Here is a 55,175-nt window from a genome sequence, read left to right as displayed (position 1 = left end):
TCCGAGCCCGCCTACGCCGGCCGCTCCGCCCTCGCCTGGCGGGCGATGCAGGGCCTGCAGTCGATCCTGCCGCCGGCGATGGACGCGAACCTGCACGTGTTCCTGAAGCGACGCTGAGGGCGCGTCGCCCGCGGCCGGCGCCCCGAAGGGGGGGCCGGGCGGGTCGGCCGCGGCCGCGCAGCGGACGCGCCGGGCCGTCCCGGCCCCCACGGCGCAGACGGCGACACGACAGGGGGAGGCCCGAAAGGAGGGGCCCGGGCGGGTCGGTCGCGACCGCGCAGCGGGCGCGCCGGGCCGACCGGCCCCCGGCCTCACCCGATCTCGAGCGTCTCCTCCACCGGCCCGTAGCCGTCGAGCGGGTCCAGCCGGATCATCTTGGGGGTCGAGGCGAGGTCCACGATCGGGTGCACGGTGCGCGCGGCGCGGCCCTGGGCGGCGCGGGTCGCGGCCTCGAAATCCGCCGTCTCGGCCAGCAGGCGCAGGTTCATCCGGGTGGGGAACACGATCGCCCGCTTGCGCGCCTCGTAGAGCTTCAGCGCCTCCGCCGGCGCGATCCACTCCGTCTCCACCGTCTCGCGCCCGTCATGGACCGCGTCCTGCCCCTCGGGCGCGCGGGCCACGAAGAACCAGGTGTCGAAGCGCTTGGGCACATGCGCCGGCGTCACCCAGCGCGCGAAGCGGGTCAGCGCGCCCAGGTCCGGCGTCACCCCCCGCTCGCGCACGTAGTCGAGGAAGCGGATCTCGCCGCGCTCCACCGCGTGCCGCTCCTCCGCCGTGCCGGCGACCCCGTCGCGGCCCAGCACCAGGCCGGTCTCCTCGAAGGTCTCGCGCAGGGCGGCGATGCGCGGCGCGCGCTCCTCCTGCGGCGAGGCGTGCCAGTTCTCGGCCACCTCCGCCCATTCCTCGGAGAAGTCCTCCTCGGCCACCTTGCCGCCCGGGAACACCATCGCGCCGGAGAAGAAGTCGATCTGGTAGTTGCGCCGCACCATCAGCACTTCCAGCGACGGCGTCTCGCGCAGGAGCATGATGGTGGCGGCGGCGCGCACGGGGACCGTCTCGGTCATGCGTCTCTCCCCTTGCCGGACCTGCCCGGGCCCGGATCGTTTCGTGTTTCGCTGGTCGCATGATAAGGCATCCTTTCAGCCCTGTCCCGCCCCCTCGCGCGGCGGGGCCGTTGCGCCGACGCCGTCTCTGGGCGAAACAGTCGCGATGGAACCTGCCGACCGGCAGGGAATCGAAACGAACCCTCTAGGGGAGGAACCGAATGCGCGCCGTGATCTGCAAGGAATGGGGTCCGCCCGAGTCGCTGGTGGTCGAGGACATCCCGGTCCCCGAGCCCAAGAAGGGCCAGGTGCGGGTGGCGATCCACGCCAGCTCCGTCAACTTCCCCGACGTGCTGATCATCCAGAACAAGTACCAGTTCAAACCCGAGCTGCCGTTCTCGCCCGGCTCCGACCTCGCCGGCGTGGTGACCGCGGTGGGCGAGGGCGTGACCCGGTTCAAGGTCGGCGACAAGGTGATGGGCATGACCTCGTGGGGCGCCTTCGCCGAGGAGGCGATCGCCGAGGAATCCCGGCTCGACCCGCTGCCCGAGGGCGTCGACTTCGCCATCGCCGCCGGCTTCCCGATGGTCTACGGCACCTCCTACCACGCGCTCGTCGACCGGGGCGAAGTGAAGGCCGGCCAGACGGTCCTGGTCCTCGGCGCCGCCGGCGGCGTCGGCCTCGCGGCGGTCGAGATCGCCAAGGCCCTCGGCGCCAGGGTCATCGCCGCCGCGTCGTCGGCCGAGAAGCTCGCGATCTGCAAGGAGCACGGCGCCGACGAGGTGATCAACTACGTCGAGGAAGACCTGCGCGAGGCGCTCAAGCGCGTCTGCCCGCAGGGGCCGGACGTGATCTACGACCCCGTCGGCGGCGACCTCGCCGAGCCTGCCTTCCGCTCGATCGGCTGGCGCGGCAAGTTCCTGGTGGTCGGCTTCGCCGGCGGCTCGATCCCCAAGATCCCGCTGAACCTGCCGCTGCTGAAGAACGCCTCGATCGTCGGCGTGTTCTACGGCGCCTACGTGAAGAACGAATACCAGGCCTATCTGAAGGACATGGAGGTCCTGTTCTCCTGGCTGCGCGAGGGCAAGCTGAAGCCCCGCGTCTCGGACCGCTTCACCCTCGACGAGGCGCCCTCCGCGATCCGGCGCCTGGCCGACCGCAAGGCCGCCGGCAAGCTGATCGTCGAGCCGCAGCAGGGCTGAGGGCCGTCCCGCGCGGGCCGAAAACGCGAAAGGGGAGGGCCGCGGCCCTCCCCTTTCTGATTCCGCCGGGCCTCAGGCGTAGAGCCAGACCAGCAGCGCGCCGCCCAGGATCATGCGGTAGATGACGAAGGGCGTCAGGGTCCAGGTGCGCAGCATCCGCATCATCACGCTCAGCGCCAGCAGGGCCGCGACGCACGACAGCACGGCGGCGATCACCGCCTCGGTCCCCAGCGTCGCGTCGCCCGCCTCCAGCAGGTCCTTGGTCACCAGCAGCCCGGCCGCCAGGATCGTGGGCACCGACATCAGCATCGACAGCCGCGCCGCGTCGGGGCGCTTGTAGCCCAGCGCCCGCGCCGCGGTGATGGTGATGCCTGAGCGCGAGGTCCCCGGGATCAGCGCCACCGCCTGGGCGAGGCCCATGATCAGCGCGTCGCGCCAGGACCAGTCCTCGGCCTCGCGCACCAGCGGGCCCCAGCGGTCGGCGACGTAGAGCACGACGCCGAAGACGAGGGTGGCCCAGGCGATGACCTCGACGTTGCGGAAGAAGTCGTCGCGGTCGGCCAGCGACACCAGCAGGCCGGCGATGACCACGGGGACGGTTGCGACCACCAACCGCAGGGCCAGCCCGGCCTCGTAGCCGGAGACTTTCCCGGTCAGGACCTGCAGCCCGCCGAGGATCGCGGCGCGCACGTCCTTCCAGAAGAAGATCACCACCGCGACCAAAGTGCCCACGTGCACCGCGACGTCGATGGACAGGCCCTGGTCGACCTCTCCCGTCAGCGCCGGGAACAGCGCGAGATGGCCCGAGGAGGAGATCGGGAGGAACTCGGTGATGCCCTGGATCAGGGCCAGAATCACGAGGTTCATCAAGGGCATGGGATTGTCCTGGGAGGGGGACGAGGGAGAGGCTCAGCGTTACCGCGGGTCGCTTCGGCTGGGAATGCGGCGTAAGTGAGTAAGCATTGCTGACCTTGTTTTGCCTGCCGATTGGGCGGCAGACGCAGGGAAAGGCCGCCGGCGGAGGGCGGGACCCTGATTATAGGTCAACACTGCTGTCTTTTATTCCTCGAAAGGATCGGTTAGGGGAATCCGAAGACGCCGGACGCGAGTCCGGGGCCCTAGCCATGCTCGCCTCAGGAGACCGCCAGGTGGCTCAGAAGATGCTCAAGTTCGTCGACGTTCCCCGGGGCATGCCCGAGAAGCGCGCGGCCGACGCGCGCCGCGACGACTTCGGCGAGATCTATCGCGAATTCGCGGCCGCCAAGGCCGAGGAGCAGGCGTCGCGCTGCTCGCAGTGCGGCGTGCCCTACTGCCAGCAGCACTGCCCGCTGCACAACAACATCCCCGACTGGCTGAAGCTGGTCGCCGAGGACCGGCTGGAGGAGGCCTACCAGGTCTCCCAGGCGACCAACACCTTCCCCGAGATCTGCGGCCGCATCTGCCCCCAGGACCGCCTGTGCGAGGGCAACTGCGTCATCGAGCAGTCGGGCCACGGCACCGTCACCATCGGCGCGGTGGAGAAGTACATCACCGACACCGCCTGGGAAAAAGGCTGGGTGAAGCCGGGCAAGCCGATCAAGGAGCGGCCCGAGTCCGTCGGCGTCATCGGCGCCGGCCCGGGCGGCCTCGCCGCCGCCGACGCCCTGCGCCGCCGCGGCTTTCAGGTCACCGTCTATGACCGTTACGACCGCTCCGGCGGGCTGATGATCTACGGCATCCCCGGCTTCAAGCTGGAGAAGCACGTGGTCACCCGCCGCAACGGCCAGCTCGAGGCGGCGGGCGTGAAGTTCGTGCTGAACTGCACCGTCGGCAAGGACCGCACCTTCGAGGAGATCCGCTCGGCCCACGACGCCGTCCTGATCGCCACGGGCGTCTACAAGTCCCGCGATCTCGGCGGCCCGGGCGCGGGTCTGCCGGGGATCAAGAAGGCGCTCGACTACCTGACCGCCTCGAACCGGCACGGCTTCGGCGACAACGTGCCCGAATACACCTCGGGCGAGCTGAACGCGCAGGGCAAGAACGTCGTCGTCATCGGCGGCGGCGACACCGCCATGGACTGCGTGCGCACCGCCATCCGCCAGGGCGCGAAGTCGGTGAAGTGCCTCTACCGCCGCGACCGGGCCAACATGCCCGGCTCCCAGCGCGAGGTGGCGAACGCCGAGGAGGAGGGGGTCGAGTTCGTGTGGCTCGCCGCCCCCAAGGGCTTCGTGGCCAACGAGACCGACGATCACGTCGCCGGCGTGCGGGTCGCGAAGATGCGCCTCGGCGCCCCCGACGTCACCGGCCGCCAGACGCCCGAGGAGATCGAGGGCGCGGACTACACCGAGCCGGCGGACCTCGTGATCAAGGCGCTGGGCTTCGACCCCGAGGAGCTGCCGACCCTGTGGGGCTGCGAGGACCTGCCCGTGACCCGCTGGGGCACCGTCAGGACCGACCACCGCACCCACATGACCGCGCTCGAGGGCGTCTATGCGGTGGGCGACATCGTCCGCGGCGCCTCGCTCGTGGTCTGGGCGATCCGCGACGGGCGCGAGGCGGCCGACGCGATCGCGGCGAAGTTCGACGACGCCGCGCGGGTGATGGCGGCCGAGTGAGGTCCCGGGCCCCGGCGGGCGATCCCGCCCGGGCCGTCTCGCCCCCGACGGGCGACCGAGGGAGATCGAGCGATGACGGTTCGGACCGGCGGATGCGCCTGCGGCGCGGTGCGCTACGAGGCGAAGGGCGTCGGCCCCGGCTTCGGCGCCTGCCATTGCGAGACCTGCCGCAAATGGGTCGGCGGCCCGTTCGTGGCGCTCCAGGTCGAGGGGCTGAGGGTGACGCAGGGCGAGGACAGGCTCCATGTCTGGCGCTCGTCGGAGTGGGGGGAGCGGGTCGGCTGCTCCGCCTGCGGCGGCATCCTGTTCTTCAAGGTCGTCGCGACGGGCGAGGCGAACGTGGCGCTGGGCACGCTGGACGATCCCTCGGGGCTGGAGCTGGCGATGGAGATCTTCGTCGATGCGAAGCCCGCCGCCTACGGGTTCCTCTCCGAGCGCTCGCGCAAGCTGACCGGGGCGGAATTCTTCAAGATGATCGGCGTCGCCTGAGCGACGCCGCCCGCCCCCGCGGAGGGGGCGACAGGATCAGGGGCCGGCGCGAGGCGCGGCCCGGACGGGATCGGCGAAAGCCGGCATTTTGCACGCTCTTGAGGAAAGGAGCACGGACATGACGAAATTCGACGCGACCTGGGCGCAGACCCACGAGGCCGAGCGCAAGCGTCTGTCCGAGACCGGCATGTTCCGCGAGGAGTTCGAACACAGCTCCTGCGGGGTCGGTCTGGTGGTGGCCGTCGACGGCAAGCCGCGGCGCGAGGTGGTGCAGAGCGGGATCTCGGCGCTGAAGGCGATCTGGCATCGCGGGGCGGTCGACGCCGACGGCAAGACCGGCGACGGCGCGGGCATCCACGTCCAGATCCCCGCCGCCTTCTTCGAGGAGCAGATCCGCCGCACCGGCCACGAGCCGAACGCCGAGCATGTGGCCGTGGGCATGGTGTTCCTGCCCCGCGCCGACTTCGGCGCGCAGGAGACCTGCCGCACCATCGTGGAGACGGAAGTGCTCCGCATGGGCCACTACATCTACGGCTGGCGCCATGTTCCGGTGAACATCCAGGTGCTGGGCGAGAAAGCCAACGCCACGCGGCCGGAGATCGAGCAGATCCTGATCTCCAACAACACCGGCGCGGACCAGGAGACGTTCGAGCGCGAGCTCTACGTCATCCGCCGCCGGATCGAGAAGGCGGTGGCCGCGGCCCAGGTCTCGGGCTTCTACATCTGCTCGCTGTCGTGCCGCTCGATCATCTACAAGGGCATGATGCTGGCCGAGCAGGTGGCGGAGTTCTATCCGGACCTGAAGGACGACCGGTTTGAATCGGCCTTCGCGATCTATCACCAGCGCTATTCGACCAACACCTTCCCCCAGTGGTGGCTGGCCCAGCCCTTCCGCATGCTCGCCCACAACGGCGAGATCAACACGCTGAAGGGCAACGTCAACTGGATGAAGTCCCACGAGATCCGCATGGCCTCGACCTACTTCGGGGACATGGCCGAGGACATCAAGCCGATCATCCCCTCGGGGTCGTCCGACTCGGCCGCGCTCGACGCGGTGTTCGAGGTGCTGGTCCATGCCGGCCGCTCTGCCCCCATGGCCAAGACCATGCTGGTGCCCGAGGCCTGGTCCAAGACCGGCACCGCCATGCCCGCCGCCTGGCGGGACATGTACGCCTATTCCAACTCGGTGATGGAGCCGTGGGACGGCCCCGCCGCGCTCGCGATGACCGACGGCCGCTGGGTCGTGGCCGGCGTCGACCGCAACGGCCTGCGTCCGCTGCGCTACGTGGTGACCGGCGACGGGCTGGTGATCGCGGGCTCGGAAGCGGGCATGGTCCCCGTGGACGAGATGGGCGTGCAGGAGAAGGGCGCCCTCGGGCCCGGGCAGATGCTGGCGGTCGACATGGCCACCGGCCGGCTGCTGCATGACTTCGAGATCAAGGACGAGCTGGCGACCTCGCAGCCCTATGGCGACTGGGTCGGCACGATCAACGACCTCGAGGCCCATGTGGAGGGCGCCAAGGAGCCCCGCCTCTACGCCCGCGACGAGCTGCGCAAGCGCCAGATCGCGGCCGGCTACTCGATCGAGGAGCTGGAATCGATCCTCCACCCGATGGCGGAGGACGGGAAGGAGGCCATCGGCTCGATGGGCGACGACACGCCCTCGGCCGTGCTGTCGGAGAAGTATCGGCCGATGAGCCACTTCTTCCGCCAGAACTTCTCCCAGGTCACCAACCCGCCCATCGACTCGTTGCGCGAGCATCGGGTGATGTCGCTGCGCACGCGCTTCGGCAACCTCAAGAACGTGCTGGACCAGGACTCCAGCCAGACCGAGATCCTGACGCTGGAGAGCCCGTTCGTCTCCAACGGCCAGTTCGACGCGATGGTCGAGGCCTTCGCGGGCTCGGTGCGCACCATCGACTGCGTCTACCCGGTCGGCGAGGAGCAGGGCGCGCTGCGCATCTACCTCGAGCGGATCCGCACCGAGGCGGAGGAGGCCGTGCGCGCCGGCATCGGCCACCTGATCCTGACCGACGAGAGCGTCGACGCGGACCACGTGGCGGTTCCGATGATCCTCGCGACCTCCGCCGTGCACTCGTGGCTGACCAAGAAGGGCCTGCGCACCTTCTGCTCGCTCAACGTGCGCTCGGCCGAGTGCATCGATCCGCATTACTTCGCGGTGCTGATCGCCTGCGGGGCGACGACGGTGAACGCCTACCTCGCGCAGGAGAGCATCGCCGACCGCATCGACCGCGGCCTGATCGACGGGACCGTCGAGCAGGCGGTGAAGAACTTCCGCGCCTCGATCGACGCGGGACTGCTGAAGATCATGTCCAAGATGGGCATCTCGGTGATCTCGTCCTATCGCGGCGGGCTCAACTTCGAGGCGGTGGGGCTGTCGCGCGCCATGGTCGCCGACTACTTCCCCGGCATGACCTCGCGCATCTCGGGCATCGGTCTGGCGGGGCTTCAGCAGAAGACCGAGCAGATCCACGCCAAGGCCTTCGGGATGCCGGACTCGGTCCTGCCCATCGGCGGCCTCTACAAGCTGCGCAAGTCCGGCGAGACCCATGCCTGGGGCGCGCAGGGCATGCACATGCTGCAGGCGGCCTGCGATTCGGGGTCTTACGAGCTGTGGAAGAAGTTCTCGGCGGGCCAGGCGGCCCAGCCGCCGGTGCATCTGCGCGACCTGCTGGACTTCAAGCCCAAGGGCTCGCCCATCGACATCGAGGAAGTCGAGTCGATCACCTCGATTCGCAAGCGGTTCGTGACGCCGGGCATGTCGCTCGGCGCGCTGAGCCCCGAGGCGCACAAGACCCTCAACATCGCCATGAACCGGATCGGCGCGAAGTCCGACAGCGGCGAGGGCGGCGAGGATCCGGCGCATTTCGAGCCGATGCCCAACGGCGACAACGCGTCGGCCAAGATCAAGCAGGTGGCCTCCGGGCGCTTCGGCGTCACGGCCGAATACCTCAACCACTGCGAGGAGCTGGAGATCAAGGTCGCCCAGGGCGCCAAGCCCGGCGAGGGCGGGCAGCTGCCCGGCTTCAAGGTGACCGAGATGATCGCGAAGCTCAGGCACTCCACCCCCGGCGTGACGCTGATCTCGCCGCCGCCGCACCATGACATCTACTCGATCGAAGACCTCGCGCAGCTGATCTACGACCTCAAGCAGATCAACCCGCGGGCCAAGGTCTGCGTGAAGCTGGTGTCGTCCACCGGCGTCGGGACCATCGCGGCGGGCGTGGCCAAGGCCAAGGCCGACGTGATCCTGATCTCGGGCCACAACGGCGGCACCGGCGCCTCGCCGATGACCTCGATCAAGTATGCGGGCCTGCCGTGGGAGATGGGCCTGACCGAGGCCCACCAGGTGCTGGCGCTCAACAACCTGCGCGAGCGCATCACCCTGCGGACCGACGGCGGTCTGCGGACCGGCCGGGACATCGTGATCGCGGCGATGATGGGGGCCGAGGAATACGGCATCGGCACCGCCGCCCTGATCGCCATGGGCTGCATCATGGTCCGCCAGTGCCAGTCGAACACCTGCCCGGTGGGGGTCTGTACCCAAGACGCGCGCCTGCGGGCGAAGTTCACCGGCTCGGCCGAGAAGGTGGTCAACCTGATCACCTTCTACGCCCAGGAGGTGCGCGAGATCCTGGCCAGCATCGGCGCGCGGTCTCTCGATGAGGTGATCGGGCGGGCGGACCTGCTTTCGCAGGTCTCGCGCGGCGCCGCGCATCTCGACGACCTCGACCTGAACCCGCTGCTGATCAAGATCGACGAGGGCAAGGACGTCACCTACCTGCGCGACAAGCCGCGGGTGGAGGTGCCCGACACGCTCGACGCCCAGATCGTCGAGGACGCCCGGCCCTTCTTCCACAAGAAGGAGAAGATGGAGCTCAGCTACTCGGTCCAGAACACGCTGCGCAGCGTGGGGGCCCGGGTCAGCAGCCATATCGTGCAGACCTACGGGATGCGCGACAACGGGCTCCAGGAAGGGCACCTGACGATCAAGCTCTCGGGCTCGGCCGGCCAGTCGCTGGGGGCGTTCGCGGCCCCGGGGCTGAAGATCGAGGTCTGGGGCGACGCCAACGACTACGTGGGCAAGGGCCTGTCGGGCGGCGTGGTGGTGGTGCGGCCCAGCCGCGGCAGCCCGCTCGACCCGTCGGCGAACACGATCATCGGCAACACCGTGCTCTACGGCGCCACCGACGGGAAGCTGTTCGCCAACGGCCGGGCCGGGGAGCGGTTCTGCGTGCGCAACTCGGGCGCCTCGGTGGTGGTCGAGGGCTGCGGGACCAACGGCTGCGAGTACATGACCGGCGGCGTGGCGGTGATCCTGGGCACGGTCGGCGACAACTTCGGCGCCGGCATGACCGGGGGCATGGCCTACATCTACGACGTGGACGGCGACTTCCGGAAGCGGGCGAACATGGAGACGCTGGTGGTGCAGCCGCTGGAGTCCGCCCACTGGGAGGCCGAGCTGAAGACCCTGGTCGAGGCGCACGCGGTGCAGACGGGCAGCCCGCTCGCCGCCCGCCTGCTGCGCGACTGGGAGCTGGAGCGCGGCCGCTTCCTGCAGGTCTGCCCGAAGGAGATGGTCAACCGCATCGCCCATCCGCTGTCGGAGGCCGAGGCGAAGGCCACCGCCTGATCCGGACGGCCGGAGCGGAACAAGGGGGGCGCGTCCTGCGGGGCGCGCCCCTTCGCTTTGGGGGGATCGGTCTACAGGCGCCCTGCGGGCGGGCTTGGCTGCGGCGCGCCCTGGGCGAGGGCGTGCGGGATGGGAGAGGGAGGCGCCTCCGGCGGGCTCCTGACTCACCCAAGAACAAGGCCCGCGCCTGTTCTCCGGATCCGTCTCTCGCTTGCGATGCCTGAGCGACTCGGGGGGAGGGGTCAAGGACGAGCCCCGCTTCGCGGGGTCGCTTCGCGATCCTTGACCCCTCCCCCCGAGTCGCTCTGTCCGGCATCCGCGAGAGACGGCTCCGGAGAACAGGCGCTTCCCGACCGGGTCGGGCGTTGTCCCCGGGGGCGGCGCGGCCTAGCTTGCGGGCGAGCGGCGGCGGCGAGGAGCGGGATGGCCAGGAAGACGACCAGGCGGCGCGGGCTGCTGCGACGACTATTCGAGCTGGTGTTCCTCGCGGCGGCCGTCGGGGTGCTGTGGGTCGGGCTCTACCGGGTGATGATCCCGCCGACCACCATCTACATCGAACAGGAACGCTGGCGGCTGGGCGAGGTGGACCGCCGGCCGCTGGACTTCGACGCCCTGCCCGCCCGTGTGCGGCTGGCCTTCCCCGCGGCCGAGGACGCGCGCTTCTGCGCCCATTCCGGCTTCGACGTGGAGGCGATCCGCGAGGCGCTGGAGGCGAACGCCGAAGGGTCCGGGCTGCGCGGCGGCTCGGGGATCAGCCAGCAGGTCGCCAAGAACGCCTTCCTCTGGCAGGGGCGGAGCTGGATCCGCAAGGGGCTGGAGGCCGGCTTCACCGTGCTGGTCGAGGCGATGTGGCCCAAGGCGCGGATCCTCGAGGTCTATCTCTCGGTGGCCGAGATGGGCGAGGGGATCTTCGGGCTCGAGGCCGCGGCCCAGCGCCATTTCGGGGTGAGCGCGGCGCAGCTCACCGCGCGCCAGGCGGCGCTGATCGCCGCCGCCCTGCCCGATCCCAAGACCCGCGACCCCGCCCGCCCCAGCGGCTGGCTCTCGCGCCGGGCGGCGCAGATCGAGAATGGGGCCGGCACGCTGGAGGCCTCGGGCGGCGGCTGCGTGCTGGACTGAGCCCGGCCGCGCCGCCCGCGGCGCTCAGACGGCGAGACGGGCGAGGTCCTCGGTCTCCCCGCGCGCCAGCTCGGGCGCGGGGCGCACGGAGCAGATCTTGCGCGCGAGGTCGCGGCCCAGCGCCGCCTCGAGCGCGGGGCGCAGCGTAGGGTCGCGGCGGAAGGCCGAGCGCAGGGCCTTGCCGTCCCACTCCAGCAGTTCGGCCCCCGGCAGGGCGGTGATCGTGGCGGGGGCGACGGCGCCGGCGATGAAGCTGACTTCGCCCACGAAGAACGGCCCGTCGACCTCGACGGCGTGGCCGTCGCGCTCGACCCGCAGCGCCCCCTCGGCAAGGTACCACAGCTGCTCGGGCGCCCAGCCCTCGCGCGTCAGGCGCTGGGGAGCGGTCAGGCTGCGCCGCCGGGCGAGGCCCAGCAACGAGCGGAAGGCCGCCGGCGCGATCGGGCCAAGCGCGCGGCGCAGCGGCCGGTTGCGCGCCCGGATCGAGAGATCCGAGCCCGCCCAGGCCGATCGCGCCAGCCCCAGGACCGCGCCCAGCCAGACCACCCCCAGCGCCCCGGCGGCGAGGCGGGTGGCCGCCGCCGCCGGCAGCCGCCCCTCCAGCATCGCCGCGCCGGCCGCGGCGCAGACCGCGGCCAGCAGCGTCAGCAGGCGCAGGCGGCGCAGGTCGGACATCAGCAGGCCCAGCGCGGCCAGCGCCGCGCCGAGGATCGCAAGCCCCTCGCCGATCGCGATCGGATCCATGCAGAACCTCCTGCCGTTCCGGGACACCAGAGCACAAGATGAACGGATTTTCATCCTTATTCACGCCCTCGCGGCGGGGTGCGTCAGCGCGCGGTCGGCGCATGGCTTGCATCGCCGCGGCGCGGACGGCAGGGTCGGGCCGCCGCGCGCCGCGCGCCGCGGATCGAACGCCCCTGCCCCTCGCCCAGGACGAACGCCCCCCATCATGCGCCGACTGCACCACATCCCCCTGTCCCCGTTCTGCCGGAAGGTCCGCCTGGCGCTGGCCGAGAAGCGGCTGGAGGTCGACCTCGTGGAGCAGACGCCCTGGTCGCGCAGCCTGGAGTTCCTGCGCCTGAACCCCGCCGGCACGGTGCCGGTGTTCGAGGACGACGAGGCCCACGGCCGCGCCGTGATCTGCGACAGCGCCGTGATCTGCGAATATCTCGAGGAGACCCGCCCCGAGCGTCCGCTGCTGCCCGGCGATCCGCGCGCCCGGGCCGAGGCGCGCCGGCTGGTCGCCTGGTTCGACGACAAGATGCACGGCGAGGTCACCGCCAACCTCGTCGACGAGCGGGTGATGAAGAAGGTGCGCGGCGGCGGCCATCCCGACAGCGGGCGGATCCGGGCGGGGTCGAAGAACCTCGCCACGCACCTGGAATACGTCGGCTGGCTCGCCGACCAGCGCAAGTGGCTGGCCGGGGACGAGATCAGCCTCGCCGACTTCGCCGCCGCGGCGCATCTGAGCTGCCTCGACTACATCGGCTACGTGGACTGGGATTCGGTGCCCTCGGCCAAGGCCTGGTATCAGCGCATCAAGTCGCGCCCGGCCTTCCGCACCCTGCTCGCCGACCACCTGTCGGGCTTCCCGCCGCCGGCGCATTACGCCGACCTCGACTTCTGATCCCGCCGCCCCGCGTCCCGGTCCGGGGCCTCGGTCCGATCGTTGCGGGGACGGGGCGCAGGCGCAGGCGCAGGCGCAGGCGCAGGCGCAGGCGGAAGTTGCCGCTGCGTCCGGCCCATGTTACGTTTTCCATCTCGTGTGCGTGCGTTTTCTCTCTGTTCACATAGATTTACGGGACGGTCATCCAGATGAAGATCGCCGCGGTGATCCTCGCGCTCGGCACGACCCTGACCCTCGCCGCCCCGGCGCAGGCGCTGGTCAGCTTCGTCAGCTCCATCGAGGCGACGCTGTCCGCGACCGCCCTGCCCGAGGGGGTGCGGCTGGACTACGGCTTCTCGAGCTACGACGGCTACGCGCGGGGCCAGGGGGTCTATGACGCCGGCTGGTCGGACGACTTCACGATCGAGGGGCCGAGCCTGTCCTTCACGCCGTCGGTCCACGCCTCGACCGACGCGCTGGCGGTGATCGAGGCCGCGTCGCTCACCGACGGCTCGGTGACGCTGGAGAACCTGTCGGACGCGATCTCCACCGTCGATTTCGTCCTCAGCTACGACCTGCGGGCCGAGACGACGGTCGACGGCGGGCCCGAGGCGATCAGCAAGGCCTACGCCACCCTGATGGTCGAGACGCTGGAGGCCCGGCCTTCGGTCTCGCGCTCGGTCGACATCTATGCGGGCGGCGCCTACGGCCCGGCCCTGGCGCGGGAGACGGGGGCCTGGACCTTCTCGATCGTGCTGAACCCGGGCCAGCGGATGAACCTGGTCGTCTACGCCGACGCCATGGGCTATCTCGAGGACACGGTCAGCCAGGGGTCCTCGCCGGTGCCCCTGCCCGGCGCGGCGCCTCTGGCGGCGGCGGGGCTGGCCTCGCTGGGCGGCGTGGCGGCGTTGCGCCGCCGGCGCCGGTCCCGGGGCTGACCCGGGCGACCGCGGCGGGGGGCGCGCGCGTCTCGACCGACCCGGCGGACGACCTCTCCGACGACCCCGCGGCCGCGCTGAAGGCCGAGCTCGCCGAGCGCGCGCGCGCCGAGGGCTTCGTGGGCTTCGGCGTCTGCCGCGCAGACGCGCTCGGCCCCGGCGGCGGAGAGACCGCGGCCCGCCTGCGCCGCTTCCTCGCCGAGGGCGCCCACGGCGACATGGACTGGATGGAGGCCCGCGCCGCCTGGCGGGGCGATCCCAAGACGCTGTGGCCCGAGGCCCGCTCGATCGTGATGCTGGCCGAAAGCTACGCGCCCGCCGAGAACCCCCTGCACCTGCTGGAGATGCCCGAGCGCGCCTCGGTCTCGGTCTACGCCCGGGGGCCGGACTACCACGACAAGGTCAAGGGCAAGCTCAAGCGCCTGGCGCGCTGGGCGGCGGAGCGCACGGGCCAGCCGGTGAAGGTCTTCGTCGACACCGCCCCGGTGATGGAGAAGCCGCTGGCCCAGGCCGCGGGCCTGGGCTGGCAGGGCAAGCACACCAACCTGCTGGGGCGCGAGATCGGCAACTGGGTGTTCCTGGGCGCCATCTTCCTCGCCGCCGAGCTGCCCCCCGACGCGGCCGAGACCGAGCATTGCGGCTCCTGCCGGCGCTGTCTCGACATCTGCCCGACCAACGCCTTCCCGGCGCCGTTCCGGCTGGATGCGCGGCGCTGCATCTCCTACCTGACGATCGAGCTGAAGGGCCCGATCCCGCGGGAGATGCGCCCCCTGATCGGCAACCGCATCTACGGCTGCGACGACTGCCTGGCGGTCTGCCCGTGGAACAAGTTCGCGGTGGAGGCCGGCACGCTCTACCAGTCGCGGGTGGAGCTGAACCGGCCGCGGCTGGCGGATTTCGCGGCGCTCGACGACGCCGCCTTCCGCGAGGTGTTCCGCGGCTCTCCGATCAAGCGGATCGGGCGGGGGCGGTTCCTGCGCAACGTGATGGTGGCGGTGGGCAACTCGGGGCTGGCGGAGATGATCCCGGTCGCCGAGGCGCGCCTCGACGACCCCGAGCCCCTGGTCCGCGGCCATGCGGTCTGGGCCCTGTCGCGCCTGTCGCCCGCGCGCCTGCGCGCCCGGGCCGAGGGGCGCGCCCCCGACCCCGACCCGTTCGTCGCGCAGGAGTGGCGCGCGGCCCTCGCCTGACCCCGCAGCCTCTATTCCTGGGGCGCCGGCGCGGTCCCGCCCAGCGCCTCGTCGGTCGGCCTCCCGTCGACCTCCGCCTCGTCGGCCGAAGGCGCGTCCGGAACGTCGGCCTGGGGCTGTCCAGCCTGTGGGACCGCTTCGGGCGCGGCCTCCGTCGCGGCGTCCGCGGCGGGCTCGGGCGCGGCGGCCTCGGGCGGCGCGGTCCCGGGGGCGGCGGGCCCGGCGGCATCGGGGCCGGAGGGTCCGGGCGTCTGCGCAGATGCAGCCGCGGGATCCGCCTCGCCTGCAGGGGCCCCGGTCGCCGCCGGCGGCGGCGCGACGGGCGCCGCGCCGGGGGCGTCCAGAAGCTGCAGGGCGCGGCGGGCGCGGTCGCCCACGGGGCCCTCGCGGTCGCGGGCCACGGCGCGCAGGAAGCTCTCGCGGGCCCGCTCGGGGCGCCCGGCGGCGGCCTGCGCCTCGCCCAGCGCCAGCCAGGCCTCCGGGTCGTCGTCGGCCATCGCCGACACCCGGCCGGCGTCGGCCAGCGCCCCGGCCGCGTCCCCCGCCTCGCCCCTCAGCCGCGCGCGCAGGCGCAGGCCGGGGAGGTCCCAGGGCATCGCCTCCAGCGCGGCGTCGAGCTCGGGCAGCGCCTCGTCGCCGCGGCCCAACGCCGCCAGCGCCTCGGCCCGCAGGCGGCGCAGGACCGGGCCGGCGCCGTCGAGCGCGAGGCCCGCGTCGGCCGCGGCCAGCGCCTCGGCAGGCTGCAGGTCGCGCAGGCGGAAGCCGGCGGCGACCTCGTAGAGCGCGGCGCGCGCGGGCGCGGGCAGCGCCTGCTCCGGCGCGCGGCGCGCGGCGTCCTCCAGCCGGGCCGCGGCGGTGGCGAGCGCGCCCTGCGCCTCCAGCGCCAGCGCCTCGCAGACCGCAGCGGGCACGCCGCCGCCCTGGCGGCCCCACTCCCGCGCGACCTCGCGCGCGGCGACCGGATCCTGGTCGACCAGCGCCTGGCAGCGGGCGGACTCGGCCGCCCGCGCCGCCGCTTCGGTCTCGGGCGCGGGGCCGGTGGGCAGGGTCAGGGGCGCGCCGTCGAAGCCCCCCGCGCCGGGGCGCGGCAGCGCCTCGATGCCGGCGCCGGAGGCCGCGCCCGGCCCGGCGGGCCGCTCCAGCGGCGGCGGCGCGGCCTGCGGCGCAGTCTGGGCGAAGAGCGGCGCGGCCTGCGCCGCGGCGCAGAGGGCGGCCGCCGGCAGGACGGCGATCCATCGCATCGAAGACGATCCTCGGCTACAGGGGAGGCGTCCACATCTGGCGCGGAGGCCCGGCGATGTCCACCCCCACCCTGCTCAGCTTCGGTCACGGCTACTCGGCCCGCCGGCTGGCGCGCGACCTGCTGGCCGAGGGCTGGCGGGTGATCGGCACCACCCGTTCCGAGGAAAAGGCCGACGAGATCCGCGCCGCCGGCGCCGAGGCGCTGGTCTGGCCGGCGGAGGGCGCGGACCTCGCCCGCCCGCTGGCGGAGGCCACGCATATCCTCGTCTCCGCCGGCCCCGACGCCGAGGGCGACCCGGTGCTGCGCGCGGCCGGCGCGCAGATCGCGCAGGCGCGGCCCGCCTGGGCCGGCTACCTCTCGACCACCGGCGTCTACGGCGACCGCGACGGCGCCTGGATCGACGAGAGCTCGCCCCGCACGCCCGCCACCCGCCGCGGCGCCTGGCGGGTGGCGGCCGAGGACGCCTGGCTGGGCCTGCACGCCGCCCACGGCCTGCCGGTGCACGTGTTCCGCCTGGCCGGGATCTACGGCCCCGGCCGCGGCCCGTTCGAGAAGGTGCGCCAGGGGACCGCGCGGCGCATCATCAAGGAGGGGCAGGTGTTCTCGCGCATCCACGTCGACGACATCGCCGCCGCCCTGCGCGCCAGCATGGCCCGCCCCAACCCCGGCGCCGCCTACAACGTCAACGACGACCACCCCGCCCCGCCCGAGGACGTCATCGCCCACGCCGCCGAACTGCTGGGCCTGCCGATCCCCCCCGCCATCCCCTTCGAGGAGGCGGAGATGACCCCCATGGCCCGCAGCTTCTATTCCGAGAGCAAGCGCACCTCGAACGCGCGCATGAAGCAGGAGCTGGGCGTCGAACTCGCCTATCCCAGCTACCGCGAGGGCCTCGCCGCCCTCCTCGCCGACCTCGACCCCGCCCCCTGACCGCCGCGCGGCCCGCCACGAGCGCCGGCCCGCCCCGGGCCCTGCCGGGAGCGCCTGTTCTCCGGAGCCGTCCGTCGCTGATGCCGATCGGAGCGGCTCGCCCGCCCCGGTCAAGGATCGCGGCACGCGACCCTCCGAAGGAGGGCTTGTCCTTGACCGGGGCGGGCGAGTCGCTCAGGCATCTTCAGCGACGGACGGCTGCGGAGGACAGGCGCGGGCCTGTTCTTGGGTGAGTTCAGAAGCGCCCCTGCGGGCGCCAGCCCGCCGCGCGCGCAGCGCGCGCAGGCCAGGCCCGCCCGCAGGGCGCCTCGCCCCCCGCTCCTTCAGATCAGCCGCAGCACCGCCCCGCCCGCCGTCATCGCCCCGGTCGCCCGGTCTAGCCGCAGATGCGCGAGCCCCTCGCCCCCGGCGACGGTGTGCAGCGTGCCCGCCGCGCGGCCGTCCTGGGAGAGCACCTCGGTCCCCGGCGCCGCCGCGCCTTCGACCGAGACCCGCACCAGTCCGCGGCGCAGTTCGGTCTTGTGCTTCATGCGGGCGACGATCTCCTGGCCGACGTAGCAGCCCTTGCGGAAGTCGACGCCGTTCAGCCGCTCGAACCCCGCCTCGAGCACGAAGGTGTCCGGCGTCAGCTCGAGCCCGCTCTCGGGCACGGCGGCGGCGACGCGCAGGGCGTCGTAATCCGCCGGCGCAGCCTCCGCCGCGCCCAGCGCCGCCAGCGCCGCGGCCGGGTCGGGGGCGTAGAGCCGCCAGCCGAGGCGCGGGTCGCGCGGATCGGGGACGAGGCGCGCGCCGTCGGGCGCCGCGGGGGCGGCCTCGCCCCACAGCAGCGCGACGCCGAGGGGGGCGACCTCGATCCCCACCTTGCGCCGCAGCCGGTACATGGCCAGCCGCTGGCCCAGCGCCTGCGCCTGATCGCGCGCGACGTCGATCAGCAGGTCCTCGGGCCCGTCGGCGACGACGAAGAAATCCGAGAGATACTTGCCCTGCGGCGTCAGCAGGGCGGCGTAGACGGCCGCGTCGCCCGCGGCCCGGCGGATGTCGTTGGTGACCAGGTCCTGCAGGAAGCCGCGCGCCTCGGCGCCGGTCAGGCGCAACAGGACGCGCGCGGGAACCAGGCCGGAGAGGGGGGCGGCAGGGGGCATGGGGCGCTCCGTTCGTCGCAAAGGGTTTCCGGGCGGAACATAGGGGTTCCCGCGGCCCGGCGCACGACCCCCGAGCGAAACCGCGCGCGGGAGAGCCGGGGACGGAGGCGCCCTGCGGGCGGGCTTGGGCGAGGGGCCGGCGCGGCGCCCGGGCCGCGCGGGGCCGAGCCTCCGGCGGGCTCCTGACTCACCCGGGAACAGGGCCGCGCCTGTTCCCCGGAGCCGTCCATCGCTTGGGCTGCCTGAGCGACTCGCCCCCTCCGGTCAAGGACAAGCCCCCCTTCGGGGGGTCGCTTCGCGATCCTTGACCGGAGGGGGCGAGTCGCTCCGATCGGCGCCCGCGACGGACGGCTCCGGGGAACAGGCGCTGGGCGAGGGCCTTGTCCGCTCGCCTCACGCGGCGGGCGCTGCTAGAGGGAGGGGCCTGCCGCAACGATGGAGCCCGCCATGACCGCCCCCGACCTGATCCTCAAGAACGGCACGGTGGTGAATCACGACGGAATCGGCCTCGCCGACGTCGCGGTGTCGGGCGGCAGGATCGTCGACATCGGGGATCTCTCGCATCTCTCGGCCGGCGAGGTGGTGGACTGCACCGGCCTGCACGTCCTGCCCGGGGTGATCGACAGCCAGGTGCATTTCCGCGAGCCGGGGGCCGAGGCCAAGGAGGATCTCGAGACCGGGGCCCGCGCCGCGGTGATGGGCGGGGTCACCGCCGTCTTCGAGATGCCCAACACCAACCCCACCACCACCACCTACGAGGCGCTCGCCGACAAGATCGCGCGCGGGCGCGCCCGCATGGCCTGCGACTTCGGCTTCTGGTTCGGCGCCTCGCCCGGCAACGTCGAGCTGCTGGAGGAGGCCGAGCGCCTCGAGGGCTGCGCCGGCATCAAGATGTTCATGGGCAGCTCCACCGGCACCCTTCTGGTGGCGGGCGACGACGACGTGCGCCAGGTGCTCTCCCATGGCCGCCGCCGGGTCGCCGTGCACTCGGAGGACGAGTTCCGGCTCGAGGACCGCAAGCACATGCGGGTGGAGGGGGACCCCTCCAGCCACCCCGTGTGGCGCGACGCCGAGGCCGCGCGCCTGTGCACCGAGCGGCTGATCCGGCTGGCGAAGGAGACCAACCGGCGCATCCACATCCTGCACATCTCGACCGCCGACGAGATCCCGATGCTCGAGGCCGAGAAGGGCCTGGTGACCTGCGAGGCGACGCCCCACCACCTGACCTTCACCACCGACGACCATGCGCGGCTGGGCACGCTGATCCAGATGAACCCGCCGGTGCGCGACGCCTCCCACCGGGCGGGCGTCTGGGACGGGCTGCGGCGCGGGGTCGTCGACGTGCTCGGCTCCGACCACGCGCCCCACGAGAGGGAGGCGAAGGAGAAGGTCTATCCGGCCACGCCGTCCGGCATGCCCGGCGTGCAGACGCTGGTGCCGGTGATGCTGGACCACGTGGCGAAGGGGCGGCTCAGCCTGCAGCGCTTCGTGGACCTGACCAGCCACGGCCCGCAGCGGATCTTCGGCATCGCCGGCAAGGGGCGCATCGCGGCGGGCTACGACGCCGACTTCACCGTCGTCGACCTGAAGGCGCGGCGCACCATCGAAAACGAGTGGATCGAGAGCCGCTGCGGCTGGACCCCCTACGCGGGCATGGAGGTGCAGGGCTGGCCCGTGGGCACGATGATCCGCGGCCGCCGGGTGATGTGGGACGATCAGCTCCTCGAGCCCCGCGGGGGCGAGCCGGTGCGCTTCCAGGAAGGGTGTTCGTGACCCAGCGGCCGGAGGAGGAGCACGACCGCCGCCGCCCCGACCCCGACCAGGCGCCCGCCGAGACGCCCGGGGCCGGCGCCTCGCCGGAGGCGGACGCGCCGCGCAGCGGCGCGCGCGGGACGCAGGCCCGCGAGGGCGCCGCCCCCGGCGCCGGGGAGGCGCGTGGCGCAGACGCGTCGGACGCTCCCTCGACCCGGGCCGACGCGGGAACGCCCGGGGACGAGGCCGCCTCCGGGGCCGATCGGCGAAGCGCAGGCGCGCCCCGGCACGAGGTGCCGGCGGAGGCCGCGGGGCGGGCGCCGCGGCCCTCGGGCATGGCGATCGCCGCGGCGCGGTCGGGCGGCGCCTCGGGGCCCGCGGACGAGCGCCGGACCTCGCTGATCTTCGTGGCGCTGATGGCGGCGCTGGGGGCGACCAACGCGGTGGCCGTCGACATCGTCATCCCCGCCCAGGGCCTGATCGCCCAGAGCTTCCAGATGTCGCCGGGCGAGGGCGCCCAGTGGACCGTGCTGGCGATGTTCGCCGGCGCCTCGCTGTCGCAGCTCGTGCTGGGGCCCGCGGCCGACGCCTGGGGGCGGCGGCGCGCGGCCTTCCTCGGCCTGGCGCTGGCCTTCATCGGCGGGCTCGCCGCCGCCGCCGCGCCGACCTTCGAGACGCTGATCGCCGCGCGCCTGCTGCAGGGGCTGGGGGCGGGCGGGCTGCGGGTCGTCAGCCTCGCGATCATCCGCGACCAGAGCTCCGGCGACCGGATGGCGCGCATCGTCTCCTTCCAGGCGCTGATCTTCGAGCTGATCATGTTCTTCACCCCCGTGGTGGGGCAGCTGATCGTCGAGTTCGCGCACTGGCGCGTCGGCCTCGCGATCACCGCGCTGCAGGCGGCGCTGACGGCGCTCGCCTTCCACCTCTGGCAGCCCGAGACGCTGGACCCCGCCCATCGCCGCCCGTTCGAATTCCGCGCGGTGATGCGGACCTACGGGGGCGTGCTGCGGATGCGCCCGGCGATGGGGGCGGCGATGGCGATGGCGGTGGCCTTCGGGGTGCTGGCGACCTTCCTAAGCTCCGCCCAGCCGATCTTCGGCGAGGTCTACGGCCTGGGCTGGGGGCTGCCGGCGGTGTTCGGCGGCTCGACGATCTTCTTCGCGCTGGCGGCGCTGGCCAACGCCCGGCTGGTGGGCCGGCTGGGGGCGGCGCGGATGGCGCGGATCGGGCTGGCGAGCTGGGCGGTCTCGGGGACGCTGGGCCTCGCGGTCTTCGCGGTCTTCTTCGCGGGCGTGCCGCCGCTGTGGCTGCTGCTGGTCTGGCTGCTGCCGACGCTGGCGATGTTCGGCATCCTCTACGGCAACCTGCTGGCGACCGCGCTGGCGCCGCTGGGGGACCGGGCGGGCTCGGCCTCCTCGGCGCTGGCGGCCTCGGGCACGCTGGCGGGCGTGGCGCTGGGCGCGGTGATGGCCGAGATCTTCGACGGCACCGTCCTGCCGCTCGCCGGGATGCTGGGCTTCGCCGGCGTCGCCGGCCTGCTGGCGATGCGCTGGGGCGGCCTCGGCCGCGAGGTCCACGCGAAGGGCGAGGCATGAGCGAGCCCCCCCGCCGGCCGTCCGCCGAGGCCGCGGGCCACGCGCCGCGCCCCTCGGGCCTGGGCGCGATCGCCGCCGGCGACGCCCCGCGCGCGGGCGCCACGGGCCCGCAGAAGGCGGCCGCCGGCTTCGTGCTGCTGATGGCGGCGCTGGGGGCGATGAACGCCTTCGCGGTCGACATCGTGATCCCGGCGCTGGGCGCGATCTCGGAGGGCTTCGGGATCGACGGCGAGAGCAAGCCGCAATGGGCGATCCTGGCGATGTTCCTCGGCATGGCCTGCTCGCAGCTCTGCCTCGGGCCGGTCTCGGACCGCTGGGGACGCCGGCCCGCGATCTTCGTGGGCATGGGCGTGGCGCTGGCGGGAGGGCTTCTGGCCTCGCTCGCCCCCGGCTTCGGCTGGCTGGTGGCGGGGCGCTTCCTGCAGGGGTTCGGGACCGGGGGGCTCAGGGTCGTCAGCTACGCGATCATGCGCGACCGCTTCTCGGGCGACGAGATGGCCCGGGTGGTGGCGCTGACCAACTCGGTCTTCGTGCTGATGGTGTTCACCGCGCCGATCTTCGGCACGCTGATGGTCGAGTTCGCGCACTGGCGCTGGGTCTTCGCGGTCACCGCCCTGCAGGCGCTGGCGACGACGGTGTGGTTCGCCCTCGCCCAGCCCGAGACGCTGACCGAGGAGAAGCGCCGCCCGATCTCGCCGCGCGCCGTGGGACGGACCTTCGTCGAGATGCTGCGGATCCGGGCGATGCTCGCCTCGGTCATCGCGATCTCGGCGGTGTTCGGGGCCTTCGCCACCTTCCTCAGCTCGGCCCACGCGGTGCTGGGCGGGATCTACGACCTGACCTGGGGCCTGCCGCTGGCCTTCGGGGGGATCTCGGCCTGCTTCGGGCTGGTCAGCTTCGCCAACTCGCGGCTGGTCACGCGCATCGGGGCGCCGCGGCTGACCCGGGGCGCGCTGGTGCTGTGGGCGGTCTCGGGCGTGGGCGGCGGCGTGGTCTTCGCCGCGGCGTTCGGGGGCGTGCCGCCGCTGATCGTGTTCATGCTATGGTTGGGCCCCACGCTGGCGCTGTTCGGGATCCTGTTCGGCAACCTGCTGGCGATGGGCCTGACGCCGATGGGCGACCGGGCGGGGAGCGCCTCATCCGTCCTTTCGGCCTCGGGAACCTTGTGCGGGGTGGCGCTGGGGGCGGTGATGGTGGAGCTCTGGGACGGCACGGTGCTGCCGCTGGCAGGGATCATCGGGGCGGCGGGGATCGTCGGCCTGGTCGCGACCCGCTGGGGCAAGGTCTGCTGATGGCGGCGCCGCTGTCGATCGTGATCCCGACGCTGGAGGCGGCCGACGAGCTCGGCCCCTGCCTCGGCGCGCTGGCCTCGGCCCTGACCGAGGGGCTGATCCGCGAGGTGATCCTGTCCGACGGCGGCTCGCGCGACGCCATCGCCGAGGTGGCCGACGCCGCCGGGGCCGAGCTGATCGTGGGCCCGCCCGGGCGCGGCGGCCAGCTCGCCCGCGGGGCGGAGGCCGCGCGGGGCGACTGGCTGCTGTTCCTGCACGCCGACACGGTGCTTTCCCCCGGCTGGTCCGAGGCGGTGCGACGCCACATGGAAAGGGCGCCCGACCGCGCCGGCTTCTTCCGCCTGCGCTTCGACGAGCCCGGGACGCCCGCCGCCCTCGTCGCCGCCTGGGCCAATTTCCGCGCCCGCCGCCTGGGCCTGCCCTACGGCGACCAGGGCCTGCTGGTGCGCGCCGCGGTCTACCGGCGCGCCGGCGGCTATCCCGACCAGCCGCTGATGGAGGACGTCAGCCTCGCCCGCCGCCTGCCGCTGTCCCCGCTCGCGGCCGAGGCCGCCACCTCCGCCCGCCGCTACCGCGCGGAGGGCTGGCTGCGCCGCGGCTGGCGCAACCTGACGACGCTGGGCCTCTACTTCCTGGGCGCGAGCCCCGAGCGGCTGGCCCGCCGCTATGCCCGCTAGGGGACCGCGCCCCTCGGCCCCCCGTCCCACCGTGATCGTCTTCGTCAAGGAGCCGCGGCCGGGGCGCGTGAAGACGCGCCTCGCCCGCGGCGTCGGCCGCATCGAGGCCGCGCGCTGGTATCGCGCCCAGGCGCTGGCGGGGCTGCGCCGGCTCGCGGCCGATCCCCGTTTCGACGTGGTGCTGGCCGTCTCCCCCGACGCCGAGGGGCTGACGAGCCGCGTCTGGCCGGCCGCCCTGCGCCGCATCCCGCAGGGACGCGGCGACCTCGGCGCCCGTATGGCCCGGGCGCTGCGGGGCCCGGGGCGCGGGCGCTGGCGCGGGCCGGCGGTGCTGATCGGCTCGGACATCCCCGGCGCGACCCCCGCGGCGATCGCCCGCGCCGTCCGCGCGCTGGGCGGGGCGGAGGTCGTCTTCGGTCCGGCGACGGACGGCGGCTTCTGGCTGGTGGGCGTGCGCAACGGCGCGGCCCTGCCGGCGCGCCTCTTCGCGGGGGCGCGCTGGTCCGGGCCCCATGCGCTGGCCGACAGTCTCGCGACCCTGGGCGGGCGCCGGGCCGGCTTCGCCGAGACGCTGGCGGACGTGGACGAGGCGGCGGACCTGCCGGGGCGGGCGCGCTAGGCGGCCCGACGCCGGCCCGGGGGGTCAGCGCAGCTCGAACAGCTCCTGGTGGAAGCGCGTCTCCACCGGGAAGCCCCGGGCGGCGAGATCGGCCCTCAGCGCGGCGCCGAAGCGCGTCGGACCGCAGAACCAAAGGCCGGCCTCGCGCCAGTCGGGGACCGCGGCGCGCAGCCGCTCGCCGGTCAGCAGACCGTCGCGGCCCTCGACCAGGACGTGCAGGCGCACGCCCGCCGCGGCCGCGTCCGCGGCCAGCAGGGCGAGCGCGCCCTCGTCCACCTCCCGCGTGCAGTGGAACAGGTCGACGGGCCGCGCCTGCCCGGGCGCGCGGGCGGCGAGCTCCTTCATCCGGGCCACGAACGGGGCGATGCCGATGCCGCCCCCGACCCAGATCTGCCGGGCGGCGGGGTCCTCGTCGAAGATGAAGCGGCCGTAGGGCCCTTCGACCGTCACCGGCTGTCCGATGCGCAGGCGGGCCTCCAGCCCGGTGGTGTGGCGGCCGAGCTCCTTGGCGAGGAACACGATCTCGCGCGTGGCGGGGTCCCAGGCCGAGGCGATGGTGTAGGGATGCGCGCCGTCGCGCGGCTCGGAGGCGACGAAGGCGAACTGGCCGGCACGGTGGCCCGGCCAGCCCTCGCCGAGCCGCACCCGTTTCTCGAGCGCGTGCACCCCGGGGTGGAAGCGCATGCCGACCAGCGTGCCGGCGACCTGCCGCCCGGCGCCGATGCGCCCGGTCAGGGAGACCAGGGCCGCCCCGCTCCCGCCCAGCATCAGCAGCGCCAGGACCGCGCCCTGCGGCGTCGCCCACTGCCCGAAGTCGAACAGCGCGACCGAGTGGAAGACCAGCGCGAGGTAGGCCGCCGCGGTCAGCCGGTGCGATAGGCGGAACCAGCGGTAGGGGATGCGCCGGACCAGCGCGACCAGCACCAGCGCCGCGAGGGCGTAGAAGGCCCATTCGCCCGCCGCCTCCGCCTCGTGCCGCAGGCCGGCGAGGGCGGCGTGCAGCGGATCCCCGACCGGCGGGCGCGGGCCGCGATGGGGCCGCTCCAGCCAGCCCCAGCCGACCGCCCATTTCGGCCCCTGCGCCCACGACCAGTGGAAGACCGAGACCGCCAGCCCGCCGATCCCCAGCCGCCTGTGCAGCCGGTACATCTTGTCGAGCCCGCCCAGCGGCCCCTCCGGCCAGCGCGGGCGCAGGGCGAGGATCATGGCGAGGCTCATCGCCCCCATCCCCAGCACCCCGGTCAGCTGCAGGACCGAGGCGCGCAGGGCGAAGAAGCGCAGGTCCAGCCCGCCGAGGTTCGTCGCCAGCCACAGCAGCGCGAGCCCCGCCCAGACCCCCCAGAAGACGCGGATCCCGTTCCGGCTCATCGTCCTTGCAACCCTCGCGGCCCGGGCCCCGTCGCCCGTCGCGAGGGTTCTGCCCCCGCAGGTCAGGGCCCGCCATGATCGAGATCATCCCGCCGGGCGGGTTCCGGCGCGGCGCGCCGGCGTCCTGCGGGGCCGCGGACGGCGGAGCGGCGAGGGGCGCGCCGACCTGCGCCCGGCGGGCCGGGCGCCTCCCGAACGCGGAACGGCCGCGGAGGGGGGTCCTCCGCGGCCGTTCGGGCGGTCCGTCGCTTCGGGACGCGCGGGCGGCGCGTCAGGCGCCGCGCATGTTCTTCGCGCTCTCGGTCAGGCGGGAATACTGGCCCTGCGGGCGGTAGGCGTAGAGGTAGCTCTCGAGCACCGCCTCCATCGCCGTGGGGGCGATGCCGAGGTCCTTGAGGCCCTTCGCCTGCTCGCCGACCACGTTGTCCACGCCGAGCTGCGCGATCTGGTCGGCGGTCAGGGTGTTGTTGACGTAGAGCCCGCCGGTCAGCGACTGCGCGAGGCCGAGCAGCGAGGCGGGGATCCCCGCGACGCCCGCCGGCAGGTCGACGATCAGCCGGCGGCGGCGGGTGATCTTCAGCATCCGCTCGATCAGGGCGCGCAGGGTCGCGACCTCGGGGCCGCCGAGCTCGTAGATCCCGCCCGGGACCTCGCCCGCGGCGGCCTTGGCCGCGGCCTCGGCCACGTCGCCCACGTAGACCGGCTGGAACTTCGTCTCGCCGCCGGTGATCGGCAGCACCGGGGAGATCCGGGCCATCGCGGCGAAGCGGTTGAAGAAGCCGTCCTCCATCCCGAAGATCACCGAGGGGCGCAGGATCACGGCGCCCGGGAACGCCTCCTGCACCGCCTTTTCGCCGGCGGCCTTGGTGCGGGCGTAGTCCGACGGCCCCTTGGGATCGGCGCCGATGGCCGAGATCTGCACGAAGCGGGTCACGCCCGCCTCGGCGGCGGCCTTCGCCACCCGGGCGGCGCCCTGCGCCTGCACCGACTGGAAGGACTGCTTGCCGGCCTCGGCCAGGATGCCCACGCAGTTGACCACGGCCGTCGCGCCCATGCAGGCCTTGGCCACCGAGGCGTCGTCGCGGATGTTGGCCTGCACCGGCTCCACCTGGCCGACGTCGCCGTAGGGACGCAGGAACATCGCCTCGTTCGGGCGACGCACCGCGGCGCGGACCCGCCAGCCGCGGCGGGCCATGCGCTGGGCGACGTAGCGGCCGACGAAGCCGGAGCCGCCGAAGATGGTCACCAGAGGGGCGGACTGGGTCATGCGCCTGGCTCTCCCGATGCTGCTGCGGACCGGACCTCGCCGCGGGGCGCGGGAGACGGTCGGAATTTCACGCGGCGCGCGGGCGCGGGCGCCCGGACGCGGCCACGGTTTTCCTCTAGTCTCGCGGGCGCGCCGGAACAAGGCGGCAATTCGACGAATCCGCAGGGGACCCCCGATGAGCAAGCGCGCGATCGTCTCTCCCGAGCCCGGACCGTTCCTGCTGCTGGCGCTGGGCGACGGCGCCTGCGGGGCGCTGGCCGCCGCCGGCCGGCCGGGCGCCCTGGCGGTGCGGGACGAGCTGTCCTGCGGCCCCCTGCCCCCGCTGGAGAGCCCCGCCGACGACGCGGCCTTCGCGCAGGCCCGCGCCGGCTTCTGGGCCGCGACGCTGGCCGGCCCGCCGGTCTCCGCCCCCGGCCCCCGGGTCCCCGACCCGCGCAGGGCGATCCCGGCCGACCTCGCCGCCCTGCGCCGGGCGCTGGGGGAGGCGGAGGCGGCGGAGTTCGCCCTCGCCGCCTCGTTGCAGGAGATCCTGGCCCTGGCCTTCGTCGCCCGGCTGGCGGCGCAGGAGGGCGCGCTGGAGCGGCTCTGCGTCCGCGTCCACGCGGGGCCCGAGGGCGATCCGCTGGCCGCGGCCCTGGCCGGCGGTCCCGGCGGCCTGCCCGGGGGCGGCGCCGCCCAGGGCCTCGCCGCCCTGCCCCGCCGGATGCTGGCCGAGGCGCCCCCCGCCCGGCCGGTCGCCCCGATGGCCGAGGCGCTGGCCGAGATCTGGTCGGCCGCCTGCGCCGCCGATCCCACCGACCTCGCGCGGCTCGCGGCCCGCCCGCCCGGCGCCTGGCCGCTGCCCGGCGTCGCCGCGGCGCTGGCCGCCCGACTGGCGCGATTCCCCGACGCCGAGTCGGGGCTGGCGCGCGAGGACGCGCTGCTGCTGGGCGCGACCGGCGACGACTGGACCCCGGCGCGGCGGATCCTGGGCGAGGCCCTGCGCGCCAACGCCGGCCCCGACCGGCTGGGCGACCTGTGGCTGGCGAAGCTGCTGGGGGAGCTCGCCGACCCCGAGGTCGCCCCGCCGGCGGTGGAGTGGAAAGGCGCCGGGCGCAGCCTGCGCGGCGCGCAGCTGCGGCGCACCGAGCGCGGCCGCCGGATGCTGGCCGGCGAGACCTTCCGCCTGACCGAGGGCCGCTTCCGCCGCGAGATCGGGGGCGCGACGCTCGACCTCTCCGAGGGCCGCCTGTGGCTGCGCGAGGGGCGGGAGCTGCGCGCCTCGCGCCGCTGAAACCGCCGCGGGTCGAGGCGACGCAACGGCCTCCGGACCCCTGCGGCGGGGGAGCGCAGGGGCGGCGCGCACGGGCTTCGGAAAATCCGCTCGGACCCCGTTGACACCCCCCGCGCCACCCAATAGATCACCGCTCCAACGACACCTGCCCAGGTGGCGGAATTGGTAGACGCGCCAGCTTCAGGTGCTGGTTTCCGTATGGAAGTGGAAGTTCGAGTCTTCTCCTGGGCACCAGTCGCTCCCGCCCCGCCGAGCATCCCTCGGCGGGGCGGTGGCTTTTCAGGCCCCCTCGCAGACAGGCCCGACCGATGAGCCCGACGCTCGAGGACATCGTGGCCTTCGTACGCGAGGAGACCGCCGCCCGCCGCGAGATCCTCGCCACGACCACGCTGGCCGAGCTGGGCGTCGAGGGCGACGACCACCACGACCTGATGCAGAGCTGCGCCGAACGCTTCGGCGTGAACCTCGACGGCTATCGGTATTATTTCCACCATGGCGAAGAGGGCTGGAACCCCGGCGCCCTGTTCGTCCGCCCGCCCCAGGCCCGCGTCCCCCAGATCGAGATCGACATGGACCTGCTGCGCCGCTCGGCCGAGGCGGGGCGCTGGCGGGTCGACTATCCGCCCCACGACCTGCCCGCGCGGCGCTGGGACGTCACGATCAATCGGGCGCTGGGGCTGGGGTTCGCGCTGCTCCTGCTGGCCGCGCTGGTCCTCTGACCCCCGCTCCGAATCGCCGTCCCGGTTGATCTTCGCCGCGCCAGCGGGCATGACCGGCGCCGATGCGGGCCGGCGGGACGGTCCGGACGGCCGGAGGCTCGCGATGACCATCCATTCCCACGAGGGCGATCTTCCCGACGGGCTCGACCTGGGGCCGGTGGTCGCCATCGACACCGAGACCATGGGCCTGCGCCCGCACCGCGACCGGCTGTGCGTGGTCCAGCTCTCCTCCGGCGACGGGAACGCGCATGTGGTGCGCATCCCGCTGGACGCGCCCCGCGCGCCGAACCTCGAGAAGATGCTCGCCGACCCGAACGTGCTGAAGCTGTTCCACTTCGGCCGCTTCGACATCGCCGTCATGGCCCATCGCTGGGGCGTGCTGGCGCGGCCCGTGTGGTGCACCAAGATCGCCTCCAGGCTGGTGCGCACCTACACCGACCGCCACGGCCTCAAGAACCTGTGCGCGGAATTGCTCGGCGTCGACATGTCCAAGGTCCAGCAGAGCTCGGACTGGGGCGCGGACCAGCTCAGCGAGGCGCAGCTGGAGTATGCGGCCTCCGACGTCCTGCACCTTCACCGGCTGAAGGCGGAGCTCGAGACGCGGCTTGCGCGCGAGGGGCGCCTTGAAATCGCGGCCCGCTGTTTCGACTTCCTGCCGGACCGGGCGGCTCTCGATCTCGCGGGCTGGCCGGAAGAGGACATCTTCTCTCACTGATCCCAAGAAGGCGGAACCGCCCGTGCCCATGACGCAAGCCCAGACCTCGCCCGCCCAGGCGCGCGAGAAGGACATGGAGATCGGCCGCCGCGTGCTGCGGCTGGAGGCCGAGGCGCTGGCCGGCTTCGCCGACACGCTGGGCGAGAGCTTCGCCGACGCGATCGAGCTGATGCTGGCCTGCGAGGGGCGCATCGTCGTCTCGGGCATGGGCAAGTCGGGCCACGTGGGGCGCAAGATCGCCGCCACGCTGGCCTCGACCGGCACGCCGTCCTTCTTCCTGCACCCGGCCGAGGCTTCGCACGGCGACCTCGGGATGCTGACGCGCGCGGACGTGGCGCTGGTGCTGTCGAACTCGGGCGGCACGCCGGAGCTCGCGGACGTCATCGCCCACTGCAAGCGCTTCGCCATTCCGCTGATCGGCATGGCCTCGCGCCCCGAATCGCCGCTGCTGAGCCAGTCGGACGTGGCCCTCCTGCTGCCCCGCGCGCCGGAGGCGTGCTCGGTCGGGCTCGCGCCCACCACCTCCACCACGCTGGCGCTGGCGCTGGGCGACGCGCTGGCCGTGGCGCTGATGGAGCGGCGCGACTTCACCGCCGAGCGGTTCCGCGTCTTCCACCCCGGCGGCAAGCTGGGGGCGCAGCTGATCAAGGTGCGCGACGTGATGCACGCGGGCGAGGAGATGCCGCTGGTCGACGAGGACGCCTCGATGCGCGACGTGCTGCTGGAGATCAGCCAGAAGGGCTTCGGGATCGCCGGCGTCACCCGCTCGGACGGGGCGCTGGTCGGGGCGATCACCGACGGCGACCTTCGGCGCAACATGGACGGGCTGCTGGAGCGGCGCGCGGGCGAGGTCTGCTCGCGCGATCCGCGCACCATCCGCCCCGACGCGCTCGCCTCCGAGGCGCTGGCGCTGATGAACCGGCGCGAGCGGCCGGTGCTGTGCATCTTCGTGGCCGACCCCGCCAGGGGGCCGGCGCCCGTGGGCATCATCCACGTCCACGACTGTCTGCGGGCCGGCGTCGACGGCGCCGGCCCCGGCGCCGGCACGGGAGGGTGAGGCGATGCCGCCCGCCCCGCGCCGCGACGTCTCGGCCTATTCGCGGCTGGTGCGCCGGCTGAAGATCGGCCTGCCGCTGCTGGCGCTGGCGCTGCTGTCGGCGATCTTCCTGCTGCCGGGGCGCGACCAGCTCGACCTGGGGCTGGTCTATTCCTCGGCCGACCTGATCAAGCTGGGCGAGGGGCTCTCTGTCTCCCGCCCGCGGATCGAGGGCTCGACCGCCGCCGGCGAGCCCTTCGTGGTCGAGGCCGAGATGGCGACCCCGGACGGGCCCGACCCCACGCTGGTGGAGCTCGACGCCGTGCGCGCCGCCTTCACCCAGGCCGAGGGGCGGCGGATCGACGTCGCCGCGGCCCATGGCGCGCTGAAGCCCAAGGCGCAGGCGCTGTCGCTCGACGGCGAGGTGACGATGACCACCTCGGACGGCTACGAGGTCGTCACCGACCGCATCGAGGCCGACCTCAAGAGCGGCGAGGCGAAGGCCCCCGGCCCGGTCAGCGCGAAGGGGCCTGCGGGCTCGATCGAGTCCGGCTCCTTCCGCGCCCGCCGGGTGGAGGAGGGAGCGGAGGCCTCGCAGGTGCTTGGCGACCTCCCGCCGGGCGACTATCTTTGGTTCGAGAACGGCGTCCGGGTGACCTGGAAGCCGACGGCCGAGGTCGAGTGAGACCGCGCGGTCGGGGGGAAACGGGCCGCCGCCGCGCATCCCGCGCGCAGGCCCCGGGACACGGGACGCGAGCATGAGCTTCGTATTGGCGCCGCGCCGTCGGATCGCCGCCTTCGTCATGGTCTCCGCCATGGCCGCCGCGGGGAGCGTCGCGGCGCAGTCGGGGGACAATCCCTTCGGATCGTTCAAGCACGACTCCACCCAGCCGATCGAGATCACCGCCGACAGCCTGGCGGTGAACAACCAGGCCCAGACCGCCACCTTCACCGGCGAGGTCGTCGCCGGCCAAGGCACGCTGCGCCTGACCGCGGACAAGGTCACGGTCAACTACGGCGGCGGCGCGGGCGGCGGCGAGGCCGCGCCGGGAACCGGCGAGATCGACAGCCTGCGGGCGGAGGGCTCGGTGTTCCTGTCGTCGGGCGCCGAGACGGCGCGGGGCGAGTGGGCGGAATACGACGTCGCCGGCGGCGTGGTGCGCATGGGCGGCAACGTGGTGCTGACCCAGGGCGAGAACGCGATCTCGGGCGAGAACCTGCGAATCGACCTCAACTCCGGGGTCGGCGAGATCTCCGGCGGACGGGTGAAGAGCGTGTTCACGCCCCCAGCCCAGAACGGCGGCTGAGCATGGCGGACGGCGAGACCTCCTTCCGGGCGGCGCGGGCGCAGGCCGCGGCGACGGGCGGGCTGACGGTCCGCTCGATCGGCAAGGCCTATCGCCGGCGGCCGGTGGTGCGCGACGTCTCGATGACGCTGCGCCGGGGCGAAGTGGTGGGGCTGCTCGGCCCCAACGGCGCCGGCAAGACCACCTGCTTCTACATGATCACCGGCCTGATCCCGGCGGATTCGGGCGTGATCGAGATCGACGGCGCCGACGTGACCGAGCTGCCGATGTATCGCCGCGCCCGCCTCGGCCTGGGCTATCTGCCTCAGGAAGCGAGCATTTTCCGCGGGCTGACGGTGGAGGAGAACATCCTCGCCGTGCTCGAGCTGCACGTCGCCCACCGCGCCCAGCGCAACACGCGGCTCGATCAGCTCCTCGCCGAATTCTCGATCACCCACCTGCGCCGCACGCCCGCCCAGGCGCTGTCGGGCGGCGAGCGTCGGCGCGTGGAAATCGCGCGCTGCCTCGCCTCCGACCCCTCCTACGTGCTGCTCGACGAGCCCTTCGCCGGCGTCGATCCGATCGCGGTCGGCGAGATCCGGACGCTGGTGTCGCACCTCAAGGACCGCGGCATCGGGGTCTTGATCACCGACCATAACGTGCGCGAAACTCTCGGCATCATCGACCGGGCATACATCTTGCATGAGGGTCACGTTCTGATGAGCGGCGCCCCGGACGAGGTGGTCGCGGACGCGGACGTCCGCCGGGTCTATCTCGGCGAAGGCTTCCGCATCTGACAGGACGCTCTAGCCCGCCCGGTCCTTGATCGGTCCCCGAAAGGGGGCCGCGAGGGGAGAGACATGGGGTGGGGAGCGACGGCCGCATGATCGGACCGCGTCTGGAACTGCGCACGTCGCAGCAGCTGGTGATGACGCCCCAGCTGCAGCAGGCGATCAAGCTGCTCCAGATGTCGAACCTGGAGCTCAGCCGCTTCGTCGACGAGGCCATCGAACGAAACCCCCTGCTCGACCGCGCGCCCGAGGCCGAGAGCGGCCCGGAGACGCCCGAGCCCCGGCGCGAGACGACCGAGCGCCTCGCCAGCGCCGACGCCGCCCTGCGCGACGGCGCCGCCGACAGCTCGGTGCAGTACGAGACCGGCGCCGAACAGCTCTACGACGCCGACGGCGCCGGCCGGCGCGAGGGCCTGGGCGAGGCCGCCCCCGCCTCCACCTGGACCGCGCCGGTGGCGCGCCCGGGCTCGGGCGGCGCTGCGGCGGACCTGCCCCCGCTGGAGGAGACGCTGGGCGCCGAGACCACGCTGATCGAGCACCTGGCGGGCCAGCTCGCCCTGATCCGCGCGCCGCGCACCACGATCAACGCCGCCATGGCGCTCGCCGCCGACATCGACGAGGCGGGCTACCTGCGCATCGAGGCCGACGAGGCCGCCCGCCGTCTGGGCGTCTCGGAACAGGTGCTCGACGATGCGATCGGCCTCCTGCACCAGTGCGAGCCGGCCGGCATCGGGGCGCGCAGCCTGGCGGAATGCCTGGCCCTGCAGCTCGCCGAGAAGGACCGGCTCGACCCCGCCATGCAGGCGATGGTCGACAACCTGCCGCTGCTGGCGCGGGCCGACTTCAAGGCCCTGTCGCGGATCTGCGGCGTGGACGAGACCGACGTGCGGGAGATGGCGGCCGAGATCCGCGCCCTCGACCCCCGCCCGGGGCGCGAGTTCACCGCGCCCCCCGCGCTCGCCGCCGTGCCCGACGTCTTCATCAAGCGCGGGCCCGAAGGCGGCTGGGTGGTGGAGCTCAACACCGACACCCTGCCCCGGGTGCTGGTCGACAACGCCTATGCGGCGACGCTGGCCAGGGGCGGGGACGAGAAGGCGCGCGCCTTCGTCTCCGAATGCCGCCAGTCCGGCGGCTGGCTGGTGCGGAGCCTCGAGCAGCGCGCCCGCACCATCCTGCGCGTGGCCGTCGAGATCGCCCGCCGGCAGGAGGCGTTCTTCGAGGAAGGCGTCTCCGCGCTGCGCCCGATGACCCTGCGCATGGTCGCCGACGAGATCGGGATGCACGAGAGCACCGTGAGCCGCGTCGCGGCCGGCAAGCACCTCGCCTGCGAGCGGGGGATTTTCGAGCTGCGCTGGTTCTTCACCCAGGCGCTGGCCTCCACCGACGGGGGGGAGGCGCACTCGGCCGCCGCGATCCGCGACCGGATCAAGGGGCTGATCGACGCCGAGGACCCGCGCAAGACCCTCTCGGACGACCGATTGACGGCAATTCTCCGCAACGACGGCGTGGATATTGCGCGACGTACTGTCGCGAAATATCGTGAGGGCATGAACATCCCGTCGTCGGTGCAGCGCAGACGTCTCAAGACCGCGGCCGCGGCCTCCTAGCGGGGGGCGCGGCGGACGGGAGGCCGCGGAGATATCCCTCCGCACAGCTCGCAAACCGCCCCCGCACCCCCCACATGAAGGTCACGGCCGCCAACGGCGCGGCGCAGCCGATCGTCCGGCGGCCGGGATGGCCGGAGGGAGCCCCCCTGGCTCCCTGCGGCGGCCAAGAGTGGAGGTCGGCCAGAATGCACATCCAGGTGAACGGCAAGCAGATCGACGTCGGCGAGGCCCTGCGCGGGCATGTCGAGGATCGTTTTCTCGCGGCCGTGGGAAAATACGCCGAGAATCCAATCGACAGCACGGTGACCTTCTCGCGGGACCGCCACGAGATCGTGTGCGACGCGACCGCCCATCTCTCGACGGGCATGGTGGCCAAGGCCAAGGGCAAGGCGACCGATCCCTACGCCGCCGCCGAGAGCGCCTGCGACCGGCTCGAGAAGCAGCTGCGCCGCTACAAGCGGCGGCTGAAGGACCACCACAAGGAACGCCCGAGCCCGATTCCCGCCCTGGAAGCCGCCGGCTACGTGCTGCAGGGCGCGGCCGACGACGCCCACCACGACGAGGACTGGGAGGAGCCCGCGAGCCTCGATCCGATGATCATCGCCGAGATGCGCCACCCGGTTCAGTCCCTGACCGTGGGCGAGGCGGTGATGGCCATGGAGATGGCCGACGAACCGTTCCTGCTGTTCAAGAACAATTCCCATGGAGGGATCAACGTGGTATTCCGCCGGCCCGACGGAAACATCGGGTGGATCGATCCTGCGAATCTTCCCGAAGGCTGAATAAACCGGAACGCGAGCGAGACCGGGTCGAACCCGGCGGAGGCCGGCGCGGGGAGCGCCGGCCGCCTTGCAGTTCCCGGCAGACCGAGAGACAGGCTTATGACCCTCGAGCAACTGATCGGGCCGGAGGCGCTCGCCCCCGCCCTGCGCGCCTCGAGCAAGAAGCAATTGCTCCAGGAGCTGGCGGCCCGCGCGGCGGACCGCTTCAACCTGGATGCGCGCGAAGTGTTCGAGGCCCTGATGGACCGCGAGCGCCTGGGCCCCACCGCCATGGGCCGGGGCGTCGCGATCCCGCACGCCCGGCTGAAGGCCGCGCCGCGGATCATGGGCTACTTCGCGCGGCTGGAGAAAGGCGTCGACTTCGACGCCGCCGACGGCGCGCCCGTGGACCTGGTGTTCCTGCTGCTGGCGCCCGAGGACGCCGGCGCCGACCACCTTCGCGCGCTGGCCCGCGTCTCGCGCCTGCTGCGCGACGAGGGCCGCTGCGCCAAGCTGCGCTCCACCCAGGATGCGAACGCGCTCTACGCGATCCTGGTCGAGACCCTGACCACCGACGCCGCCTGACCCGCGGCGGCGGCCGCCGCCCCCCTGACCCGCCCGCCTTCCGCGCCCCGGGCCCGCTTCGCGGGCGCCGCGCCGTCCGCGCGCGCCCCTGGCGGGCCGGGCGCCGGCGCGGCGCTCCGGCCGCGGCGCCGGGGGCGGGCGGGCCCGGCCGCGACGGCGGGGCGGGGACCGGCGGGGCGTGCTAGGCTGCGCGCGAGGGGCGCCCGGACCGGGGCGCCGTGGCGCGGGGAGGGGCCCGGGGAGGGGCCGCGATGGAATTCCTGGCATCGGTGGGCGTGGCGCTGGCGGCGGGGGTCGGCATCTTCGCCGTGCTCGCCGCCGTCACCTGGAACTGGGACGCAGGGCTGCTGAAGGGGACCGCCGCGACGCTCGCCCGCGAGCTCGCCCGCCCCGGCGGCGCCGGCGAAAGCGCGGCGCGCGAGGCGAGCGAGGCCTTCCTGCGCGCCGCCCTGGGGCCGGAGGCGCCCTTCGGGCGCTTCGCGCTGCGCGCGGCGACGGCCTCGGCCGGGGCGCTGGCGGCGACGACGCTGGTCTATTTCCTCTCGGTCCCCGGACTGCCCGCCAGCTTCTTCACCGACGCGACCTCGCTGAAGCTGGTGCTGCGGCAGGTGATCCTGAACGGCTTCGTCTCGGCCTTCGCGGTCACCTGGGCCTCCTGGGCGCTGGGCGGGGCGATGATCGGGCGGCTGGCGGGGGCGGGGCCCGGGCGGCTGGCGCTGCACGTCGCCTTCGACATCCTGTTCAAGCTGGTCCTGCTGCTGGCGCTGAGCGCGGGGATCTTCGCGCTCTTCGCCCGCTTCGCCGGCAGCTTCGGCGGCTCGGTCGAGACGGCGGTCGCGGTGGTCCCCGAGACGCTGGCCGCGGCGCTGGAGTTCCGGGCGCTGTCGGGCGCGCAGGTCTACGCGGCGCTGCTGACCGGCTTTCCCTGGTTCCTGCTGCTGATCCTGCGGCTGGCGGCCCCGCGCCCCTGGGTGGGCGGGCTGTGGCGGCGCGTCGGCCGCGCCCTGCCGATCGAGGACAAGCCTTTCCGGTTCCTCGGGATCCTGCTGGCGGGGTTCTGCGCGATCTCGGGCCTGGCGGCGGCGCAGATGCTGCGCGTCCTGCGCGACGCGACGGGGTGGTGAGAGCCGACCGGCGGCAGGCGGGTTCGCGGGTTGATCGCCGGGACGGCGCGTGCCAATCAGGCCCCGCGCGGCGCCGGAGGCCCGCGCCGGCGCGACCTCTGCCGGGGCGCCGGGTGGACCCAAGGAGGACCGAGAATGACCCGTTTCCTGACCCTCGCCCTGAGCGGCGCCGCGGCGCTCGCCGTCTCGCCGGCCGCAGCCCATGTCGGCGCGCACGGCGTCCACGGCGCGTCCGAGTCGCTCGCTGCGGGCGTCCTGCATCCGCTGTTCGGGCTCGACCACGTTCTGGCGATGGTCGCCGTGGGCCTGTGGGCGGCGCAGGTCGGCGGCCGGGCGCTGTGGATGGTCCCCGCGGCCTTCGTGGCGGCCATGACCGCGGGCTTCGGCCTGTCGGTGGCCGGGCTGACCCTGCCCTCGGCCGAGCCGATGATCGTCGCCTCCGTCGTGGCCCTGGGCCTGCTGGTCGCCGCCGCCGTGCGCCTCGACGTCCGCGTCGGCGCGGGGCTGGCGGCGCTGTTCGCGCTGTTCCACGGCGCGGCCCATGGCGCGGAGCTCGGCGACGCCGGCGCCGCGGCCTTCGGCCTGGGCTTCGTCGCGGCCACCGCGGCGCTGCATGGCGCGGGCGTGGCGCTGGGCCTCGGGCTGGCGCGCCTGGGCCCGGTCGCGTCCCGCGCGCTGGGCGGCGCCACGGCGGCGGCCGGCCTGGCGCTGGCCTTCGCCTGACCCAAGCCCGAAGCTGGACGGAAAAGGGCGCGCCTCGGCGCGCCCTTCTTCATGTCTGCACCTCGCCCGTGCGCGCCCCGGCGCGTCGCGGCGGACGGGCCCCGGCGACGCCGGGCCCGAGGCGACCCGGGACGACCGGGCGCGAGGGAGCGGAAGGGATGCAGCGCCCGGGGGATCCGGCGCAGGGCGGCGGATCGCGCGGAGCGCGGCGCCGGCCGCCCCGGCGGACCGGGGCGGCGGCGGTCAGTGGACGCTGACCGGCTGCTTGTCGTGCTGACGGGCCAGCGCGAAGGCGAGGTCCCGGTCGTCGGTCAGCGCCAGCCGCGCGCCCTCGGCGTCGTGGATGGCGAACAGGCGGCGCGGCTCGCCCCCCTCGTCGGCGGTCGCGCCGGGGGGAAGGGCCTTGGCCTCCTCGGGGCGCAGCTCGCGGACGTAGACGATGTCGCTCGGCAGCTCGAGGCCGGGCGCGGAATGGGTATGGTCGCTCATGGCTCTCTCCTTCTCCTCGGCCCTCTTCACCCGCGGGTGATTTCGATGGTGCGCACGACCGTCTGCGGTTCCGAGCGCACGAGGTCGACATGCAGCAGGCCGTTCTCCAGGCTCGCGCCCTCGACCTCCACGCCCTCGGCCAGCACGAAGCTCTTCTGGAACTGGCGGGCGGCGATGCCGCGGTGGAGGAACACGCGCTCCGAGATGTCCTCGGTCTGCTTGCCGCGGATCACCAGCTGGGCGTCCTCGACGGTGATCTGGAGGTCCTCCTCCCGAAAACCGGCGACGGCCAGGGTGATGCGGTAGGCGTTCTCGCGCCGCTGCTCGATGTTGTAGGGCGGATATCCGTCGTTCGACGCCTTCGCGGTGCGTTCGACGAGCCGATCCAGTTGCTCGAATCCCAGCAGGAAGGGATGCGAAGCGAAGGTCATTCGCGACATTGCCAGTCCTCTCGCAAGCGACGTGACGGACGGGCCCCGATCAGGCGACCCGCTGGCATCGATATGGGAGAGGGCGCGGGGAAAATCAATCTCGACCGCGGCCGCCCTCAGCCGGCGCCGTCGCCGCCCGAGCGGCGCTGGCGGGCCATCTGCGAGAAGGCCGAGGCGAAGAGATCGGCGAAGCCCGGAGAGGACGGACCCAGCACCGCGCCCGAGGACACCCGGGCCGAGCCGCGCGCCGCCCCGTCCACGCACCAGGCGACGGTGGCGCGCAGCTCTCCCGTGGCGCTTCCGCCCCCGGCGCCGCCGGCCCCCGCGCAGAGCGCGTCGGGCGAGGCCGCGCCGAAGCCCACGGCCAGGCGGGGGTCGGCGCCGGGCGCGGCCAGCGAGAAGCCGCCGCCCCCTTCCGAGGCCGGCGCGCGCAGGGCGCCCGCCACCGCCTCGGGGCCGGCGCCGTCGGGCGGCGTCCCCGCCACCGAGATCACCGGCCGCGAGGCGAGGAAGGCCCGGACCTGGTCGGCCGAGCCGGGCGAGCGGTCGACCTGGCTGACCACGCCCGCCCCGGCGCAGCCGGCGAGCAGGAGGGGAAGGAGCAGGCAGGCGGCGCGGCGCGAAGTCATCGGGGCATCTCGCGTTTTTCGGGCGGAACCGGCCGAGGATGCGCCTCCCCCCGCCGCCCGGCAAGCCGCCGGCCTCGCACGGCTTCGTGAAGCCCCGTCCCGTCCCGCGGCGCCCGGGGCCGCGCCGCGGCCTGCGTCCCGTCCGCCTCGCTGCCGGCCCCGATCCGCGTCGGGGGGTCGCGACACTGGATCGCCGGCCCCGCGGGCGCTACTTGGTGGGAACGCCCGCCCGGCGCCTCGGGCGACAGCCGACGGGAGCTTGGATGAGCGGACTTCTGGCCCTGCTGGACGACGTGGCGGCGATCGCGAAGCTCGCCTCGACCCAGATCGACGACATCGTGGGGCAGACCGCCAAGGCGGGCTCTAAAGCCGTGGGCGTGGTGATCGACGACGCCGCGGTGACGCCCAAGTACGTGCACGGCATCCCCGCCGCGCGCGAGCTGCCCATCGTGATGCGCATCGCGCGCGGCTCGCTGTTCAACAAGCTGGTGGTCCTGCTGCCCGCGGCGCTGCTGCTGGAGGCTTTCCTGCCCTGGGCGCTGACGCCGCTGCTGATGCTGGGCGGCTTCTACCTGTGTTTCGAGGGCGCGGAGAAGATCGTCCACGCCCTGCACCCGCACCCCGAGTCGCACACGCAGGAGGCCGAGAGCCTCGACGCCGCCCATCTCGAGAAGCAGCGGGTGGCGGGGGCGATCAAGACCGACTTCATCCTCTCGGCCGAGATCATGACCATCTCGCTCTCGGCCATCGAGACCGAGAGCATCTGGATCGAGGCGGTGGCGCTGGCGACGGTCGCCTTCTTCATCACCGCGCTGGTCTACGGCGCGGTGGCGCTGCTGGTGAAGATGGACGACCTCGGCCTGCGGCTCGCGCAGGACGGGGGGAGCGAGACCACCCGCGCCTTCGGCCGCCGGCTGGTGCGGGCGATGCCGGGAGTGATGTCCACCATCGCCGCCATCGGCACCGCGGCGATGCTGTGGGTGGGCGGCAACATCCTGACCCATGGCGTGGCGGAGCTGGGCTTCCCCTGGCTCTACGAGACCATCCATCACATGGGCGCGGCGACGGCCGAGGCCCTGGGCGTCCTGCCGGGCCTGGTGGCCTGGGCGGTGGCGGCGCTGGTCGACGGCGTGCTGGGCCTGGTGATCGGCCTCGCCCTGATCCCCGCTGCGACCCATGTCTTCGGGCCGATGGCCGAGCGGGTCGCGGAGATGCTCCCGAGCAAGGGCGGCGAGACCGGCTGACGCCCCCCGACGGGGCGACGGCGCGCGCCGCCCCCCGCCGTCGCGGCGACCGCCCGGCGGCGCGACCGCCCCCTCGCCACGGCGAGGGCGACGGCGCGCTGCGGCGGCGATCTCCTCTTCCGGCGACGTGCCCGCCTCCCGGCCCGCAGGCGCCCTGCGGGCGGGCCTGGTCCCGCGGCGGACGCGGCGCCCCGAGGCCGCGGCCCGGCGCCCGGAGGCCCGCCGCGCGACGCCCCGGGTCAAGCCCCGGCCGCCCACGGGACGCGCGGCGCGAGGGCCGGCAAGGCCGCGACGCCCGCAAGAGCCCGCCGCCCGCCCTGGACGGGCGGTGCGGACGCCGCCGTGGTGGACGGAGCCGGCGGGCCGGGCGGCTCCGGCGCCGGGCGCGGCGCCTGACGTCGGTGCGCCCAAGAGGCCGGGGCGAGCGGCGCGGGCGGCCTCGCGGCGCTGCGCCGGCCCGTCGCGGGCGCGGGGCGGGGGCGGCGTGCTAGCCTCGCTTCGCAACCGCAGCGGAGCCGCTATGACGTTCGATCTCGCCCTGGTGCTGGCCCTGCTGGTCGCGGCCACCGCGATGTTCGCGCTGAACCGGCCGCGGATGGACATCGTGGGCTTCCTGGTGATCGTGGCCCTCCCCTTCACCGGCGTGATCTCCTCGCGCGAGGCCGTCGCCGGATTCTCCGACTCCACCGTGCTGCTGATCGCCGCCCTCTTCGTGGTCGGCGAGGGGCTGGTCAGGACCGGCGTCGCCTCGCGCATGGGGGACCTGCTGGCGGCGGGGGCGGGGAACTCGCCCTTCCGGATGCTGGCGCTGGTGATGTCGGCGGGCGCCTTCGCCGGCGCGGTGATGAGCTCGACCGCCATCGTCGCGATCCTGATCCCGGTGGTCCTGCGCCTGTGCCGGATCCGCGGCCAGGCGCCGGGCGGGCTGATGATGCCGCTCTCCATGGGGGCGCTGATCTCCGGCATGATGACCCTGATCGGCACGCCCCCCAACATCGTCATCAACGGCGAGCTCGCCCGCCGGGGGCACGAGCTGCTCGGCTTCTTCTCCTTCACCCCGATCGGCCTGCCGGTGCTGGCGCTGGCCATCGCCTGGATGTGGCTGATGCGGGGCACGCTCGCCCGCTCCGGCGCCCCGCCCGGGGCGGCGCGCGCCAGCCTCGACGGCTGGGCCGCGGAATACGGGCTGGCCGCCCGCGCGCGGCGCCTGCGCGTCCCCGCCGGCTCGCCGGCCATCGGCCGGCCGCTGTCGCAGATGGGCTTCCACGCGCGCCAGGGGGTCACGATCCTGTCCGTGGAACGCCAGGCCCGCCTGTTCCGCCAGATCGTCATGCCCCGCGCCGAGACGCTGCTGGCCGAGGGCGACGTCCTGAACCTCGACCTCGCCGAGCCCGGCTTCCCCCTCGAGACCCTGGCCGAGGCCGACGGCCTCGACCTCCTCCCCGGCCCCTCCTCCTGGCGCGAGGCGCTGGGCCCCGAGATGGGCCTGGTAGAGGCCCTCGTCGCCCCCGGCGCCGACCTCATCGGCCGCTCGCCGCTGGAGGCCGGGTTCCGCACGCAGCACGGCCTCTCGGTGATCGGCGTGAAGCGCAGGCGGGAGATCGTCCCGGGCCCCGCCGCCGAGGCCCCGCTCCTGCCCGGCGACATCCTGCTGCTGTCGGGCCCCTGGCGGCGGATCGGCGATCTCGCCCGCCCGGGCGGCGACCTGATCGCGCTGACCCTGCCGGCGGAGTTCGACGAGGTCGCCCCCGCCGCCGACCGGGCGCCCTTCGCGGTGGCGGCGCTGGCGGGGATGATCCTGCTGATGGTCACCGGCTGGACCTCGAACCTTCAGGCGGCGTTCCTGGCGTGCCTGGCGATGGGGATCAGCGGCGCGATCACCATGGACGCGGCCTATCGCGCGATCTCCTGGCGCACGCTGATGCTGATCGTGGGCATGCTGCCCTTCGCGCTGGCGCTGGAGCGGACCGGCGGCGTGACGCTGGCGGCCGAGGGCCTGGCCGCGGTCGCCGCCGACATGGGCCCGCGCGGCTGCCTGGCCCTGCTGTTCCTGGCCGCGGCGGGCCTGTCGATGTTCATCTCCAACACCGCCACCGCGGTGCTGATGGCCCCGGTGGCGGTGGAGCTCGCCGAGCGGCTGGGCGCCTCGCCCCTGCCGTTTGCGATGATCACCGCGCTGGGCGCCTCGACGGCCTTCATGACGCCGGTCAGCTCGCCGGTGAACCTGCTGGTCACGGCGCCGGGCGGCTACGCCTTCGGGGATTTCGTGAAGATCGGCGCGCCCTTCTCGGCGCTGGTGCTGGCGGTCTCGGTGGGTCTGGTCCCGCTCCTGATCCCGTTCTGAGCCGCCCGCCGCCCCGCCCGGGGCGGCGCCCCGGCCCGTGCCGGCGGGCGCCCCGGGCTCGACCCGGGGCCTCCCGCGGCAGGCGCAGCCCCCCGGCCTCCGGGCGCGCCGCCCGCCCCGGGCCCAAGCCCGCCCGCAGGGCGCCTCCGGGCCCGGGAACCGGCGCCTACTGGAGGTCGGAGAACGCCTCCGCCAGCCGCTCCACCGCCAGCTCGACCCGCGCCCGCGGGCAGGCGAAGTTGAAGCGCAGGAAGCTCTCGCCCCCCTTGCCGAAGGCCGGCCCGTGGTTGGCCGCGATCCGCGCGCCCGTCTGCACCCGGTCGGTGAACTCGGCGATCTCCATCCCCGTGCCGGAGAAATCCACCCAGCTCATGTAGGTCCCCTCCGGCCAGATCGAGGCCAGCCCCGGGATCGCCTGCACCCCCTCGTGGAACACCTTGCGATTGCCGTCGAGATAGACCAGCAGCGCGTCCAGCCAGGCGTCGCCATGGGTGTAGGCCATGGTGGTCATCTCCGGCCCGAAGGAATTCGGCGAGGCCCCCGCCGTCGCATGCATCGCCGAGACCTTCGCCCGCAGCTCCGGATCGGGGATGAACAGCCCCCCGGTCATCCCGCCGGCCAGGTTGAAGGTCTTCGAGGCGGCGGCCGCGACGATGGTGCGGTCGGCATGCTCGGGCGCCGCCAGCAGCGCCACGGCGTGGCTCGCGCCCGGCAGGACCAGGTCGTGGTGCACCTCGTCCGAGAGGAAGATCAGGTCGTGCTCGGCGCAGAACCCGGCGACCGCGCGCAGCTCCTCGCGCGACCAGACCCGTCCGCCGGGGTTGTGGGGCGAGCAGAAGATCACCATCCGCTCGTCCCCGGTCAGCGAGGCCGCCAGCCCCTCCAGGTCCAGCTCGTAGCGCCCGTCCACCAGCTTCATCGGCGACTGGTGGATGCGCCGGCCGTTGGCGGCGATGATCTTGTGGAAGGCGTGATAGACGGGGGTGAACAGGATGATCCCCTCGCCCGGCTCCGACACCGCGCGGATGCAGTGGCTGACGCCGGCGACCAGCCCGTGGGTGGTCAGCAGCCAGTCCGGGTCGACCTCCCAGCCATGGCGGCGCTTCATCCAGCCCTGCACCGCGGCGATGTAGTCCGAGTTGTCGCCGTAGTAGCCGAAGACGCCGTGGGCGACGCGGGCCTGCAGGTCCTCGATCACCTGCGGCACGGTGCGGAAGTCCATGTCCGCCACCCACATCGGGATGCCGTCCTGCGGCGAGACGCCGTAGAGCGTCTGCATCTTGTCCCACTTGGCGCAGTGGGTGCCGCGGCGGTCCACGGGAATGTCGAAGCCGAAGGGATCGGCGGGGGCGGCGTCGGACATGCGGGAGGCTCCATTCTCGGGTGATCGGAGGCTAAGGCCAGGTCGCCGGTTCGGCAACCGCTTGACCCCTCCCCGGGGGTCGCATAACTGCGGCGGAATGAGCCTGCGCCCGATCCTGATCCATCCCGACCCGCGCCTGAAGAAGGCCGCCGAGGCCGTCGCCGCGCCCGACGACGCGATCCGCGCGCTGGTCGAGGACATGCTCGAGACGATGTACGACGCCCCGGGCATCGGCCTCGCGGGGCCGCAGATCGGGGTGATGAAGCGCATCTTCGTGATGGACACCTCGGCCAAGGACGATCCGCCCCAGCCGCTGGCCCTGATCAACCCCGAGATCCTGTGGCGCTCGGACGAGACCTCGACCTTCGAGGAGGGCTGCCTCTCGATCCCCGACATCTACGAGGAGGTCACCCGCCCCGCCCGCGTGGCGGTGCGCTGGACCGACCCCGAGGGCGCGACGCGCGAGGCGGAGTTCGAGGGCCTGGCCGCCACCTGCGCCCAGCACGAGATCGACCATCTCGACGGCAAGCTGTTCATCGACTACCTCGGCTCGGTGAAGCGCGGCCTGATCACCCAGAAGATGAAGAAGCTCAAGCGCGAACGCGCCAAGACCGGCGAGTAACCCCCGCCGTGCGCTCCCCCCGCTTTCTCCCCCGGCCCGCCCCACGCGTCCGCGCGCGACGCCGGCCAGCCCTCGCAAAGCGCCTGTTCTCCGGAGCCGTCTCTCGCGGATGCCGGAAAGAGCGACTCGCCCCCTCCGGTCAGGGATCGCGAAGCGACCCGCGCCTGCGCGGGCTTGTCCTTGACCGGAGGGGGCGAGTCGCTCAGGCATCGCAAGCGAGAGACGGATCCGGAGGACAGGCGCGGGGCTTGTTCTTGGGTGAGTCAGGAGCCCGCCGGAGGCTCCCCCCCTCGCCCATTCCTCGCGACACCCCTCGATGGCGCCCCCCAGCCAAGCCCGCCCGCAGGGCGCCCGTAGTCCGCTCCCCTTGACCGCGGCTTTCCCGCGTGGCCCAAGCGCCGGGCTCGACAGCCGAACAGGAGCCCATCCGCCATGCGCCTCGTCTTCATGGGCACGCCCGACTTCTCGGTCCCGATCCTGCGCGCGCTCCACGCCGCGGGCCACGAGATCGCCGCCGTCTACTGCCAGCCGCCGCGCCCCGCCGGCCGGGGCAAGAAGCCCCGCCCCTCCCCGGTGCAGGCCGCGGCCGAGGCGCTTGGGCTCGAGGTGCGCCATCCCGTCTCGCTGAAGGGCGAGGCCGAGCAGGCGGCTTTCGCGGCGCTCGAGGCCGAGGCCGCGGTGGTCGTGGCCTACGGGCTGATCCTGCCCCGCGCGGTGCTCGACGCGCCTCGGCTGGGCTGCTGGAACCTTCACGCCTCGCTGCTGCCGCGCTGGCGGGGCGCGGCGCCGATCCAGCGGGCGATCATGGCCGGCGACGCCGAGACGGGCGTGGGCGTGATGCGCATGGAGCCCGGGCTCGACACCGGCCCGGTGCTGGCCGAGGCGCGCACCCCCATCGGCGCGCAGGACACCGCCCAGACCCTGCACGACCGGCTGTCGGAGCTCGCCGCCGGGCTGATCGTCGCCGCCCTGCCCGCGATCGCCGCGGGCGAGGCGCCCACGCCGCAGGCCGAGGCGGGCGTGCTCTACGCCGCCAAGATCGACAAGGCCGAGGCGCGGATCGACTGGACGCGGCCCGCCGAGGAGATCGACCGCCTGGTGCGCGGCCTCTCGCCCTTCCCCGGCGCCTGGTGCGAGATCGCGGGCGAGCGGGTGAAGGTCCTGCTCGCCGCCCCCGAGGCGGCCCCGGCCTCCGCCGCCCCCGGCGAGACGCTGGACGACGCGCTGCTGGTCGCCTGCGGCGCGGGCGCCCTGCGCCTGCTGCGCGTGCAGCGCCCCGGCCGCGGCCCGATGGAGGCGCAGGAGCTGCTGCGCGGCTTCAAGGTCCCGAAGGGCGAGCGCCTGGGCTGACCCCCCGAAACGCAGGACGCCGGCCCCGCGAAGGGCCGGCGTCGTGACGGTCGTCCAGGACGTGGCGCAGCTCAGGCGGCGCGGCGACGACGGCGGGAGGCGACGCCCAGGGCGGCCAGGCCCGCGCCCAGCATCGCCAGCGCCGGCGGCAGCGGCACGGGCGAGGCGGAGCCGGAGTCGACCGGATCGCCCGCCGGCGGGAACTGCGCCTCGCCGCCCGGCAGCGTCGGCTGGCCGGGATCGATGCCGCCGCCGGGGATCGGCGCGCCCAGCTCGGCGAGGATCGTGTAGGCGAGCCCCGCGCCGTGGGTGAAATAGAGGCCCAGGTAGAGGTCGCCCGCGAAGCCGTCGGGCAGGGCCAGGGTCACGGTCTGCTCGCGCCCGTAGTAGTCGAGGCGCACCTCGCCGGCGGTCGCGCCGTCCCAGCTCCAGCGGAAGGGATCCTCGCTCCACAGCACCGAGCCGCCGGCGGCGTAGGACCAGTCCACCCCCTCGGGCGCGACGAAGGACAGGGTCAGCGCCTGGGCGCCGGCCGCGAGTCCCGTGAAGTGGAGGATGTCGTAGGCGTTGGCGGACCCCGTGCCGCTGACGCGGTCCACCCCGGCGCCGATCTCGGTGGGGTTGGACCAGTCGGAGGAGAACTCCCCCGCGGTGGATTCGGAGACCGTCAGGGCCTGCGCCCCCACGGCCGGAAGGACGGCGAGGACGATCCCCGCCAGAGCCGCCCGGACGAAACCGGCGGCGCGACGCGACGCAGCGAACATGTCAGGCATCCCCAGTGATGCGATGGTGTCGGCCTGACTCCCCAGCCGGCTGACGAGCGCGTCACATAGGCCCGGACTCGTTTGCACACAAGCGATATTAACGCTGATTCATCTCCCGCGGCCCAAATGCCTCAGCCGCCCGGCAGGCAGGCGGCGGGCCGCTCCCGGCAGGTCTTCGGGAGGGCGCGTTCCGGGGGGCGGCTCCGCCCCGGGGCTTCACTCGACCCGGCGCAGGGCGTCGCGACGGGCGAAGGGCTTCATCGCCGCGCCATGGTCGGCGATGAAGGCGCGCACCCGCTCCGGGTCGCGCGCCGAGAGGGTCCGCAGCCACCACGACACCGACTTCTGGATGAACCAGTCGCGATCGGCGACATAGCCCGCGGCCCAGCCGAGGATGCGCTCGCGCCGGGCGAGGTCCTCGGCCGAGGGGTGGTTGAGCTTCGCCCAGGGCAGGGTGAAGACCATCGCCGCCCGCTTCGTCCACAGGTGGTCGGAGCGGGTCCAGCCCTCCACCTCGTCGAGCCGCGCGGGATCGGCCGACAGCCGGCGCGAGCCCGCGTCGGCCGCGTGGTCGGCCAGCGCCCAGCCGTCGAACTGGGGAACCCAGGAGACGACGAGATCCCAGACCGGGCGGTCCCCCTCCGGCCCCTCGCCGCGGATCCGGGCCTGGACGAGGAGCTTGGCGGCCGCGACGCGCGCCTCGAACACGCCCGCGTCCCACAGCGCCGAGGCCAGCGCCACGCGGCCCGCGACGGTGGGATCCTCGGCCCGCCAGCCGTCGGCGAGCGCGGTGATCTCGGGCACGGCCACGCCCAGCATCTCGCGGTCGGTCTTGTGGTAGGCGGCGGCCTTCGCCGCCCGCTCCGGGTCGGCGAGGGCGCGAAGCGCCGCCATCGCCCGGGCGGGATCCACCCGGGCGGGGGTCTTTTCGGCGGTCATCGGTCCGGCGTCCGGGCTCAGGACCGGCGGGACATGATCACGTGCTGGACCTTCTTGCCGATGGTGCGGGTGCCGTGCAGGCGCCCGTCCTCGGCGATCCAGTACTCGACCACCGCCGGCCCCTTGCGCACGCGCATGCGGCCCTCGGGGCTGATCCGGCCCTTGCGGGTGAAGGCGGTGGCGTCGGGGAAGAAGCCCGGCCCGTGGGCGTCGAACATCAGCACGTTGCCCGAGGGGTCGACGTTCATCACCCACAGGTCGTGGCAGACGGACCCGTCCCAGGCCCCGCCGCCCCAGGCGCCGAGGAAGGCCTTCATGTTCTCCGGCACGCCGGCGGCGGGCTTGTCGATGCGGATCGGCTGGTAGGGATCCACGGTGTAGCAGTCGGCCTGGTAGAGATTGACTACGGGCTTGGGGGCAGGCTTGTCCCCCCCGCAGGCGGCGAGGCCCAAGGCCATCGCGCCGACGAGGGCCAGCCGCGCACGTGACGACATCATCCGATCGCTCCTGATCCGCGCGTCCTGCGGCCCCGACCGCGTGCGCGCGTGTTCCGCTCGTTCCTTCGCGCCGTCGGCCTGGGGACCGGCGGCCTCGGGTCTTCGCCCGCGGGCGGCAATCTACTCCACCGTGACCGACTTAGCCAAGTTCCGAGGCTGATCGACGTCTTTTCCAAGGAAAGCCGCCGCGTAATAGGCCAGCAGCTGGGCCGGCACGGCGTAGACGATGGGCGCGATGAACGGGTCGCAGGTGGGCATCACCACCACCCGCGCGGCCCCTTCCGAGGCGGTCTGCGCGCCCACGGAATCGGTGAACAGGATCACCCGGCCGCCGCGGGCCATCACCTCCTGCATGTTCGACACGGTCTTGTCGAAGAGCTGGTCCCGCGGCGCCAGCACCACCACCGGCACGCTCGAATCGACCAGCGCGATGGGCCCGTGCTTCAGCTCGCCAGAGGCGTAGCCCTCGGCGTGGATGTAGCTGATTTCCTTGAGTTTCAGCGCCCCTTCGAGAGCCAGCGGGAAGAACGGGCCGCGGCCCAGGTAGAGCACGTCGCGCGCCTCGGCCATCTCGCGCGCGGCGGCCTCGATCTCGGGGGCGGCGGCGATCGCCTCGGCCAGGTGGCGCGGCGCCTCGGAAAGCACGCGCACCAGGCGGCGCTCCTCGTCCGGGCTCAGGCGACCTCGCTGGCGGGCCGCCAGGATCGCCAGCGTGGCGAGCGTCACCAGCTGCGAGGTGAAGGCCTTGGTGGAGGCGACGCCGATCTCCGGCCCGGCCAGGATCGGCAGCACGGTTTCGGATTCGCGGGCGATGGTCGAGGTGGTGACGTTGACCACCGAGACCACGTGACCCACCTGCGGCGCGGCGTGGCGCAGGGCCGCCAGCGTGTCGGCCGTCTCGCCGGACTGGGAGACGAAGACCGCCACGTCGGATTTCGACAGCGGCGGCTCGCGGTAGCGGAACTCGGAGGCCACGTCGATCTCGACCGGCAGGCGGGCCAGCTTCTCGAACCAGTATTTGGCGATGTGGCAGGCGTAATGCGCCGTGCCGCAGGCGACCAGCACGATGCGGCTCGCCTGCGCGAAATCCACGTCCTCGGCCTCGGAGCGGATCAGCCCAGTCTCGTTGTCGACGTAATGCGCCAGCGCATAGGCGGAGACGGTCGGCTGCTCGTTCACCTCCTTGAGCATGAAGTGCTTGTAGCCGGCCTTGTCGACCACGACCGAGGAGACCTCGATCACCTGCACCGCGCGGGTGACCCGCGCGCCGGAGGCGTCGTGGATCTCGGCCCCCTTGCGGGTGACCAGCGCCAGGTCGCCTTCCTCGAGATAGGAGATGCGGTTGGTCAGCGGCGCCAGCGCCAGCGCATCGGAGCCCACGAACATCTCGCCGTCGCCGTAGCCGATGGCGAGCGGGCTGCCCCGGCGGGCGGCCACGATCAGGTCGCCCTCGCCCTCGAACAGGAAGGCCAGGGCGAAGGCGCCCTCCAGCTTCGCCAGCGTCGCCGCGGCGGCGTCGGCGGGCGACAGCTGCCGGTCGAGGAACGACTGGCACAGGTGGACGATGGTCTCGGTGTCGGTCTGGGTGACGAAGGGATGCCCCTCGGCCTTCAGCTGCTCGCGCAGCTCCCGGAAGTTCTCGATGATGCCGTTGTGCACGACCGCCACGCGGGTCGAGGCGTGGGGGTGCGCGTTCACCGTGGTCGCGGCCCCGTGGGTCGCCCAGCGGGTGTGCCCGATGCCGACCGAGCCGGCGATCGGCGCCGCCTCCAGCACCTTGGCAAGCTCGGAGAGCTTGCCGGTGGCCCGCCGGCGATCCAGGTGTCCGTCCTGGATGGTGGCGATGCCGGCGCTGTCGTAGCCGCGGTATTCCAGCCGCTTCAGCGCATCGAGCAGGATCGGCGCGGCCTCGCGCCCCTGCCCCAGAATGCCGACGATGCCGCACATGGGTCGATCCTTTCCGCTGTCCCGCATGGTCCGTCCCGCCGGATCTTCGCCCGGTCGGGGATTCGCGTCTCAGCCCTTGCGGGCCGCTTTCTCCGCCTTCTCGGCCGCCAGCCGCTCGCGCAGGCGGGCGGCGGCGCCGGGGCGCACCTCCTGCCGGCCGCGCGCCACGGCCAGCGCATCCGCCGGCACGTCCTCGACCACCACCGAGCCGGCGCCGACCGAGGCGCCGTCCCCGACCGACACCGGCGCCACCAGCGCGGTGTTGGAGCCGATGAAGGCCCCCGCGCCGATGGTGGTGCGGTGCTTGAGGAAGCCGTCGTAGTTGCAGGTGATCGTGCCCGCGCCGATGTTGGCGCGCGCGCCGATCTCCGCGTCGCCGATATAGGTCAGGTGGTTGGCCTTCGCGCCCTCGCCCAGCGTCGCGTTCTTCACCTCGACGAAGTTTCCGACATGGGCCTGCGCGCCGATCCGCGCGCCGGGGCGCAGCCGCGCGAAGGGGCCGACCACCGCGCCGGAGGCGACCGTGCAGCCCTCGAGATGGCAGAAGGCCCTGATCTCGACGCCCGTTTCCACCCGCACGCCGGGGCCGAAGACCACGTTGGGGCCGATGGAGACGTCGGCCGCGAGCTCGGTGTCGAAGGCGAAGAACACGGTCTCGGGCGCGGCGAGGGTCGCGCCCTGCTCCATCGCGGCGCGGCGCATCCGGGCCTGGAAGGCGGCCTCGGCGGCGGCGAGGTCGATGCGGGAGTTCACGCCCAGGGTCTCGGCCTCGGGGCACTCGACCGCCGCGGCGCGGGCGCCGTCGGCGCGGGCGATGGCCACCAGGTCGGTCAGGTAGAACTCGCCCTTGGCGTTGTCGTCGGAGACCCGGTCGAGCCAGGTCCACATCCGCGCCGCCTCGACGCACATCACGCCGGAGTTGCAGAACCGGATCGCGCGCTGCTCGGAGGTGGCCTCCCTGGCCTCGACGATGGCGGTCAGCTCGCCGCCCTCGACGATCAGCCGGCCGTAGGGGGCGGGATCCTCGGCCTGGAAGCCCAGCACGACGACCGAGGCGCCCTCCGCCCGCGCCGCCGACATCGCCGCCAGGCTTTCCGGCCGCACCAGCGGCGTGTCGCCGTAGAGGACCAGCACGTCGCCCTCGAACCCCGCCAGCGCCTCGCGCGCCTGCTGCGCGGCGTGCGCCGTGCCCAGCCGGTCGCGCTGGGGCACGTCGACGGCGTCCGGGCGCAGCCTGCGCGCCGCCTCGCCGACCTCGGGCGCGTCGGGCGGGGTCACCACCACCACCCGCTCGGGGCTCAGCGCCTGCGCCGTGCGCAGCACGTGGGCGAGCATCGGCGCCCCCCCCACCGGATGCAGCACCTTGGGCAGGGCGGAGCGCATGCGCGTGCCCTGCCCGGCGGCGAGGACGACGACGGCGACGGGTCGGGTGGCGTCGGGGCGCCGGGAGGCGGAGTCTTCTGGACGGGTCATGGCGCAGCATTTACCACCCGGCGAGCGGGCGAGGGAACGGAGAGGCGGGTCATATGTTGTTGCAGTGCATTTCGGATGCGGCGCCCATGGGGCGGAAGGGGGGCGAATGACGCGGGGCGCCCTCTTCGACCTCGACGGCACGCTCGCCGACACCTCCGGCGACCTGATCGCGGCGGCCAACGCGACGCTGGCGGCCCGCGGGGCCTCCGGCCGGCTGGATCGCGCGACCGACGCCGGCCTCTCGGGCAAGGGCGGCCGGGCGATGCTGCGCGCGGGCCTCGCCCGCTCCGGCGCGCCGGCGGCGGAGGTCGAGCCCTGGGTCGAGGCCGCCTTTCCCCTGTTCCTCGCGGAATACGAGGCCGCCATCGCCGTCCACTCCCGCCTGTTCGAGGGCGTGGAGACGGCGCTGGAGACGCTCGCCGCCGCCGGCTGGCGCCTGGCGGTGTGCACCAACAAGCCCGAGGGCCTGGCCCGCATCCTGCTGGCGGAGCTGGGCGTGCTCGACCGCTTCGCGGCCCTGGTCGGCGCCGACACGCTCCCCGTCCGCAAGCCCGACCCGCGCCCGGTCTGGGCCGCGGCGGATCGCGCGGGCGCGGCGCGCGGCCGCTCGGTGATGGTCGGCGACACGACGACCGACCGCGAGGCCGCCCGCGCCGCCGGCCTGCCCTGCATCCTGATGGACATGGGCGTCTCGGCCGACGTGGTGGCGGAGCTCGACGCCGATGCGGTTCTCGCCCGCTACGCCGACCTGCCCGCCGCGCTCGAGCGCCTGCGCCCGCCGGCCTGAGCCCCGCCGCCGCCCCCTCCGCGCCCGGCTTCCGCGAGGGCGGCCGCCGGGCGCGAAGATTCCCCGCTCATGCCCCTTGACCCGCCCCCGAGACCCCTTTATCAGCAGCGCCGGTCCGGGCGGTTAGCTCAGTTGGTAGAGCACAGTGTTCACATCGCTGGGGTCACTGGTTCGAATCCAGTACCGCCCACCACCCTTCCCCTTGAAATGACTGGGTGACCCGGACCACCGCGAGCACGCGCCGCAGGGCGCGATCTGCTCGGGGGAATACCGGGGGAACACCGTGATAGTCGGGCGTATGTCGGCCAGCTTCGGCGGCGTTGGTCGCGTCGCGGATCCGAAACGCTGGGATCAGCCTTGGTTAGCTTGGATCGCCAGGTTCAGTCTCGCTCCAAATGACACCAAGTTTGCTGCCGAGTCTCAAAGACAATCGCCCAAGCACGTCCACGCCTTCGCACGGAGACGACGGGGTCGCTCGCGCTAGGTTCATTCGAGTTTTTGTCTGGAGCGCCTTCTCTGAGAAGCGACTCGAATGGGCGCCAACCTACAAGCGATGAGTGAAGCTTCGTTGTCGGCCCAGAGCGGCCGCACGTTGGTCGTCCCATTGCCGCGCCGCAGCTCTCGCTTTGCGGCCGTTCGTGCATCGAGCAGCATTTGCGTCGGGTAAAGGACCGCAGTGCCGTCTTGAGCGCACACTAAATAACGGCGGCCGGGTTTCAGTTGGCGGCCGTGGCAGCCTGGGGACTGCCGCTCGCACACACGTTGCAGCACTCAAGCAATTCTTCTAAGCAAGGAGGCTATGTCGAGGAACGAGCAATACAGGAAGGTCAAAGCCATAGTGCGCCAATTAGGGTGCCGCGACAGCCTTTACGCTATCTGGGCTTATTCGCAATGGCTTCAAGTGGACGATTTTCAGTTTCCAGGCGACATCCAAGTCCATCGATCCCTCATCGATGCGCAGCTTCCCCAAGCTATTCTTTCTGAGTTTGCGCTTGAACAAATTGCCCGCGAGGCAATTCTCCACGCAGACATTCTGCCCAGGCGAGGTCGCACCCTCCGCCAATGGGACACCTTGGCCGACATCGTCAACGGCCTTCGAGCGCTAGAAGGCGAAATCTATTCAGAGTTCCAGATCGGGAAGCAAATCCACCTTGAGTTAATGCGGATTGCTCATCGCCAGTTCGTGTGGCAGCAGTTTCGCTTCCAGCCAGCGCCGGTCATCCGCTACTACAAACTCTACAACACGCCACTTCTCGAAGGCTACACCCAGGCCGCTACCGGGCTGACCCTTAAAGAACTCTACACCATCGGAATGCTGTACACTGGTCATTTCTTGGACGCTCCCCGTATTAGTCGAACCCTCAATATTCAGATTCCGGGACTCACCCAGGACCACTTCGAGCGGTTCCTTGCCTTTACTTCATTGCGCAGAAACGATCTGGCGGGACGTTTGCGGGCGGAACACGCGCTCGATCAGGGCTTTGGTTACCGCTATTCGTCACTTCGAGAATTCCCCATGGTTGGGATGTCCCATAGGGGCCAAGATGAACTGGCGTGCCCGATACCGATGCTTCTGTATTGGCGCTTCATGACCGGTCTCTACTATACACTGAAGGACATCGAAGGGTTTTTCACAGAATTTGGCAGCTCATTCCAACGTTACGTCGGGGAGGTACTAAATGCTCGCGTCACAAGCGCGGAGCGAGCCGTTCTTGCCGAGGAGAAGTATCTTGTCGGCAAGAACCAGAAGCACACCGTGGACTGGATCGTGCAGCAGGGAGAAGAGGCCGCACTTTTCATCGAATGCAAGACGAAGCGTATGACATGGGCGTCAAAGGCCGAAATTGCTGACCTCTCCGCGCTTCAGAAAGACCTCGACACGCTAGCTGCCGCCGTCGTGCAGGTGTACAAGACAATCGTTGATTATCGGGCCGGGAGCTATCCTCAGCTTCCCTTCATGGAGGGGCGGCAGGTATTCCCGATGGTAGTGACGCTGGAAGATTGGTACCTCTTTGGGAGTGAAATGCCCGCGCGTCTCAATGCCTTGGTGCGGACGAGGATGTCGGAAGCCAATCTGTCCGAGGCGTGGCTGCACGAGATGCCTTATGCCATTCTGTCGGTGGATGAACTGGAGCGGGCAGCAAGGTACTTCAGCGATGTCGACCTGCCGGCCTTGGTGCTCGGACGAGCCCGCAGCAACGACTACTCCCGCTGGGGATTTGCTTCGTACTGCTCGGAGGTCCATGGCAAGAATCGGCCTGTGCTCCCGCCGCTCTTCGAGGAGGAGTTTGACGCCTTGTTTTCAAAACTAGCAACGTAGACTTTTTGCCAAGGCGCAGCGTCTTGCAGACCTTTAGGTGCAACTCGAATCGAGGGGTTCGCGTTGGGCTGGTGTGTTCATGCGGCGGTGCAGAGTGAGATCCAGATTAGGATCGCCTGAACGTCGGCTTCCAATGTCGCGGCGTGATCAACACGCGCTTGCAGAGAAAGTACCGGTGTCCGCCCGTCGCGACCTGGTCAGGTGCCGGCCCGAAGCTGCCGCTCATTCAGGCGACCATCGCTGCGGTGCGGCTAGAGCAGTGCAGACATCGGAAACCAGGTGACGTACGTGGCCGAGTGATCTCTTCTTCGTAAGCGTCCGGCCTGACCGCTATCTGGCGTAATTCCAGGGGAGCAGATCTCCGATCCTGTTGATCTTGCAGTCCGGGATGCGGGCGAGGGTGTCGGCGAGCCAGGCCGTGGGGTCGACGCCGTTGAGCTTCGCGGTCTCGATCAGGGTGTAGGCGATGGCCGCTGCACGGCCGCCAGCCTCGGAGCCGATGAAGAGATAATTCTTCCGTCCCAGGGCGATGGCGCGCATGGCCCGCTCGGCCGCGTTGTTGTCGATCTCGAGGACGCCATGGTCGAGCCAGGGCCGCAGGCGGGCTATCCGGGCCAGGGCATAGCGGATCGCGGC

At 73.1% G+C, this 55,175-nt stretch carries 50 protein-coding genes and 2 tRNA genes (1 of these 52 running past the window's edge); 35 read left to right on the top strand and 17 right to left on the bottom strand.

What is annotated here, in order from left to right; genetic code table 11:
• Positions 1-117: the final stretch of a class I SAM-dependent methyltransferase gene (locus BM064_RS06040; RefSeq protein WP_092858863.1), read on the top strand. Its footprint begins 675 nt before the window's first position; the window shows 117 of its 792 coding nt (coding positions 676-792); its start codon lies beyond the left edge, outside the window; the stop codon is at positions 115-117.
• 194 nt (positions 118-311) lie between these two features.
• On the opposite strand, the gene BM064_RS06035 is transcribed toward BM064_RS06040, so the two are convergent.
• A complete protein-coding gene (locus tag BM064_RS06035) occupies positions 312-1,064 on the bottom strand; it encodes an NUDIX hydrolase (RefSeq protein WP_092858862.1) in 753 nt (250 codons plus the stop codon).
• Between the two features lie 200 nt (positions 1,065-1,264).
• Between BM064_RS06035 and BM064_RS06030 the strand changes: the two genes are divergently transcribed.
• Positions 1,265-2,245: an NADPH:quinone oxidoreductase family protein gene (locus BM064_RS06030; protein ID WP_092858861.1), complete on the top strand. Its 981-nt coding sequence runs from the start codon at positions 1,265-1,267 to the stop codon at positions 2,243-2,245.
• A 72-nt stretch (positions 2,246-2,317) separates the two neighbouring features.
• Here the strand turns inward: BM064_RS06030 and BM064_RS06025 are convergent, their stop codons facing one another.
• Entirely contained in the window at positions 2,318-3,121 is an 804-nt protein-coding gene (locus tag BM064_RS06025) for an undecaprenyl-diphosphate phosphatase (protein WP_092858860.1), read from the bottom strand.
• A 284-nt stretch (positions 3,122-3,405) separates the two neighbouring features.
• On the opposite strand from BM064_RS06025, the gene BM064_RS06020 reads away from it, so the two are divergent.
• The 4 genes from BM064_RS06020 to mtgA all read left to right on the top strand — a co-directional run bounded on the left by BM064_RS06020 (position 3,406) and on the right by mtgA (position 11,101).
• A complete protein-coding gene (locus BM064_RS06020) occupies positions 3,406-4,839 on the top strand; it encodes an NAD(P)-dependent oxidoreductase (RefSeq protein ID WP_092858859.1) in 1,434 nt (477 codons plus the stop codon).
• A gap of 72 nt (positions 4,840-4,911) precedes the next feature.
• On the top strand, positions 4,912-5,328 hold the full coding sequence (locus tag BM064_RS06015; protein WP_092858858.1) for a GFA family protein: 417 nt from the start codon (positions 4,912-4,914) through the stop codon (positions 5,326-5,328).
• A 118-nt stretch (positions 5,329-5,446) separates the two neighbouring features.
• Positions 5,447-9,982: a glutamate synthase large subunit gene (gene gltB, locus BM064_RS06010; protein WP_092858857.1), complete on the top strand. Its 4,536-nt coding sequence runs from the start codon at positions 5,447-5,449 to the stop codon at positions 9,980-9,982.
• Between the two features lie 423 nt (positions 9,983-10,405).
• Positions 10,406-11,101, top strand: coding sequence for a monofunctional biosynthetic peptidoglycan transglycosylase (gene mtgA, locus BM064_RS06005; RefSeq protein WP_092858856.1), 696 nt, complete (start codon positions 10,406-10,408; stop codon positions 11,099-11,101).
• Positions 11,102-11,125: 24 nt separating this feature from the next.
• On the opposite strand, the gene BM064_RS06000 is transcribed toward mtgA, so the two are convergent.
• Positions 11,126-11,845 carry a Crp/Fnr family transcriptional regulator gene (locus BM064_RS06000; RefSeq protein WP_092858855.1) on the bottom strand — a complete coding sequence of 240 codons (720 nt, stop codon included), beginning with the start codon at positions 11,843-11,845 and terminating at the stop codon, positions 11,126-11,128.
• Between the two features lie 205 nt (positions 11,846-12,050).
• Between BM064_RS06000 and fzlA the strand changes: the two genes are divergently transcribed.
• From fzlA to queG, 3 genes are all read left to right on the top strand, one after another.
• Entirely contained in the window at positions 12,051-12,728 is a 678-nt protein-coding gene (fzlA, locus tag BM064_RS05995) for an FtsZ-binding protein FzlA (RefSeq protein WP_092858854.1), read from the top strand.
• Positions 12,729-12,916: 188 nt separating this feature from the next.
• Entirely contained in the window at positions 12,917-13,645 is a 729-nt protein-coding gene (locus BM064_RS05990) for a hypothetical protein (protein WP_092858853.1), read from the top strand.
• 77 nt (positions 13,646-13,722) lie between these two features.
• The gene (queG, locus tag BM064_RS05985; RefSeq protein WP_218160983.1) at positions 13,723-14,835 is read left to right on the top strand and encodes a tRNA epoxyqueuosine(34) reductase QueG; all 1,113 of its coding nucleotides are present in this window, start codon (positions 13,723-13,725) and stop codon (positions 14,833-14,835) included.
• A gap of 11 nt (positions 14,836-14,846) precedes the next feature.
• On the opposite strand, the gene BM064_RS27370 is transcribed toward queG, so the two are convergent.
• Positions 14,847-16,076, bottom strand: coding sequence for a tetratricopeptide repeat protein (locus BM064_RS27370; protein ID WP_092858851.1), 1,230 nt, complete (start codon positions 16,074-16,076; stop codon positions 14,847-14,849).
• A gap of 56 nt (positions 16,077-16,132) precedes the next feature.
• Here BM064_RS27370 and BM064_RS05975 point away from each other — a divergent pair, with 56 nt between their 5' ends.
• Positions 16,133-17,008 carry an SDR family oxidoreductase gene (locus BM064_RS05975; RefSeq protein ID WP_092858850.1) on the top strand — a complete coding sequence of 292 codons (876 nt, stop codon included), beginning with the start codon at positions 16,133-16,135 and terminating at the stop codon, positions 17,006-17,008.
• A 323-nt stretch (positions 17,009-17,331) separates the two neighbouring features.
• On the opposite strand, the gene ygfZ is transcribed toward BM064_RS05975, so the two are convergent.
• Positions 17,332-18,150, bottom strand: coding sequence for a CAF17-like 4Fe-4S cluster assembly/insertion protein YgfZ (ygfZ, locus tag BM064_RS05970; protein ID WP_092858849.1), 819 nt, complete (start codon positions 18,148-18,150; stop codon positions 17,332-17,334).
• 447 nt (positions 18,151-18,597) lie between these two features.
• On the opposite strand from ygfZ, the gene BM064_RS05965 reads away from it, so the two are divergent.
• From BM064_RS05965 to BM064_RS05945, 5 genes are read left to right on the top strand one after another with little or no spacing between them, the layout of a single operon-like run.
• Complete coding sequence (locus tag BM064_RS05965; protein WP_092859276.1) at positions 18,598-19,923, top strand: dihydroorotase; 1,326 nt, start codon at positions 18,598-18,600, stop codon at positions 19,921-19,923.
• The gene (locus tag BM064_RS05960; RefSeq protein WP_092858848.1) at positions 19,920-21,497 is read left to right on the top strand and encodes an MFS transporter; all 1,578 of its coding nucleotides are present in this window, start codon (positions 19,920-19,922) and stop codon (positions 21,495-21,497) included. The genes BM064_RS05965 and BM064_RS05960 overlap by 4 nt, the downstream gene beginning before the upstream one ends.
• Entirely contained in the window at positions 21,494-22,789 is a 1,296-nt protein-coding gene (locus BM064_RS05955; RefSeq protein WP_092858847.1) for a multidrug effflux MFS transporter, read from the top strand. Before BM064_RS05960 ends, BM064_RS05955 begins: the two co-directional genes overlap by 4 nt.
• Positions 22,789-23,466: a TIGR04283 family arsenosugar biosynthesis glycosyltransferase gene (locus BM064_RS05950; RefSeq protein ID WP_092858846.1), complete on the top strand. Its 678-nt coding sequence runs from the start codon at positions 22,789-22,791 to the stop codon at positions 23,464-23,466. The genes BM064_RS05955 and BM064_RS05950 overlap by 1 nt, the downstream gene beginning before the upstream one ends.
• Positions 23,456-24,085, top strand: coding sequence for a TIGR04282 family arsenosugar biosynthesis glycosyltransferase (locus BM064_RS05945; RefSeq protein WP_092858845.1), 630 nt, complete (start codon positions 23,456-23,458; stop codon positions 24,083-24,085). Before BM064_RS05950 ends, BM064_RS05945 begins: the two co-directional genes overlap by 11 nt.
• Positions 24,086-24,109: 24 nt before the next feature.
• On the opposite strand, the gene BM064_RS05940 is transcribed toward BM064_RS05945, so the two are convergent.
• Together BM064_RS05940 and BM064_RS05935 are read right to left on the bottom strand one after the other, a co-directional pair.
• Positions 24,110-25,453: a ferredoxin reductase family protein gene (locus BM064_RS05940; protein WP_092858844.1), complete on the bottom strand. Its 1,344-nt coding sequence runs from the start codon at positions 25,451-25,453 to the stop codon at positions 24,110-24,112.
• Between the two features lie 271 nt (positions 25,454-25,724).
• Entirely contained in the window at positions 25,725-26,720 is a 996-nt protein-coding gene (locus BM064_RS05935) for a complex I NDUFA9 subunit family protein (RefSeq protein ID WP_092858843.1), read from the bottom strand.
• 175 nt (positions 26,721-26,895) lie between these two features.
• Between BM064_RS05935 and BM064_RS05930 the strand changes: the two genes are divergently transcribed.
• The 13 genes from BM064_RS05930 (at position 26,896) to BM064_RS05870 (ending at position 37,340) form a co-directional block, all read left to right on the top strand.
• On the top strand, positions 26,896-27,993 hold the full coding sequence (locus BM064_RS05930; RefSeq protein ID WP_092858842.1) for a hypothetical protein: 1,098 nt from the start codon (positions 26,896-26,898) through the stop codon (positions 27,991-27,993).
• A 147-nt stretch (positions 27,994-28,140) separates the two neighbouring features.
• Positions 28,141-28,227 (top strand) — tRNA-Leu (locus BM064_RS05925).
• A 74-nt stretch (positions 28,228-28,301) separates the two neighbouring features.
• On the top strand, positions 28,302-28,712 hold the full coding sequence (locus BM064_RS05920; RefSeq protein ID WP_092858841.1) for a DUF1493 family protein: 411 nt from the start codon (positions 28,302-28,304) through the stop codon (positions 28,710-28,712).
• Positions 28,713-28,815: 103 nt separating this feature from the next.
• Positions 28,816-29,427 (top strand): ribonuclease D, encoded by a 612-nt coding sequence (locus BM064_RS05915; protein ID WP_092858840.1) that lies wholly within the window; start codon positions 28,816-28,818, stop codon positions 29,425-29,427.
• A gap of 28 nt (positions 29,428-29,455) precedes the next feature.
• Positions 29,456-30,484 carry a KpsF/GutQ family sugar-phosphate isomerase gene (locus tag BM064_RS05910; protein ID WP_245779072.1) on the top strand — a complete coding sequence of 343 codons (1,029 nt, stop codon included), beginning with the start codon at positions 29,456-29,458 and terminating at the stop codon, positions 30,482-30,484.
• A gap of 4 nt (positions 30,485-30,488) precedes the next feature.
• Positions 30,489-31,148, top strand: coding sequence for an LPS export ABC transporter periplasmic protein LptC (gene lptC / locus BM064_RS05905; RefSeq protein WP_092858839.1), 660 nt, complete (start codon positions 30,489-30,491; stop codon positions 31,146-31,148).
• A gap of 73 nt (positions 31,149-31,221) precedes the next feature.
• On the top strand, positions 31,222-31,770 hold the full coding sequence (lptA, locus tag BM064_RS05900) for a lipopolysaccharide transport periplasmic protein LptA (protein ID WP_092858838.1): 549 nt from the start codon (positions 31,222-31,224) through the stop codon (positions 31,768-31,770).
• A 2-nt stretch (positions 31,771-31,772) separates the two neighbouring features.
• The gene (gene lptB, locus BM064_RS05895; protein WP_092858837.1) at positions 31,773-32,546 is read left to right on the top strand and encodes an LPS export ABC transporter ATP-binding protein; all 774 of its coding nucleotides are present in this window, start codon (positions 31,773-31,775) and stop codon (positions 32,544-32,546) included.
• Positions 32,547-32,632: 86 nt separating this feature from the next.
• Entirely contained in the window at positions 32,633-34,147 is a 1,515-nt protein-coding gene (rpoN, locus tag BM064_RS05890; RefSeq protein WP_092859274.1) for an RNA polymerase factor sigma-54, read from the top strand.
• Between the two features lie 185 nt (positions 34,148-34,332).
• Entirely contained in the window at positions 34,333-34,929 is a 597-nt protein-coding gene (gene hpf / locus BM064_RS05885; protein ID WP_092858836.1) for a ribosome hibernation-promoting factor, HPF/YfiA family, read from the top strand.
• Positions 34,930-35,028: 99 nt separating this feature from the next.
• The gene (ptsN, locus tag BM064_RS05880; protein ID WP_092858835.1) at positions 35,029-35,493 is read left to right on the top strand and encodes a PTS IIA-like nitrogen regulatory protein PtsN; all 465 of its coding nucleotides are present in this window, start codon (positions 35,029-35,031) and stop codon (positions 35,491-35,493) included.
• Positions 35,494-35,744: 251 nt separating this feature from the next.
• Entirely contained in the window at positions 35,745-36,617 is an 873-nt protein-coding gene (locus BM064_RS27365) for a hypothetical protein (protein ID WP_092858834.1), read from the top strand.
• Positions 36,618-36,752: 135 nt separating this feature from the next.
• On the top strand, positions 36,753-37,340 hold the full coding sequence (locus BM064_RS05870; protein WP_092858833.1) for a HupE/UreJ family protein: 588 nt from the start codon (positions 36,753-36,755) through the stop codon (positions 37,338-37,340).
• A gap of 243 nt (positions 37,341-37,583) precedes the next feature.
• On the opposite strand, the gene BM064_RS05865 is transcribed toward BM064_RS05870, so the two are convergent.
• The 3 genes from BM064_RS05865 to BM064_RS05855 form a co-directional block, all read right to left on the bottom strand.
• Entirely contained in the window at positions 37,584-37,829 is a 246-nt protein-coding gene (locus BM064_RS05865; RefSeq protein WP_092858832.1) for a DUF1150 family protein, read from the bottom strand.
• Between the two features lie 26 nt (positions 37,830-37,855).
• Positions 37,856-38,269, bottom strand: coding sequence for an Hsp20 family protein (locus BM064_RS05860; protein WP_092858831.1), 414 nt, complete (start codon positions 38,267-38,269; stop codon positions 37,856-37,858).
• 107 nt (positions 38,270-38,376) lie between these two features.
• Entirely contained in the window at positions 38,377-38,889 is a 513-nt protein-coding gene (locus BM064_RS05855) for a hypothetical protein (protein WP_092858830.1), read from the bottom strand.
• 263 nt (positions 38,890-39,152) lie between these two features.
• On the opposite strand from BM064_RS05855, the gene BM064_RS05850 reads away from it, so the two are divergent.
• A complete protein-coding gene (locus BM064_RS05850; RefSeq protein ID WP_092858829.1) occupies positions 39,153-40,133 on the top strand; it encodes a DUF808 domain-containing protein in 981 nt (326 codons plus the stop codon).
• A 520-nt stretch (positions 40,134-40,653) separates the two neighbouring features.
• Complete coding sequence (locus tag BM064_RS05845; protein ID WP_092858828.1) at positions 40,654-42,477, top strand: SLC13 family permease; 1,824 nt, start codon at positions 40,654-40,656, stop codon at positions 42,475-42,477.
• 166 nt (positions 42,478-42,643) lie between these two features.
• On the opposite strand, the gene BM064_RS05840 is transcribed toward BM064_RS05845, so the two are convergent.
• Positions 42,644-43,840, bottom strand: coding sequence for a MalY/PatB family protein (locus BM064_RS05840; protein ID WP_092858827.1), 1,197 nt, complete (start codon positions 43,838-43,840; stop codon positions 42,644-42,646).
• A 97-nt stretch (positions 43,841-43,937) separates the two neighbouring features.
• On the opposite strand from BM064_RS05840, the gene def reads away from it, so the two are divergent.
• A complete protein-coding gene (gene def, locus BM064_RS05835) occupies positions 43,938-44,462 on the top strand; it encodes a peptide deformylase (protein WP_092858826.1) in 525 nt (174 codons plus the stop codon).
• Positions 44,463-44,894: 432 nt separating this feature from the next.
• Positions 44,895-45,812, top strand: a complete 918-nt coding sequence (gene fmt, locus BM064_RS05830) for a methionyl-tRNA formyltransferase (protein ID WP_092858825.1) — start codon at positions 44,895-44,897, stop codon at positions 45,810-45,812.
• A 71-nt stretch (positions 45,813-45,883) separates the two neighbouring features.
• Here the strand turns inward: fmt and BM064_RS05825 are convergent, their stop codons facing one another.
• The 5 genes from BM064_RS05825 to glmU form a co-directional block, all read right to left on the bottom strand.
• A complete protein-coding gene (locus BM064_RS05825; RefSeq protein ID WP_092858824.1) occupies positions 45,884-46,576 on the bottom strand; it encodes a hypothetical protein in 693 nt (230 codons plus the stop codon).
• Between the two features lie 216 nt (positions 46,577-46,792).
• Positions 46,793-47,515, bottom strand: a complete 723-nt coding sequence (locus tag BM064_RS05820; RefSeq protein ID WP_245779071.1) for a DNA alkylation repair protein — start codon at positions 47,513-47,515, stop codon at positions 46,793-46,795.
• 17 nt (positions 47,516-47,532) lie between these two features.
• Positions 47,533-48,012, bottom strand: coding sequence for a hypothetical protein (locus BM064_RS05815; RefSeq protein ID WP_092858823.1), 480 nt, complete (start codon positions 48,010-48,012; stop codon positions 47,533-47,535).
• Between the two features lie 120 nt (positions 48,013-48,132).
• Positions 48,133-49,959: a glutamine--fructose-6-phosphate transaminase (isomerizing) gene (gene glmS, locus BM064_RS05810; RefSeq protein ID WP_092858822.1), complete on the bottom strand. Its 1,827-nt coding sequence runs from the start codon at positions 49,957-49,959 to the stop codon at positions 48,133-48,135.
• A 69-nt stretch (positions 49,960-50,028) separates the two neighbouring features.
• Entirely contained in the window at positions 50,029-51,432 is a 1,404-nt protein-coding gene (gene glmU, locus BM064_RS05805) for a bifunctional UDP-N-acetylglucosamine diphosphorylase/glucosamine-1-phosphate N-acetyltransferase GlmU (RefSeq protein WP_092858821.1), read from the bottom strand.
• 106 nt (positions 51,433-51,538) lie between these two features.
• On the opposite strand from glmU, the gene BM064_RS05800 reads away from it, so the two are divergent.
• The 3 genes from BM064_RS05800 (at position 51,539) to BM064_RS05790 (ending at position 54,539) form a co-directional block, all read left to right on the top strand.
• A complete protein-coding gene (locus BM064_RS05800) occupies positions 51,539-52,219 on the top strand; it encodes an HAD-IA family hydrolase (protein WP_092858820.1) in 681 nt (226 codons plus the stop codon).
• Between the two features lie 117 nt (positions 52,220-52,336).
• Positions 52,337-52,412, top strand: a tRNA-Val gene (locus BM064_RS05795).
• 606 nt (positions 52,413-53,018) lie between these two features.
• Positions 53,019-54,539 (top strand): hypothetical protein, encoded by a 1,521-nt coding sequence (locus BM064_RS05790; RefSeq protein WP_092858819.1) that lies wholly within the window; start codon positions 53,019-53,021, stop codon positions 54,537-54,539.
• A gap of 330 nt (positions 54,540-54,869) precedes the next feature.
• On the opposite strand, the gene BM064_RS05785 is transcribed toward BM064_RS05790, so the two are convergent.
• The coding region (locus BM064_RS05785; protein ID WP_143103266.1) for a transposase domain-containing protein at positions 54,870-55,175 on the bottom strand (306 nt) is incomplete at its 5' end.

This window comes from Albimonas pacifica (assembly GCF_900113695.1).
Lineage (GTDB): Bacteria > Pseudomonadota > Alphaproteobacteria > Rhodobacterales > Rhodobacteraceae > Albimonas > Albimonas pacifica.
This window is presented reverse-complemented; position numbering and strand designations above follow the sequence as displayed.

What these genes read in the sequence shown, in the direction of transcription:
- lptA (WP_092858838.1), top strand. Translation starts at nt 31,222, where the DNA reads ATGAGCTTCGTATTGGCGCCGCGCCGTCGGATCGCCGCCTTCGTCATG.
- BM064_RS05915 (WP_092858840.1), top strand. Translation starts at nt 28,816, where the DNA reads ATGACCATCCATTCCCACGAGGGCGATCTTCCCGACGGGCTCGACCTG.
- def (WP_092858826.1), top strand. Translation starts at nt 43,938, where the DNA reads ATGAGCCTGCGCCCGATCCTGATCCATCCCGACCCGCGCCTGAAGAAG.
- rpoN (WP_092859274.1), top strand. Translation starts at nt 32,633, where the DNA reads ATGATCGGACCGCGTCTGGAACTGCGCACGTCGCAGCAGCTGGTGATG.
- gltB (WP_092858857.1), top strand. Translation starts at nt 5,447, where the DNA reads ATGACGAAATTCGACGCGACCTGGGCGCAGACCCACGAGGCCGAGCGC.
- BM064_RS05935 (WP_092858843.1), bottom strand. Translation starts at nt 26,720, where the DNA reads ATGACCCAGTCCGCCCCTCTGGTGACCATCTTCGGCGGCTCCGGCTTC.
- ygfZ (WP_092858849.1), bottom strand. Translation starts at nt 18,150, where the DNA reads ATGCCCCCTGCCGCCCCCCTCTCCGGCCTGGTTCCCGCGCGCGTCCTG.
- fzlA (WP_092858854.1), top strand. Translation starts at nt 12,051, where the DNA reads ATGCGCCGACTGCACCACATCCCCCTGTCCCCGTTCTGCCGGAAGGTC.
- BM064_RS06030 (WP_092858861.1), top strand. Translation starts at nt 1,265, where the DNA reads ATGCGCGCCGTGATCTGCAAGGAATGGGGTCCGCCCGAGTCGCTGGTG.
- BM064_RS05930 (WP_092858842.1), top strand. Translation starts at nt 26,896, where the DNA reads ATGAGCAAGCGCGCGATCGTCTCTCCCGAGCCCGGACCGTTCCTGCTG.
- BM064_RS06000 (WP_092858855.1), bottom strand. Translation starts at nt 11,845, where the DNA reads ATGGATCCGATCGCGATCGGCGAGGGGCTTGCGATCCTCGGCGCGGCG.
- BM064_RS06020 (WP_092858859.1), top strand. Translation starts at nt 3,406, where the DNA reads ATGCTCAAGTTCGTCGACGTTCCCCGGGGCATGCCCGAGAAGCGCGCG.
- BM064_RS27370 (WP_092858851.1), bottom strand. Translation starts at nt 16,076, where the DNA reads ATGCGATGGATCGCCGTCCTGCCGGCGGCCGCCCTCTGCGCCGCGGCG.
- BM064_RS05820 (WP_245779071.1), bottom strand. Translation starts at nt 47,515, where the DNA reads ATGACCGCCGAAAAGACCCCCGCCCGGGTGGATCCCGCCCGGGCGATG.
- BM064_RS05790 (WP_092858819.1), top strand. Translation starts at nt 53,019, where the DNA reads ATGTCGAGGAACGAGCAATACAGGAAGGTCAAAGCCATAGTGCGCCAA.
- BM064_RS05860 (WP_092858831.1), bottom strand. Translation starts at nt 38,269, where the DNA reads ATGTCGCGAATGACCTTCGCTTCGCATCCCTTCCTGCTGGGATTCGAG.
- fmt (WP_092858825.1), top strand. Translation starts at nt 44,895, where the DNA reads ATGCGCCTCGTCTTCATGGGCACGCCCGACTTCTCGGTCCCGATCCTG.
- BM064_RS06015 (WP_092858858.1), top strand. Translation starts at nt 4,912, where the DNA reads ATGACGGTTCGGACCGGCGGATGCGCCTGCGGCGCGGTGCGCTACGAG.
- lptB (WP_092858837.1), top strand. Translation starts at nt 31,773, where the DNA reads ATGGCGGACGGCGAGACCTCCTTCCGGGCGGCGCGGGCGCAGGCCGCG.
- BM064_RS05990 (WP_092858853.1), top strand. Translation starts at nt 12,917, where the DNA reads ATGAAGATCGCCGCGGTGATCCTCGCGCTCGGCACGACCCTGACCCTC.
- BM064_RS05825 (WP_092858824.1), bottom strand. Translation starts at nt 46,576, where the DNA reads ATGTTCGCTGCGTCGCGTCGCGCCGCCGGTTTCGTCCGGGCGGCTCTG.
- BM064_RS05950 (WP_092858846.1), top strand. Translation starts at nt 22,789, where the DNA reads ATGGCGGCGCCGCTGTCGATCGTGATCCCGACGCTGGAGGCGGCCGAC.
- BM064_RS05940 (WP_092858844.1), bottom strand. Translation starts at nt 25,453, where the DNA reads ATGAGCCGGAACGGGATCCGCGTCTTCTGGGGGGTCTGGGCGGGGCTC.
- BM064_RS05840 (WP_092858827.1), bottom strand. Translation starts at nt 43,840, where the DNA reads ATGTCCGACGCCGCCCCCGCCGATCCCTTCGGCTTCGACATTCCCGTG.
- mtgA (WP_092858856.1), top strand. Translation starts at nt 10,406, where the DNA reads ATGGCCAGGAAGACGACCAGGCGGCGCGGGCTGCTGCGACGACTATTC.
- BM064_RS05845 (WP_092858828.1), top strand. Translation starts at nt 40,654, where the DNA reads ATGACGTTCGATCTCGCCCTGGTGCTGGCCCTGCTGGTCGCGGCCACC.
- ptsN (WP_092858835.1), top strand. Translation starts at nt 35,029, where the DNA reads ATGACCCTCGAGCAACTGATCGGGCCGGAGGCGCTCGCCCCCGCCCTG.
- BM064_RS05910 (WP_245779072.1), top strand. Translation starts at nt 29,456, where the DNA reads ATGACGCAAGCCCAGACCTCGCCCGCCCAGGCGCGCGAGAAGGACATG.
- BM064_RS05975 (WP_092858850.1), top strand. Translation starts at nt 16,133, where the DNA reads ATGTCCACCCCCACCCTGCTCAGCTTCGGTCACGGCTACTCGGCCCGC.
- BM064_RS05955 (WP_092858847.1), top strand. Translation starts at nt 21,494, where the DNA reads ATGAGCGAGCCCCCCCGCCGGCCGTCCGCCGAGGCCGCGGGCCACGCG.
- BM064_RS27365 (WP_092858834.1), top strand. Translation starts at nt 35,745, where the DNA reads ATGGAATTCCTGGCATCGGTGGGCGTGGCGCTGGCGGCGGGGGTCGGC.
- BM064_RS05965 (WP_092859276.1), top strand. Translation starts at nt 18,598, where the DNA reads ATGACCGCCCCCGACCTGATCCTCAAGAACGGCACGGTGGTGAATCAC.
- BM064_RS05855 (WP_092858830.1), bottom strand. Translation starts at nt 38,889, where the DNA reads ATGACTTCGCGCCGCGCCGCCTGCCTGCTCCTTCCCCTCCTGCTCGCC.
- BM064_RS05865 (WP_092858832.1), bottom strand. Translation starts at nt 37,829, where the DNA reads ATGAGCGACCATACCCATTCCGCGCCCGGCCTCGAGCTGCCGAGCGAC.
- glmS (WP_092858822.1), bottom strand. Translation starts at nt 49,959, where the DNA reads ATGTGCGGCATCGTCGGCATTCTGGGGCAGGGGCGCGAGGCCGCGCCG.
- BM064_RS05850 (WP_092858829.1), top strand. Translation starts at nt 39,153, where the DNA reads ATGAGCGGACTTCTGGCCCTGCTGGACGACGTGGCGGCGATCGCGAAG.
- BM064_RS06025 (WP_092858860.1), bottom strand. Translation starts at nt 3,121, where the DNA reads ATGCCCTTGATGAACCTCGTGATTCTGGCCCTGATCCAGGGCATCACC.
- BM064_RS05815 (WP_092858823.1), bottom strand. Translation starts at nt 48,012, where the DNA reads ATGATGTCGTCACGTGCGCGGCTGGCCCTCGTCGGCGCGATGGCCTTG.
- lptC (WP_092858839.1), top strand. Translation starts at nt 30,489, where the DNA reads ATGCCGCCCGCCCCGCGCCGCGACGTCTCGGCCTATTCGCGGCTGGTG.
- glmU (WP_092858821.1), bottom strand. Translation starts at nt 51,432, where the DNA reads ATGACCCGTCCAGAAGACTCCGCCTCCCGGCGCCCCGACGCCACCCGA.
- BM064_RS05945 (WP_092858845.1), top strand. Translation starts at nt 23,456, where the DNA reads ATGCCCGCTAGGGGACCGCGCCCCTCGGCCCCCCGTCCCACCGTGATC.
- BM064_RS05800 (WP_092858820.1), top strand. Translation starts at nt 51,539, where the DNA reads ATGACGCGGGGCGCCCTCTTCGACCTCGACGGCACGCTCGCCGACACC.
- BM064_RS05920 (WP_092858841.1), top strand. Translation starts at nt 28,302, where the DNA reads ATGAGCCCGACGCTCGAGGACATCGTGGCCTTCGTACGCGAGGAGACC.
- BM064_RS05870 (WP_092858833.1), top strand. Translation starts at nt 36,753, where the DNA reads ATGACCCGTTTCCTGACCCTCGCCCTGAGCGGCGCCGCGGCGCTCGCC.
- BM064_RS06035 (WP_092858862.1), bottom strand. Translation starts at nt 1,064, where the DNA reads ATGACCGAGACGGTCCCCGTGCGCGCCGCCGCCACCATCATGCTCCTG.
- hpf (WP_092858836.1), top strand. Translation starts at nt 34,333, where the DNA reads ATGCACATCCAGGTGAACGGCAAGCAGATCGACGTCGGCGAGGCCCTG.